Consider the following 55,231-nt stretch of genomic DNA (forward strand, 5'->3'; position numbering starts at 1 on the left):
CGCCCCTTCCCACCCCGTGCCATCCTTGACCCCGTGAACCGCGAAGATCTCGTACGGCTGCGCCAGGCCCGCGACCGGATGAACCGCGAGTACGCCGAACCGCTCGACATGGCCTCGATCGCGCGGACCGCGCTGATGTCGCCGGGGCACTTCCAGCGGAGCTTCCGCGCCGCGTACGGGGAGACGCCGTACAGCTATCTCATGACGCGGCGGATCGAGCGGGCGAAGGCGTTGCTGCGGCGCGGGGATCTCAGCGTGACGGAGGTGTGCATGGCCGTCGGCTGTACCTCGCTCGGTTCCTTCAGTTCCCGCTTCACCGAACTGGTCGGCGAGACCCCCAGCGCCTACCGCGCCCGCTCCCACGAGGCCGGCGCGGTGATCCCGTCTTGTGTGGCCCGCACTTTTACCCGGCCAAACCGGGCAGGACCTCCCCTGCGCCCCTAGCCTGTCCCCCATGGATCTCAAACTCCGCCAGTGCTTCATCGCCGTCGACGACCACGACAAGGCCCTCGCCTTCTACTGCGACGTGCTGGAGCTGGAAATCCGTAACGACGTCGGTTTCGAGGGCATGCGGTGGGTGACCGTGGGGTCGCCGTTGCAGCCGGACGTGGAGATCGTGCTGGAGCCGCCGGCCGCGAACCCGGACGCCTCGCCCGCCGACAAGCAGGCCATGGCCGAACTGCTCGCCAAGGGCACCCTGCGCGGGGTCAACTTCACCACCGCCGACTGCGACGCCCTCTACGCCCGTGTCCAGGAGTCCGGTGCCGAGGTGGTCCAGGAGCCGACGGACCAGCCGTACGGTGTCCGCGACTGCGCGTTCCGGGACCCGGCCGGGAACATGCTGCGGTTCATGCAGCGCAGCGGGGACTGAAATCCGCGGGGGCCGGTCTCTTCCTCCGGCTTACGATCACGCCATGAGCATCCGCTGGACCTACGCCTTCGTCGACCGCCCGCACGCGCTCCTCGACCCCGCCCGCACCTTCTGGACGGCCGTCACGGACACCAGGCTGTCCGAACCGCGCGGTGGGGACGGGGAGTTCGTCACCCTGCTGGTGGAGGGGGCGGATCCCTGCGTGAAGGTCCAGGGGGTCGGGACGGGTATGGGCGGGGCGCACCTCGACTTCTCCGTCGAGGACGTGCCGGCGTTCGTCGCGTCCGCGCTGGCGCTCGGCGCGGAGACCGTCGCCGAGCACGACGGCTGGGCCGTACTCCGGTCCCCCGCCGGGCAGTTGTTCTGCGCGGCCCCCTGGCACGGTGAGGCCGTACGGCCGCCCGTCGTGGACGGCAGCCGCCTCGACCAGGTGTCCCTCGACATCGGACCCGGCTCCTACGACGCCGAAGTCGCCTTCTGGAGCGCCCTGTTGCCCGACTGGGCGTCACTGCGCGGCGCGCTTCCCGAGTTCCATGTGCTCAAGCCGCCGCCCGGCCTGCCGATCCGCATCCTGCTCCAGCGGCTCGGCGAGGAACGCCCCGCGTCCGCCCATCTCGACCTGGCCTGCGCGGACATCGGCACGACGACGGCACGGCACGAGCGGCTCGGGGCGAGTGTCGTCTCCCACGGCACGCACTGGACGGTGATGCGGGACCCGGCGGGCGGCATCTACTGCCTGACCGGCCGCGACCCGGAGACCGGCGGGCTGCCCGCCCGCTCCTAGCGACTCATCCCGCCCACGTCTCGACCCCCACCACCGCGTCCACCGGAATCGGCCCGTAGATGTGCGGGAACTCCTCGCCGCCCGGCTGCGGCGCCTCGTACTTCAGCGGTACGCCGAGCCGTCCCGGGTCCACCTCCAGGACCACCAGCTCGTCGGGGCCGTCGTAGGAGCCGTACAAGAAGGCTGCCACGCGCGGGAGTTGGGTGCGGGTCGAGCAGTGGATGAAGCCCTCCTCCTGGAGGGTGCGGCCACGGGTCGACCACTCGTAGGCGCCGCGCTCGCGGGCCGCGTCCCAGAGGGTGCGCTCGGTGATGTGGAGGACGGTGGTGGGTTCGTTGTCCGGCATGGGACCACGCTACGACGTCGGCCCGGCCGAGGTGCGCGGCCCGGGTTCACCGGGCTCGGCGCCCTCGCCGGCGTACGCCTCGCACTCGGGGTTCCGGCACGGGCCGGCCACCCACTTCGGCACCCATGCGCCGAGCGTCTTGTACCGCCGGACGACGGTGGCAACCGGCTGTCCGCAGACGGGACAGGTGTGCTCTTCTCTGCCCATGCCCTCAGACTAGAACCGTTCGGGGCTCGCGCCACATCGGATACATGCGCGGTCCGTCCGGAAGGTCGAGGGTGGTGTCGGTGAAGGCGTAGCCGAGCCGCTCGTACAGCTTGGTGCTGCGCTCGCTGCTCGCCTCCAGGTACGCGGGCAGGCCCTCGCGGTCGCAGCGCTCCAGGACGTGCCCGATCAGCGCGGCGCCGAGGCCCTCGCCCTGCCGGTCCGGTGCCACGGCGATCATCCACAGGTACTCGTGGGCCCGGCCGGTGGGATGACCCTCCTCCATGAGCCGGACGATCGTCTCGACCCGCTCGTTGTCCGGATCCACGAACTCCCGCAGCGCCACGGCCTCGTCCTCGCCGTCCGCCGCGTGCGCCTCGGCCGGCATGGACAGCCACAGCGCGCAGGCCGAGCCGTCCTCGGCCAGGTCGATACGGCCGTCGGCGAGCACCGCGTCCGTGAAGGCGGCCATCAACTTGTGGTGGGTCGCACGGCGGTACTCGGCGTCGGGGAAGATCCAGCCGCTCACCGGATCGTCCTGGAACGCGTCGTCCAGCAGCCGGACGACCAACTCCCGGTCACCCTCGCCCGCCGCCCGTATCGCCACGCCCATGTTCCGCCTCCGCGTCTCAACAGTCGTATTCCGTAAGGGTGTTGAGACTAGCGGGACTTACGGGCGAGTGAGCCGAAGGGGCTCGACACAGGCTTTGGCGCCCCGGAGGCGAACCGAGCCCTAAAAAAAGGCTGGCCCCGCGCACCGTGGGGATGCGCGGGACCCGCCGGTCCGGGGTCCGGGTCACCGTGCGGGGTCAGGACCGCACGGCACCACAAGACCCCGGAGTCCTCAACTGCTGCGCCGGGTCACGAACTCGGCCAGCGCGAGCAGACCGCCCGCGTCCTGCGGGTCGGGGATCGCCCGGGCCAGCTCCTGCACGGCCCGCGCCATCCGGTCGGCCGCCTGGGCCTGCGCCCAGTCCCGGCCGCCGGCCCGCTCCACAGCGAGCGCGGTGCGCTCCAAGTCCCCTTCCTCGTACGGCATTCCGTACAGTTCGGCGAGTTCCGCGGCCGCCGGGGTGCCCGAGGTGAGCGCGGCGACCACGGGCAGCGACTTCTTGCGTACGGCGAGGTCGGCGCCGGCCGGTTTGCCGGTGCGGGCGGGGTCGCCCCATATACCGATGACGTCGTCGATCAGCTGGAAGGCGAGCCCGGCCTGCCGGCCGAACGCGTCCAGCGCCTCCACGTCCTCGGCGGACGCTCCCGCGTACAGCGCGCCCACCGCGCAGGCGCAGCCGAGCAGCGCGCCGGTCTTGGCCTCGGCCATGGCGAGCACCTCGTCGAGGGTGACCTCGTCGGGGGCGCGCTGCTCCATGGCGGTGTCCGCGTGCTGGCCCGCGCACAGTTCGACGACGCAGTCCGCGAGCCGGGCCGCGGCGGCCGAGGCCGCCGGGTGCGGGTCCTCGGCGAGCAGCCGCAGCGCCAGCGCCTGGAGCGCGTCCCCGGCGAGGATCGCGTCGGGGTCGCCGAACACGGTCCACGCGGTGGGCCGGTGTCTGCGGGTGGTGTCCCGGTCCATGACGTCGTCGTGCAGCAGTGTGAAGTTGTGGATCAGCTCGACCGCCGCGGCGGCCCGCAGCGCGCCCGTCCGGGCCCGCTCGCCGCCGAGTGCGCCGGCCGCGGTGAGGACGAGGGCGGGGCGGATCGCCTTGCCGGCGTTGCCCGCCGCCGGGGTGCCGTCCGCGTGCTCCCACCCGAAGTGGTAGAGCGCGACCCGGCGCATGGAGCCGGGCAACGAGTCGATCGCCGAGCGCAGTTCGGGGTCGACGGCCGTCCGGGCCCCCTCCAGGATCACCGCCGCCTCGTGCCCGTCGGCCGGCTGCGTCCGGTCAGGATGCTGTTTCGTCTCCGCCCTGAACTCGGCCATGGGGTCCCCCTCGGAGAGTCCGCGGACGGTGGCGTTTCCACTGCGGCTGGGCACATGTGACCGGGGTGTACCCGCCCCGAAGGGCGGGGACACCGCGTCCAGCTGCTGAAACGTCACCTCCAGCGGCCGATCTCGACGTTCTCCAGGACGCCGAGGGCGTCCGGCACCAGGACCGCCGCCGAGTAGTAGGCCGTCACGAGGTACTTGATGATCGCCTGTTCGTTGATGCCCATGAAGCGCACCGACAGGCTCGGCTCGATCTCGTCCGGGATGCCGGCCTGCTGGAGGCCGATGACGCCCTGGTCGGCCTCGCCGGTACGCATGGCGATGATCGAGGTGGTCCGCCGGTCGCTGACCGGGATCTTGTTGCACGGGTAGATCGGCACTCCGCGCCAGGTCGGGATGCGGTTGCCGGCGATCTCGATGGACTCCGGGACCAGTCCGCGCTTGTTGAGCTCGCGGCCGAACGCGGAGATCGCGCGCGGGTGGGCGAGGAGCATCCTGGTGCCGCGCCGCCTGCTGAGCAGCTCGTCCAGGTCGTCCGGGCTGGGGACGCCGTCGTGCGGCTGGAGCCGCTGGTCGTACTCGCAGTTGTTGAGCAGGCCGAACTCGCGGTTGTTGATCAGCTCGTGCTCCTGGCGCTCCTTCAACGCCTCGACGGTGAGCCGGAGTTGCTGTTCCGTCTGGTTCATCGGCTGGTTGTAGAGATCGGCCACGCGCGAGTGGATGCGCAGGACGGTCTGGGCGACGCTGAGTTCGTACTCGCGCGGCCGGGCGTCGTAGTCGACGAACGTGTGCGGGATGTCCGGCTCGCCGGAGTGGCCCGCGGCGAGGTCGATGGCCTTCTCGCCGTACTTGTTGGTGCGCTGCTCGGGGATCGCGCGCAGCTGTGTGAGGTGGTCGCGCAGGGTGTCGGAGCGCTCCGCGACCTGCTCGACGTCCCCGCGGGCCAGCACGAGCACCGTGCAGGCGGTGTCCGCGCGGGCCGTGTACTCCCAGATGGCCTCCGGGTCGAGCAGTGCCTGGTCGCCGAAGTAGGCGCCGTCGGCGAGGACTCCGAGGACGGTGTCGTCGCCGTACGGGCCCGTGCCGACCTTCTCCACCCTGCCGTGTGCCAGCAGGTACACCTCGTCGGCCTGGCTGCCGAACGACGCGATCGCCTCCCCCGGGGCGAACTCGCGCTGCCGGCAGCGGACGGCCAGTTCCGAGAGGACCTCCTCGTCCTCGTAGTCCCGCAGCGCGGGCAGTTCGCCGAGCTCCGCGGGGATGACCTCGACGCGGTCGCCGGTCTTCACGAATGTCACCCGGCCGTCGCCGACGGAGTAGCTCAGCCGTCGGTTCACCCGGTATGTGCCACCCTGCACGTTCACCCACGGCAGTGTGCGCAGGAGCCAGCGGGAGCTGATCTCCTGCATCTGCGGTGCGGACTTGGTGGTGGTGGCCAGGTTCCGCGCAGCCGCCGTGCCGAGACTCTGCTGCGGCTTGTTCTGCTCCGCGCGGACCTCTTCGCCTACCGACATAGAGAAATGCCCTCCCCATTCATGCCGGGCCTGTGCGCCCGGCATTCGTTCTCGCGCACCAGCTTTCCTCACTCTGCGTGCCGGTGGTATTACCCGAAAGAGCGGGAATGGATCATCACGTGCTGGGCACGGGGGCTGTTTACGTCGAATGTTGTTCGAGTTGCGGCCGGGGCCGCCGTTGTCCGGATCGGCTCGCACGCCGTACGAACAAGTCGTGCGTACCAGGATTTTTTCGGTACAAGCAGCGATAACAGGCGGCCGTGCACGTCGGCCGTCGCACAGCACGAAGGAGGCGTTCATGGCCTCACCCATGTCCGCAGGCGGTTTCCTGGACGCGCTGCGGGACGAGGGCGTCACGGTCGTCGAGGTCGGCGACTGGGAGCACCACAACCGCAACCACAAGGGCCCGTGGGGACCCGTCCACGGCGTGATGATCCACCACACGGTCACCAAGGGCAGCGCACACACCGTGGACCTCTGCCGCGAGGGCCGCCCCGACCTGCCCGGCCCGCTGTGCCACGGCGTCATCACCAAGGACGGCAGGGTCCACCTGGTCGGCTACGGCCGCGCCAACCACGCGAGCCTGGGCGACGACGACGTGCTGCGCGCGGTGATCGCCGAGAAGCGGCTGCCGCACGACAACGAGGCCAACACCGACGGCAACCGGCACTTCTACGGCTTCGAGTGCGAGAACCTCGGCGACGGCGAGGACCCCTGGCCCGAGGCCCAGTTGGAGGCGATCGAGAAGGTCTGCGCGGCGATCTGCCGCCACCACGAGTGGTCCGCGCGCTCGGTGATCGGGCACCTGGAGTGGCAGCCCGGAAAGGTGGACCCGCGCGGGTTCACGATGGACTGGCTACGCGATCGGGTGGGCGAGCGCCTGAAGTGACCCCCGGGGTACACGAAGGCCACGGGCCCCCCGGGTGACAATGGTCCCGTGACCAGCCCCGACCTCGCCGCCCTACGGCCCCGGCTGCCGTCGCCGGTGGAGGAGATCACGGACAGGCGCTTCGGCCGGCACGGCGTCCGGCTGCTGCTCAAGCGGGACGACCTGATCCACCCGGACCTGATCGGCAACAAGTGGCGCAAACTCGCGCCCAACCTCGCGGCGGCGGCCGGCCGTACGGTCCTCACGTTCGGCGGCGCCTACTCCAACCACCTGCGCGCCACCGCCGCCGCGGGCCGCCTCCTGGGCCTGCGCACGGTCGGCGTGGTCCGCGGCCAGGAGTTGGCGGACCGCCCGCTCAATCCGTCCCTGACCCGGTGCGCGGCCGACGGGATGCGTCTCCACTTCGTCGACAGGTCGACGTACCGCCGCAAGACCGAGCCCGAGACGCTGGCCGGCGTCCTGCGCGAGGTGGACGCGGAGGACGCGTACGTCGTCCCCGAGGGCGGCAGCAACTCCCTTGCGGTACGCGGCTGCCGGGCCCTGGGCGAGGAACTGCGCGCGCGTGCAGACGTCGACGTCGTCGCCCTCGCCTGCGGCACCGGCGGCACACTGGCCGGACTGGCCGCGGGACTCGCCCCCGACCAGCGGGTGTTGGGGATACCGGTTCTCAAGGGCGGCTTCCTGGGCACCGATGTCGCGGCCCTTCAGGAACGCGCCTTCGGTGGCAGGCAGGGCGCCTGGTCACTCGACGACCGCTTCCATTTCGGCGGCTACGCGCGCGTGCCCGCCGAACTCGCCGCCTTCGCCGAGGACTTCGAGGACCGACACGGGCTGCCCGTCGAGCGTCTCTATGTCGCCAAGTTGCTGTACGGACTTGTTGCCATGGCGGACGAAGGGGCCTTCCCGCGCGGGAGCACGGTCGCCGCCGTCGTCACCGGGCGACCGTTCCCGTAGGGTCCCGCCACGTGCTGAGGCTGCCCGGCGGCTCAGGTCGCGGAAGAGCGGCGGTAGTCGACGGCGTGCCGGTGAGCGGGGCGAGGCTCGTGCGGCTGCGAGGCAGCGGCCGAGGGCTGGGGGCATCGGCGAGTGATGACAACGGCGGCTGGGGCACCCGCGCACTTGGGTCAGCGGGGAGCAGGTGCCACGCCCCGCGTCTGCGGCATGGCCGTCGGCCGCCGACGCCCCGGTCTCGGCTTCGCCCGACCGGGAGGGGGACCCCCATCGCGTCGCCGCCCCCCTCCGCTTCGCGCCTGGCACGCACCAAGCCCCGCGTCCACAACCTGATCCTCACGGCACGGCCTGCCTTACGACAGGCCCGGGCAGCCTCACGACAGACCTACGCCGCCTCCCGATAAGCCGCCGCCTCCTCCAGGTCCAGCCTGCGCAGCAGCGTGCGGAGCATCTCGTCGTCGATGTAGCGGCCGTCGCGCAGGCGGACGAACATCGAGCGTTCGGCGCTGATCATCTCGCGGGAGAGGCGGCGGTAGGTGTCGTCGACGGTCTCGCCGGTGACGGGGTTGGTGGCGCCCAGGCGCTCCCAGACGGCGTTGCGGCGGCGCTCCAGGACCTCGCGGAGGCGGTCGGCCAGCGGAGGGGGCAGGGCGTTGCGCTCGTCCTCCAGAAGGGCGTTGAGGCGTTTCTCGGCCACGCGGGAGGCCTGCGCCTGGGCGTTGGCCTCGGCGAGGGTCTCGGCCTGGGGGTCGCGGCCGGGGAATTTCAGCAGCCGGATGATCGGGGGCAGGCTCAGGCCCTGCACCACCAGGGTGCCGATGACCGTCGTGAAGGTCAGGAACAGGATGATGTTGCGCTGCGGGAAGGGGTCGCCGCCGTGCACCGTGAGCGGGATCGAGAAGGCGATGGCGAGCGAGACCACGCCTCTCATACCGGCCCACGCGGTGGTCATCGCCCCCTTCCAGGTGGGGTTGTCCTCGCGTTCCCTGATGCGCGCGGAGAACATGCGGGGCAGGAAGGCCGCCGGGTACACCCACACGAAGCGGGTCGCGACGACGACAAGGAAGAGGGCGATCGCGTACAGGGCGGCGTCCAGGCCCCGGTACTCGCCAAGTCCCTTGAGGACGACCGGCAGTTGCAGTCCGATCAGGGCGAACACCGCCGACTCCAGGACGAAGGCGACCATCTTCCACACGGCCTCCTCCTGGAGGCGGGTCGCGAAATCGACCTCCCACGCGCGGTGGCCCAGATAGAGCGCCACGACCACGACGGCGAGCACTCCGGAGGCGTGCACCTGCTCGGCGACCGCGTAGGCGACGAACGGGATCAGCAGGGAGAGCGTGTTCTGCAGCAGCGCCTCCTTGAGGTGAGTGCGCAGCCAGTGGATCGGCACCATCATCAGGAGCCCGACACCGACACCGCCGACGGCCGCGAGCAGGAACTCCCCGATGCCGCCCGCCCAGGTGGCGCCCTCGCCGACCGCCGCCGCGAGGGCCACCTTGTAGGCGGTGATCGCGGTGGCGTCGTTCAGCAGGGACTCGCCCTGGAGGATCGTCGTGATCCGCGAGGGCAGTCCGACCCGGCGGGCCACCGCCGTCGCGGCGACCGCGTCCGGCGGCGCCACCACCGCGCCGAGCACCAGCGCCGCGGTCAGCGGCAGCCCCGGCACGATCACGTACGCGGCCCAGCCGACGACGAACGTGGCGAAGAGCACGTACCCCACCGACAGCAGCGCCACGGGCCGCACTTGGGCCCGCAGGTCGAGGTAGGAGCTGTCGGTGGCCGACGTGTAGAGCAGCGGGGGCAGCAGCAGCGGCAGTACGACGTCCGGGTCCAGGGTGTAGTCCGGGACCCCCGGGACGTACGAGACGGCCAGCCCGACCGCGACCAGCAGCAGCGGCGCCGGCACCGGGGTGCGCCGGGCCCCCGCGGCCACCACGGCACTTCCCGCCACCAGCAACAGCAGTGGCATCACGTCCATCGTCCTCGCCCGCCCTCGTTTTTCCGCGCGGCCAACCGCACAGCCGTCGTAATCTGGCAATCATGAAACAGTGCACGCACGCCGACGCGCTGCCGCTCCCGGAACCGAAGCCCCAGAGCGAGACCTGCCTCGAGTGTCTGGCGGCCGGCACCCACCCCGTGCAGCTGCGACTCTGCCTCTACTGCGGCCATGTCGCCTGCTGCGACTCCTCGCCCCTGCGCCACGCGACAGCACATCACAAGGAATCCGGGCATCCGGTGATGCGGACCTACGAACCCGGGGAGAGCTGGCGCTGGTGCTTCGTCGACCACGTACTCCTGTGACCTCGTGATTCCGACCGCCGGTTTCGACGGTTCGACCGTCTGACGTGTGGGTACGTCAACCCGGCGCGCGCTCTTCCCAATTGGGCCCGCAGGACCCCTAGCCACGGAGCGTATCCGTAGGTTTACTATGAGTGACAGCATGGGGTTGGGGTCCCGGGGACAGGAAAGTTCGGAGCGCGGTAGCGTCACCGCTGAACCAAGTATCGCGTTACCCCGGGGGGCGACCCCTGGGCCCCCGAAAGAGCTTGTACCACCTTGGAGGTGAGGGTGTCCCAGATCGCAGGCGAGCCCGCGACCCAGGACTTCGTGGAAGTCCGGCTGCCGGCTGCGGGTGCCTACCTGTCGGTGCTGCGTACGGCCACGGCCGGCCTCGCAGCCCGTTTGGACTTCACCCTCGACGAGATCGAGGACCTCCGCATCGCGGTGGACGAGGCCTGCGCGATCCTGCTCCAGCAGGCCGTGCCCGGCTCAGTGCTCAGCTGTGTCTTCCGGCTCGTGGACGACTCGCTCGAAGTCACCGTCTCCGCCCCGACGACGGACGGTCACGCACCCTCGCGCGACACCTTCGCCTGGACCGTGCTCTCGGCCCTCGCGGGCAAGGTCTCATCGGCAGTCGACGAGGACAAGACCGTGACGATCAGCCTCTACAAACAGCGCGGCGCGGGACCCGGGCCGGCGTGAGGAACGGGGACGGGCCGGTGCGGGACGAAGAGCGCGGCACAAGGGAGCTGCCGGCCGAGGGCGGCACGGGCGGAAGCCGTACGGCGGACGCCGGCCCCCTGGTGCCCTGCGGCGGAATCCCCGAGCAGGCCCGGCCGCATCCGGAGGACGAACCCTCGGAGGCCGGTGTGACGGACGACGGTCAACGTGAGCAGGACGGTGCCGTGCGTATTGGTGGGGTCTCCCCTGTTGCCGGGGGTTCCCCCGCTCCGACTCAGTCGAGCGTGGGGGAGGAGGCGAAAGCTCGGGGAAGGGCGACGGACCAGGCGATGAGCGAGCACGAGCGGGACGACGTGGCGGGCGCGCAGGCCGTGCAGAGTGTGCAGAGCACTCGGCACGACCCCCAGGACCGCAGCGGAGCGCGTGCGCTCTTCATCGAGCTGCGCACGCTCAAGGACGGCAGCGTCGAGTACGCGGAGCTGCGCAACCGGCTGGTCCGTATGCACCTGCCGCTCGTCGAGCATCTCGCGCGCCGCTTCCGCAACCGCGGCGAGCCGCTGGACGACCTGACCCAGGTCGCCACCATCGGCCTGATCAAGTCGGTCGACCGCTTCGACCCGGAGCGCGGGGTCGAGTTCTCGACGTACGCGACCCCGACGGTCGTCGGCGAGATCAAGCGGCACTTCCGTGACAAGGGCTGGGCGGTGCGCGTCCCGCGCAGGCTCCAGGAGCTGCGGCTGTCGCTGACCACGGCGACGGCGGAGCTCTCGCAGCGGCACGGCCGCTCCCCCACGGTCCACGAGCTGGCCGAGAAGCTGGGCATCTCGGAGGAGGAGGTCCTGGAGGGCCTGGAGTCGGCGAACGCCTACTCCACGCTGTCCCTGGACGTCCCGGACACGGACGACGAGTCCCCTGCGGTCGCGGACACCCTGGGCGCGTACGACGAGGCCCTGGAGGGCGTCGAGTACCGGGAGTCGCTCAAGCCGCTCCTGGAGGACCTGCCGCCCCGGGAGAAGCGGATCCTGCTGCTGCGCTTCTTCGGCAACATGACGCAGTCGCAGATCGCGCAGGAGGTCGGCATCTCCCAGATGCACGTGTCCCGGCTGCTGGCCCGGACACTGGCCCAGCTGCGGGAGAAGCTCCTCGTCGAGGAGTAGGACCGGGCCGGGGGCTAGCCCTTCGGCTCTTCGGTACGGCGGCCGGGCCCTCGGATTCCGAGGGCCTGTGTCGTCGCCGGGTTCACCAGCAGCACCAGCGAGGCGACCGCGACCACCGCGAGCGCGATCCCGGCCGGGATGGCCACGCTGTCGGCCCGGAGCAGGTTGTAGGCCACGGGCAGCGCCATGATCTGCGTGATCACGGCGGGACCCCGGCTCCAGCCGCGCCGGCCGAGCAGTCCGCGCGCGGCGAACAGCGGCAGCAGCGCGAGCACCACCAGGGTCACGCCTCCGGTCACGGCCTGCTGCCGGTCGTCCGGGTCGCCGGTGAGCCCCAGGACGAGCATCCACACTCCGCCGACGGCGAGCGCGAGACCCTCCAGCGCGACGAGGGCCGCCGCGTAGGTCAGCCGGCGCGGACGGGGTCCGTCGGGGCCGTCGGTCTCCGGGGCGGGGGTCTGCTCAGCGCTCACCCCAGAAGGGTAGCCCTCGGAAAACGGCCCCAGGTGTTCAGGCTCACGTCGTCTCCTCTTACCGAACCCCTACCTCGGTATGGGACGGGTACCCCTCAGTAGGTACGCTGCAACTCATGCGTGCACTTCTCGTGGTCAATCCGGCGGCAACCACCACAAGCGCACGTACGCGCGACGTCCTGCTCCACGCGCTCGCCAGCGAGATGAAGCTGGAGGCCGTCACCACGGAGTACAGAGGCCACGCGCGCGACCTCGCCCGGCAGGCCGCGGAGAGCGGGAACGTCGACCTGGTGGTCGCCCTCGGCGGCGACGGCACCGTCAACGAGGTCGTCAACGGCCTGCTGCACACCGGCCCCGACCCGGAGCGCCTGCCCGGCCTCGCGGTGGTCCCCGGCGGCTCCACCAACGTCTTCGCCCGCGCCCTGGGCCTGCCCAACGACGCCGTGGAGGCCACCGGCGCCATCCTCGACGCCCTGCGCGAGGGCAGCGAGCGCACGGTCGGGCTCGGGCTGGCCTCCGGTACGCCCGGCACCGAGGACGAGGCGGTGCCGTCCCGCTGGTTCACCTTCAACGCCGGGCTCGGGTTCGACGCGGGAGTGGTCGGGCGGGTCGAACAGCAGCGGGAGCAGGGCAAGAAGTCCACGCACGCGCTCTACGTGCGCCAGGTGGTCCGGCAGTTCCTCGGGGAGCAGCACCGCCGGCACGGGACGATCACGCTGGAGCAGCCCGGCGAGGATCCGGTCACCGATCTCGTGGTGGCCATAGTCTCGAACACCAAGCCCTGGACGTATCTCGGCAATCGCCCGATGTACACGTCACCTAAGGCGTCGTTCGATAAAGGCCTCGACGTACTCGGTCTCACCCGCCTGTCCAGCGCCGCGGTTGCCCGGTATGGCACCCAGTTGCTCACTTCGTCCCCCGAACGCGGACCCCATGGCAAGCACGCTGCGGCTCTGCACGACCTGAGCGAGTTCACCTTGCATTCGAAGGTCCCCCTGCCCCTCCAGATGGACGGCGACCACCTCGGACTGCGTACGAGCGTGACGTTCACAGGCGTACGCCGTGCACTGCGTGTGATTGTGTGAGCAGAAAGGGCTGAAGTCCTTTCACTCGAACGTTTAGACCAGGGTCCACCCCATGGAAGTACGGCTGTGACCTAGTCGACACCGAGGAATCAAAAAAAACTTTCCGGTAGGGGTTGTATCCGCCGCTGAGGTTTGCGAGTCTCTACGTGGCGATCGAGACGGCCCGCAACACCGGCCTCCACGGATCACCGGAACCCCTCTTCAATCCACAGGACCCCGCCAGTGAACCTGGCGTACGGCCCTTCACTTGTTGAGGGATTCGTGAAAGCGTTCACATTCACAAGCAACCCGCACGTAATACCAAGGAGAGGTAGCAGCCATGGACTGGCGTCACAACGCCGTTTGCCGCGAGGAAGACCCCGAGCTCTTCTTCCCCATCGGCAACACCGGTCCTGCGCTGCTGCAGATCGAGGAAGCCAAGGCCGTCTGCCGTCGCTGCCCCGTTATGGATCAGTGTCTGCAGTGGGCGCTCGAGTCCGGCCAGGACTCCGGCGTCTGGGGTGGTCTCAGCGAGGACGAGCGCCGCGCCATGAAGCGCCGCGCCGCTCGCAACCGGGCCCGTCAGGCATCCGCCTGACATCCACCCTGCTAACAGCCTGAGCTTGGCGGCGCGTACAGCGAGTACGCATCTCCCGCCCCCGAGCCGCAGCGCGCAGTACCCCCGATGCGCATAGCAACGAGCGACTGGCCCCGGATCATCATTTGATCCGGGGCTCTTTGCTGTTCAAATGCAGGGCTTTCAAATGCAGGCAGGCCTACGGCTGTTCAGGCCCGCCCATGTGAAGATCGTGTGCGAGTACGTCACTTGTGCGCCTCCACCGGCACGTCCAGGATCACCCGGGTCCCCCGCTCCGGCCCCGGCACCATGTCGAACGTGCCGCCCAACTCGCCCTCCACCAGCGTCCGTACGATCTGCAGGCCCAGGTTGCCCGAGCGGTGCGGGTCGAAGCCCTCGGGGAGTCCTACGCCGTCGTCCTGCACGGTGACCAGGAGGCGGGCGTCCTTCGAGGTGCCGCCGCGCACCGCCGACACCTCGACCGTGCCGGTCTCGCCCTCGCGGAAGCCGTGCTCCAGGGCGTTCTGGAGGATCTCGGTGAGGACCATGGAGAGCGGGGTGGCGACCTCGGCGTCCAGTATTCCGAAGCGGCCGCTGCGCCGGCCGGTGACCTTGCCCGGGGAGATCTCGGCGACCATCGCGAGCACCCGGTCGGCGATCTCGTCGAACTCCACGCGCTCGTCCAGGTTCTGGGACAGCGTCTCGTGCACGATCGCGATCGAGCCGACCCGTCGTACGGCCTCCTCCAGGGCCTCCCGGCCGCGCTCCGACTCGATCCGGCGGGCCTGGAGGCGCAACAGGGCGGCGACCGTCTGGAGGTTGTTCTTCACCCGGTGGTGGATCTCCCGGATGGTCGCGTCCTTGGTGATCAACTCCCGCTCGCGGCGCCGCAGTTCGGTGACGTCCCGGAGCAGTACCAGTGAACCGATGCGGGTGCCTTTGGGTTTGAGCGGGATCGCCCGGAACTGGATCACGCCGTCCCGCGCCTCGATCTCGAACTCGCGCGGCGCCCATCCGCTGGCCACCTTGGCGAGCGCCTCGTCCACCGGGCCGCGGGTGGGGGCGAGTTCGGCGGTGGTCACGCCCAGGTGCTGGCCGACGAGGTCGGTGGCGAGGCCCATGCGGTGGTACGCGGAGAGGGCGTTGGGCGAGGCGTACTGCACGATGCCGTCGCCGTCGAGGCGGATCAGTCCGTCGCCGACGCGCGGCGAGGCGTCCATGTCGACCTGCTGGTTCGGGAACGGGAAGGAACCGGCCGCGATCATCTGCGCGAGGTCCGACGCGCTCTGGAGGTAGGTGAGTTCGAGGCGGCTCGGGGTGCGCACGGTGAGCAGGTTGGTGTTGCGCGCGATGACACCCAGGACGCGTCCGTCCCGTCGTACCGGAATGGACTCGACGCGGACGGGGACCTCTTCGCGCCACTCCGGGTCGCCCTCGCGCACGATCCGGCCCTCGTCGAGGGCGGCGTCCAGCATGGGGCGGCGGCCGCGCGGGACGAGGTGGCCGACCATGTCGTCCTGGTAGGAGGTGGGGCCGGTGTTCGGCCGCATCTGGGCGACGGAGACATAGCGGGTGCCGTCACGCGTGGGGACCCACAGGACCAGGTCGGCGAAGGAGAGGTCGGAGAGCAGCTGCCACTCCGAGACCAGCAGGTGCAGCCACTCGAGGTCGGAGTCGTCGAGTGCGGTGTGCTGGCGTACGAGTTCGTTCATGGAGGGCACGTCTGCGAGCGTACCCGCCGGTCTGTACCTGTCCTAAAAACACCCGCGGGCCGCGGCGCCTGAGAGGGACCCTCAGCCCTCTCGGCACCGCAGCCCGGAGCAGCAACGGCCACGGGGTGTGCGGTCCCGTTCGGCCGATGGATGAGGACCCGGGGCAGTCAGGGCAGAGAGCTCCGGTTCCTCGATCCGTCTTCCTGTGCGGGGAAGACGGAGGCTTACGCCTTTAACACATTGTGGACTAGACCACATTCGGTGTCCATGCCTTGAAGGCTTTCGGAAAGCCTAACCGTGTCGGGTCCTGTGCGGGACTGATTGGTCATGGGAATTTCCATGGCCGGTACATGGAGGCTCAGCGGGTCTCCGTCACCTTGGCCAGGGCGCGGGGCGCGTCCGGGTCCTGGCCGCGGGCGATGGTGACCTCGTAGGCGAGGAGCTGGAGCGGGAGGATCTCCAGGATCGGCTGGAGTGCCTCGGGGACGCCCTCGACGGGCAGGACGAAACCGGCCGAGGCCTGTTCGACCTGGCCGGCCGGGCCGATGACGACCAGGTCGGCGCCCCGGCCGCGCAGCCGGTCGAGCACGGGCTGGAGGGCGGCGCCGCCCTTGCCGTCCGTCACGACCGCGATGACCGGCGAGACGTTGTCGACCATGGCGAGGGGGCCGTGCAGCAGGTCGGCGCCGGAGTAGGCGAGGGCGGGGATGTAGCTGGTCTCCATCAGCTTGAGGGCGGCCTCCTTGGCGGTGGGATAGCCGTAGCCGCGGGAGGTGATGACCATGCGTTCGGCGAAGCGGTAGCGGGAGGCGAGGGTGCGGACCTCGTCCTGGCGGGCGAGCAGCTGCTCGGCGAGGTCGGGGAGCGCCTTGGCCGCCGCGCCGTCGCCGCCGCGAAGTCCCTCGACGAAGAGGTAGAGCGCGAGCAGGGAGGCCGTATACGTCTTGGTCGCGGGGAGGGCCTTCTCCGGTCCGGCCATGATGTCGATGTGGTACTCGGAGACGGCGGCCAGCGGTGAGTCCGGGTTGTTGGTCACGGCGACGGTGATCGCGCCGGCCTCGCGGGCGGCGCGGGTCGAGGCGACCAGGTCCGGGGAGCCGCCGGACTGACTGACGGTGACGACGAGGGCGTCGGTCAGGTCGGGGCGGGCGCCGTAGGCCGTGGTGGTCGACATCGAGGTGAGTCCGCAGGGCAGGCCGAGGCGGATCTCCAGGAGGTACTTGGCGTACAGGGCCGCGTTGTCGGAGGTGCCGCGGGCGGTGAGCAGCACGAAGCGGGGCTTGCGGGCGGCCACGTCCTGGGCCACCTGCCGGATGCGCGGGGCGCCCTCGTCGAGGATGCGGCGCAGGACATCGGGCTGCTCGGCCATCTCACGGGCCATGATCCGGCCGGGGAGTTCGCTGTCGGGAGCCGGGGGTGTGGCGGTCATGCGGGGTCCTCCGGAGGTGGGTCGTGGCGGCGGTGCGGTGTCCATTTCACCCCTTCTTCCACGGTGGCGCCCGTGCGGGACGGTGGGACGTGGATCACTCTGGGAGGGCGGTACCGATTCTGTTAGATTGGACACGATTGGTCTAAACCACATGATTCTCTTCAGAACGGCAGGCCCCGCGTGGAAGTTGTCATCGTTCCGGACGCCGAGTCGGGCGGCGAGCTGATCGCCGAGGCCATGGCACAGCTGCTCCGGCGCAGGCCGGACGCCCTGCTGGGCGTGGCCACCGGCTCGACGCCCCTGCCCATCTACGAAGCGCTGGCGGCCAAGGTCCGCGCCGGCGCCGTGGACACCTCGCGGGCGCGCATCGCCCAGCTCGACGAGTACGTGGGGCTGCCCGCCGAGCACCCGGAGTCGTACCGCTCGGTGCTGCGCCGTGAGGTGCTGGAGCCGCTCGGGATCGGGATGGATGCGTTCCTCGGGCCCGACGGGACGGCCGAGGACGTGCAGGCGGCGTGCGAGGCGTACGACCGGGCGCTGGGCGAGGCCGGCGGGGTCGACCTGCAGATACTCGGGATCGGGACCGACGGGCACATCGGGTTCAACGAGCCGTGCTCGTCGCTGGCCTCGCGGACCCGGATCAAGACGCTGACCGAGCAGACGCGGGTGGACAACGCGCGCTTCTTCGACGGTGACATAGGCCAGGTCCCGCACCACGTCATCACGCAGGGCATCGGCACCATCCTGGAGGCGCGGCACCTGGTGCTGCTGGCGACCGGCGAGGGCAAGGCGGACGCGGTCGCCGCGACCGTGGAGGGACCGGTCGCCGCGGTGTGCCCGGCGTCGGCGCTGCAGCTGCACCGGCATGCGACGGTCGTGGTGGACGAGGGCGCCGCGTCCAAGCTGAAGCTCGCGGACTATTTCCGGCACACGTTCGTCAACAAGCCGGACTGGCAGGGGATTTGAGACGCGGGACTTGAGGCGCGGGTTCCTCGCGCGTACGTACCGGTGCCGGGCTCCCTCGTGGTGGGCCCGGCACCGGCGTATCACCTGAGGTCACTCCCCCGCGATGACCTCCGCCGCGGCCTGGCCACAGACTCGGGCCGCGCCGTGGGTGGCGATGTGGAGGGCTCCTCGGGGGGCGGCCTGCGGGATGCCCATCTCGACCACGACGGTGTCGGGGCGGGCGGCCAGCAGGGTGTCGAGGGCGGACACCATCCAGGGGTGCCGGTGCTCGTCCCGCACCACGACCACGATCCGCCGCGTCCCCGCCGCCTCCAGCACCGCATCCCCGGCAGCCTCCCCGGCGAAGTTCCCCGTCTCCGTGCCGGGCAGCAGCCGGGCGAGTTCAGCGGCCACGCCCCAGGGCGTCTCGTCGCCGACGGCGATGTTGGCGACGGGGGTGAGGAGAGCGACGTAGGGCGGTTCGGTGAGGGGGGTGAAGCCCTCGGCACCGGTGACCGTGAGGGCGCGGCGGGCGGCGACGAGACCGATGTCGACGCGCGTCACGTCCGCCGTGGGAGCGGCGCCTTCGTCCGAAGCGGAGGCCGTAGCGGAGGTCGATGCGGACGCCGATACCGTGGCCGCCCAGCGGGCCAACCCCCGTACCCGTTCCGCCGCTTCGGCCAGGCGTTCCTCCGGGAGTTCGCCCGCGCGGACCGCGCTGACCAGGGCGTCGCGCAGGCGTCGTACCGTCTCGTCGTCCGCGAGGCCGCCGCCCACGCAGAGCGCGTCGGCTCCGGCGGCGATGGCGATGACGCTGCCGCGTTCGATGCCGTAGGTGGCGGCGATGGCCTGCATCTCGATGGCATCGGTGACGATGAGGCCGTCGTAGCCGAGCCGGCCGCGCAGGAGGTCGGTCAGGATGTGCGGGGAGAGGGTGGCCGGGTGGTCCGGGTCCAGGGTCGGGACCAGGATGTGGGCGCTCATCACCGCACGGGTGCCGGCGGCGATGGCCGCGCGGAACGGGCGGAGTTCGCGTCGCTCCAGAACGGAGGACTCCGCGTCGATGCGGGGCAGCGCGTGGTGGGAGTCGACCGCCGTGTCGCCGTGGCCCGGGAAGTGCTTCGTGCAGGCGGCGACGCCCGCGGCCTGGAGGCCGGTGACGTAGGCGGCGGTGTGGCGGGCGACCAACTCCGGGTCGGCGCCGAAGGAGCGGACGCCGATGACCGGGTTGGAGGGGTTGGAGTTGACGTCGGCGGACGGGGCCCAGTTGAGGTTCACGCCGCAGGCGGCGAGGCGGCGGCCCAGTTCGTACGCCACCTCCCTCGTCAGGTCCACGTCGTCCACCGCGCCGAGCGCGTGGTTGCCGGGGAAGGAGGAGCCCGTGCGCACCTCGAGGCGGGTGACGTCGCCGCCCTCCTCGTCGATCGCGACCAGCACGTCGTCCCGTTCGGCCCTCAACTGGGCGGTCAGGGAGGACAGTTGCTCGGGTGACGCGATGTTGCGGCCGAACAGGCCCACCGAGGCCAGGCCTTCACCGAGGCGCCGCAGCAGCCAGTCGGGGGCCGTGGTGCCGGGGAAGCCGGGCTGCAGGACGGTGAGCGCGTCGCGCGTCAGGGTGTCTGTACCGCTGGCGAATGTCGTCATCGGTTGGCGTTATCCCTTCACAGCGCCGGCGGTCAGACCCGCGGCCATCTTGCGCTGGACGAGGAGGAAGAGGACGACGATCGGCACGGCCATCATCGTGGCGCCGGCCATCATCGGGGCGTATTCGGTGCCGTGCTTGGTGGTGAAGTTGCCGAGCCAGACGGTCGCCGTCTGGTGCTCCTGGCTGAGCAGCATCAGGGCGTAGAGGTACTCGTTCCAGGCCTGGATGAAGCCGTAGACCGAGGTGGCGACCATGCCGGGGGCCAGCAGCGGGAAGACGACGCGGATGAAGGCGCCGGTGCGGGAGCAGCCGTCGACCATGGCCGCCTCCTCCAGTTCCTTCGGGATGTTGACGATGAAGCCGCGCAGGGTCCACACCGTGAACGGGAGGATGAAGGTCAGGTACGTGATGATCAGGCCGGAGAGCTTGTCGTACTGGTCGAGGTCGTTCAGCAGCAGGAAGACCGGAATGATCATCGAGACCAGCGGGACCATCTGGACCGCGAGAATGCCGACGATCACGATCTTGCGGCCGCGGAAGGCGAAGCGGGAGATGGCGAGCGCGGCCAGCAGGCCGACGACGATGCCGATCACGACGACCGACAGGGACACGATCAGGCTGCGGCCGACCGGGCCCCAGAAGTCGGCGATGTCCAGCGCCCGGCGGAAGTTGTCGAGCGTGATGCCGGTGGGCAGCAGGCTCGGGTCCGGGTCGATGGCGTCCTTGGCCGGCTTGAACGCCGTGTCGACCATCCAGTAGAGCGGGAAGCCGACGACGAGGAAGACGAGGAGGCCGACGAGGTTCCAGCCGAGCTTGGACTTCTTGCGCCCGCCGGTCGGCCTGCGGGGCGCGTCGGTCGTGAGCGCGCTCATTCGACCTCTCCGATCTGAAGCATCTGACGCATGTAGACGGCGACGACACCGAGCAGCAGCACCACCGTGACCAGGGCGATCGCAGAGCCCTGTCCGTAGTCGTTGACGACGAAGGCACGGTCGTACGAGTAGGTGCTCAGGAGTTGGAAGTCGGCCTCGGGATGGCCGCCGCGCATCACGAACACCTGGGGGAAGACGCCCATGTCCCAGATCACCGAGAGGGTCGTGAGCATCACGATGATCGGCTTGAGGATGGGCAGGGTGACGTACCGGAAGACGCCCCAGGCGCCGGCGCCGTCGAGCCGGGCGGCCTCCTCCAGCTCCTGGGGGACCTGGGTGAGTCCGGCGCTGAGGGTGATCACCACGAAGGGCACCGCGCCCCAGACCACCAGAAGCATGATGACGAGGAGGCCCTGCGGTCCGCTGGCGAACCAGTTGTGGCCGACCATGTCGATGCCGGGGAGCTTGCTGAGCAGGGCGTTGAAGACGCCGTAGTCGGTGTCGAAGAGCCACTTGAAGACGGTGGTCGCGACGATGACCGGCATGCCCCAACTGGCCACCAGGACAATGTTGATGAGCGTCTTCATCCAGCCGGAGACCCGCTGCTGGAGCAGGGCGAGGGCCATGCCGGCGACCATCGTGAAGATGACCGAGCCGGCCGCGAAGACGATCGTGCGGACGACGACGCCCCAGAACTCGCCGTCGCCGAGGATCCCGGAGAAGTTGTCGAAGCCGATCCACTCGGCGGGCTTGAAGCCCCACAGCTGGGACTGTCCGAAGGACTGGAAGGACAGCGTGACCAGGCGGACCAGCGGATAGCCCATGACCAGGGCGAGGATGAGCAGACAGGGGGCGAGCAGCAGCCAGGGGATCCCGGTGCCTCTCGCCGTCCGCTTTCCGCGAGGTGCGCCGGCAACGCGCGGTGGGGGCGCCTGCCGCGGCGGCGGCACCTTGGCAGGGGTGGTCGTGTCGGCACTCATCGCGCGCTCCTCAGCGGTCCCTCAGGTCGTACGGCCGTACGTGAGGCGGGGCCCTGCCCCGAGAACACCGAGGTGTCCAACAGGGCCCCGCTGGGTCCTGCCGCCGAACTCCCGTCGTCCGCCCGGAGGGCAGGCGGGAGTTCGGCGGCAGNCAGGGCCCGGGTCACTTGGTGTTGATGACCTTGTCGATCGCGGTGTCCGCGGCCTTCGCGGCGTCCTCGACCGACTGCTTGCCGGTGCCGATGTTCTGCAGCATGGTCTGCAGGACCTGAGCCTTCTCGACCTGGCCCCAGCCCGGTGCCATCGGGACGAACCAGTTGGACTCGGCCGCGGTGGCCGGGACCGCCGTCGCGGGGTCGTTCTTCAGCGTCGCGAGGTCGGTCTTGTTGTTGGGCAGGTTGCCCTTGGCCATCAGGCCCTTCTGGCCGGACGGACCGGTGAAGGCGTTGATCCACTCGGCGGCGAGCGCCTGTGCCTTGGACTTGACCGGGACGGCCAGGTCCGAACCGCCCAGGAACACGGGCATGTTCTTGCCGGACGGGCCGGGCATCACGAAGTTGACGAGGCTGGTCTTCAGCTTGCCGCCGGTCTTGTCGGCCTTCGGGTCGGCCGCGCTCGCGCCCTCCCAGGCGGCACCGAAGATCATGGCCGACTTGCCCTGGCCGTAGACGATGTAGCGGTCGGACTCGTCCTTGGTCTTGTCACCGTGCATGTACTTGTCGATGACGTTCTTGAACTCGGTGAGGCCCTTGATGGACTCCGGCGAGGAGAGGTTGCCCTTCCACTGGCCGCCGGACTCCGCGGCGATGGAGCCGCCGGCGTCGTAGACGAAGGACATCGCCGCGTACCAGTCACGGGTGGGCTGGTACCAGGCGCTGAACTTGTCGCCTTCCTTCTTCTGGATCTTGTCCAGGTCGGCGGTCAGCTCGGTGTACGTCTTCGGGGGCGCCTTGATGCCGACCGAAGCGGCGATGTCCGAACGCCAGTTGCCGACGCGGCCACCGGCGTAGTACGGGACGCCGTAGGTCTTGCCGTCATAGGTGACCGAGGCCTTGAGGCCGTCGAGCCATTGGGAGGAGTTGGTGAACTTCGAGGCGTCGAGGGGCGCGAAGGCGCCCTTGACCATGTAGCTCAGCATCTCGGTGTTGCCCATCTCGACCACGTCGGGGGCCTTGTCGGTGGCGAGGACCGCGTCGAGCTTGGTGTTCTTGTCGGGCCAGCCGTAGTACTCGTGCTTGATCTTGACGCCGGGGTGCGCCTTCTGCACGGTCGCGTCGGCGGCCTTCACCAGGTCGGGCCAGTTGTTCTGCGCGTCGACGGTGAGCCAGACGGTCAGCTCCTTGGCGTCGGCGCCGCTGTTCGAAGAGCTCTTGTCGTCGTTGCCCCCGCACGCCGCGATGGAGACCATCATGCCCGCGATACCGATCGCGGCTATGAGCTTGCGCTTCACGCCACCCTCCTCAGGGATGCCTGCCACACCTCCCGCCCATGGGCCGGGACCTGAACCAATGGTGTAGACCAGTACCGGGAGCTTGGACCAGACCACAAGGCCTGTCAAGGGTTCCCGAAACCGCCCTGACCAGCCGTTATGGGACCTACATATGCAGGAACCTTTAAGTAAGAAGGCAGCGAAAACAACCGTGCCGGAGTACTCTCCTCCACTAGACCACTTGGCCTTGTGGACTAGACCAAAAGCGACCGCGACGGTATACAGAAGGGATCACGAAGTGACCCTTGCCCGGAGCCGGAAAGGCGGAGCATGAGCACCGACGTCAGCAGTGCGGAGAACGAGGGTGGGGCCACCGTCCGCACCGCGCGTGTGCCCAAGTACTACCGCCTGAAGAAACACCTGCTGGACATGACGGAGACCCTGCCGCCCGGCACTCCGGTCCCGCCCGAGCGCACGCTGGCCGCCGAGTTCGACACCTCGCGCACGACGGTCCGCCAGGCCCTTCAGGAACTGGTCGTCGAGGGCCGGCTGGAGCGCATCCAGGGCAAGGGCACGTTCGTCGCCAAGCCGAAGGTCTCGCAGGCGCTCCAACTCACCTCGTACACCGAGGACATGCGCGCCCAGGGCCTCGAACCCACCTCGCAGCTCCTGGACATCGGCTACATCACGGCCGACGACACCCTCGCCGACCTGCTCGACATCACCACCGGCGGCCGGGTCCTGCGCATCGAGCGCCTCCGCATGGCCAACGCCGAACCGATGGCCATCGAGACCACCCACCTCAGCGCGAAGCGCTTCCCCGCACTGCGCAGGTCCCTGGTCAAGTACACCTCTCTCTACACCGCGCTAGCCGAGGTCTACGACGTCCATCTCGCCGAGGCCGAGGAGACCATCGAGACCTCGCTGGCCACCCCGCGCGAGGCCGGCCTGCTCAGCACCGACGTCGGCCTCCCGATGCTGATGCTCTCCCGCCACTCCCTCGACAAGGAGGGCAAGCCGGTGGAGTGGGTGCGGTCGGTGTACCGGGGGGACCGCTACAAGTTCGTGGCCCGCCTCAAGCGCCCGCAGGACTAGTCCGTGGCGCGACTCAAGCGCCCACAGAACTAGGGGACTTACGGAGTTACCCGGGTTGCTCTACGTTCCTCCCGTCGCCGCATGGACGGGAGGACAACCCGGTGCGTACCGCGAACGTCCGAACCATCGTCGTCTGGACCCTCGTCGCGCTCGTCGCCGCGGCGGGCTGGTCCGTCCTCGCGCTGGCGCGGGGCGAGAACGTGTCGGCCGCCTGGATGGTCGCCGCCGCACTCGGCTCGTACGCCATCGCCTACCGCTTCTACGCCAGGTTCATCGCGTACAAGATCCTGAAGGTCGACGCGACCCGGGCCACCCCGGCCGAACGCCTCGACAACGGCATCGACTACCACCCCACCGACCGCCGCGTCCTGCTGGGCCACCACTTCGCCGCGATCGCCGGCGCCGGACCGCTCGTCGGACCCGTACTGGCCGCGCAGATGGGCTACTTGCCCGGCACGATCTGGATCATCGTCGGCGTCATCTTCGCGGGCGCGGTCCAGGACATGGTGGTGCTGTTCTTCTCGACCCGGCGCGACGGCAGGTCACTTGGGCAGATGGCCCGCGAGGAGATAGGCCCCTTCGGCGGCGCCGCCGCGCTGCTCGCCACCTTCGCCATCATGATCATTCTGCTCGGTGTGCTGGCCCTGGTCGTCGTGAACGCGCTGGCCTCCTCCCCCTGGGGCACCTTCTCCATCGGCATGACGATCCCGATCGCCCTGCTGATGGGCTTCTATCTACGGGTACTCCGCCCCGGCCGCGTCTCCGAGGTCTCCCTGATCGGTGTGGCCCTGCTGCTGCTCGCCCTGGTCGCGGGCCGCTGGGTCGCCGAGTCGTCCTGGGCCGGCACCTTCACGCTCGCGCCCTCGACGCTGGTCATCTGGCTGGTGGCGTACGGCTTCATCGCCTCGATCCTCCCCGTCTGGACCCTGCTCGCGCCGCGCGACTACCTCTCCACCTTCATGAAGATCGGCACCATCGCCCTGCTGGCGATCGGGGTCGTCGTCGCCCTGCCCGACCTGAAGATGCCCGCCGTCACCGAGTTCGCGAAGCACGGCAACGGCCCGGTGTTCGCCGGTTCCCTCTTCCCCTTCGTCTTCATCACGATCGCCTGCGGGGCGCTGTCCGGCTTCCACTCGCTCATATCGAGCGGTACGACGCCGAAGATGATCCAGAAGGAGACGCAGATCCGGATGATCGGCTACGGCTCCATGCTGATGGAGTCGTCGGTCGCGATCATGGCGCTGGTCGCCGCGAGCATCATCGACCCCGGCCTGTACTTCGCGATGAACGCACCGGCGGGCGCGATCGGCACGACCGTGCAGAACGCCTCGCAGGTGGTGACCGGTTGGGGCTATCACATCTCCCCCGCCGACCTCGCGCAGGCCGCGAAGAACGTCGACGAGGCCAGCCTGCTCTCCCGCACCGGCGGCGCTCCCACCCTCGCGGTCGGTGTCTCGGAGATCTTCGCCAAGGTCACCGGCGGGAGTCTGCGCGCCTTCTGGTACCACTTCGCGATCATGTTCGAGGCACTGTTCATCCTGACCGCACTGGACGCGGGCACCCGGGTGGGCCGGTTCATGCTCCAGGACATGCTGGGCAACCTCTACCGCCCGTTCAAGAACGTGAGTTGGAAGCCGGGCCTGGCCCTCACCAGCGCGATCGTGTGCGCGCTGTGGGGCTACTTCCTCTGGGTCGGCGTCCACGAACCCCTCGGCGGGATCAACCAGCTCTTCCCGATCTTCGGCATCTCCAACCAGCTGCTCGCCGCCGTCGCCCTGGCCGTCTGCACCACCCTCCTGGTGAAGTCCGGCCGCCTCAAGTGGGCCTGGATCACCGGGATTCCACTCGCCTGGGACGCCACGGTCACACTGACCGCGAGCTGGCAGAAGGTGTTCTCCAGCGACCCCAAGGTCGGCTTCTTCAAGCAACGGTCCGTGTTCCAGGACGCGATCGACGCGGGCAAGGTACTGCCACCCGCCAAGTCGATGGACGACATGCACACCGTCGTCACCAACTCCACGGTGGACGGAGTGCTTTCGGCCATTCTCGCGGTGCTGGTCGTGGTCGTGATCGCGGACGCCCTTCGGATCTGCGTTCGGCACATCCGCCGCCCGGCGCTCTCCACGCTGAGCGAGACGCCGTACGTCGAGTCGAAGATCGTGGCACCGGCCGGGCTGATCCCGACCCGGGAGGAGAAGGAGGAGGCGGCACGTGATGTGGTCGGTGCTCAGGCGGGCGACTAGCGGAGTGCGCTGGTACGTCCGGGAGTTGACCGATGAATCGGCCTACGACCGGTACGTCGCACACGTACGCCGGGACCATCCGGACGCGGAGGTCCCGAGCCGGCGCGACTTCGAACGCATGCGGACGGACCGTCAGGAAGCCGACCCGAGGCAGGGTTTCCGCTGCTGCTGACCCATGCCGGACCCCTGCTTTTGACACCGATGTCAGGGTTTCACTAAATCGACATGACGATATGCGGACGGGGTCTTTCGCTCGCGTGATGCCGTGACCTACATTGCCTGCGCGTTACACAGGTGATCAGTGAGGGGACGGGAGCCGCGAAATGTCAGATGTGCCTGAAGTTCCGCCCGAAGTGACCGCACCGGTGGTGACCCCGGTCCGCGTCGTCATCGCGGTGTGCCTGTTCGCACCCTTCGTGGCACTGCTCTGGGTCGGCTCCTACGCCAAGACGGACCCCGCGTTCATCGGCATCCCGTTCTTCTACTGGTACCAGATGCTGTGGGTGCTGATCTCGACGGCGCTGACCATGACCGCCTACAAGCTCTGGCAGCGCGACCAGCGCGCCCGTCATGGAGGTAACCGGTGAACGACGGCGTGAACGGCGTCGCTCTCGGCGTCTTCATCTTCTTCTTCCTGGCCGTCACGGTCCTGGGCTTCCTGGCCGCGCGCTGGCGCCGGGCCGACAACGAGCACAGCCTCGACGAATGGGGCCTGGGCGGACGGTCGTTCGGCACCTGGGTCACCTGGTTCCTGCTCGGCGGCGACCTCTACACCGCGTACACGTTCGTCGCCGTCCCCGCGGCGGTCTACGCGGCGGGCGCGGCCGGCTTCTTCGCGGTGCCGTACACGATCCTGGTGTACCCCCTGATCTTCACGTTCCTGCCCCGCCTCTGGTCGGTGTCGCACAAGCACGGATACGTGACGACGTCCGACTTCGTGCGCGGCCGCTTCGGCTCCAAGAGCCTCTCGCTGGCGGTGGCGGTCACCGGCATCCTCGCGACGATGCCGTACATCGCGCTCCAACTGGTCGGCATCCAGGCCGTGTTGGACGTCATGGGCGTGGGCGGCAGCGCCAACTCCAACTGGTTCGTGAAGGATCTGCCGCTGCTGATCGCGTTCGCCGTGCTGGCCGCGTACACCTACTCGTCCGGCCTGCGCGCCCCCGCGCTGATCGCGTTCGTGAAGGACGGCCTGATCTACATCGTCATCACCGTGGCGATCATCTACATCCCGATCAAGCTCGGCGGCTTCGACGACATCTTCAGCGCGGCGGGAGCCAAGTTCAAGGCGGCGGGAGCGGGCGGACTCGTCCCCGCCCCGGCCGGCCAATGGACGTACGCCACGCTGGCGTTGGGCTCGGCACTCGCCCTCTTCATGTACCCCCACTCGATCACGGCGACGCTCTCCTCCAAGAGCCGCAACGTGATCCGCCGCAACACCACGATCCTGCCGCTGTATTCACTGATGCTGGGCCTGCTGGCGCTGCTCGGCTTCATGGCGATCGCGGCGGGCGTCAAGGTCACCAACGGCCAACTCGCCATCCCGCAGCTCTTCGAGAACATGTTCCCGGACTGGTTCGCGGGCGTGGCCTTCGCGGCGATCGGCATCGGAGCGCTCGTCCCCGCCGCCATCATGTCCATCGCGGCGGCGAACCTCTTCACCCGCAACATCTACAAGGACTTCATCAACCCGGCCGCGACCCCGGCCCAGGAGACCAAGGTCTCCAAACTGGTCTCCCTCCTGGTGAAGGTCGGCGCCCTGGCCTTCGTCCTGACGATGGACAAGACAGTGGCCATCAACTTCCAGCTCCTGGGCGGCATCTGGATCCTCCAGACCTTCCCGTCCCTGGTGGGCGGCCTCTTCACCCGCTGGTTCCACCGCTGGGCCCTCCTGGCGGGCTGGGCGGTGGGCATGCTCTACGGCACCCTCGCGGCCTACGGCGTCGCCTCTCCGACCCAGGACCACTTCGGCGGCTCGTCCAAGGAGATCCCGGGGATCGGCGAGATCGGCTACATCGGTCTGACGGCGTTCGTCCTGAACGTGGCGGTGACGGTGGTCCTGACGTTCATCCTGAAGGCGGCGAAGGCCCCGGAGGGCGTGGACGAGACAAGCCCGGCGGACTACACGGCGGACGCGGGCGACCCGGGGGTGGAGGTGGAGCTGCCTCCGGCGACTGCCGGCGCCGCTCACTAACCCCACCCAGGGGCGCGGCGAACTGTGCGCCCAGCCACAACGAACCCGCAGCGGGCCGCCGACAGCAAGAAAAACGGCGGCCCGTTGTCGTACACACTCATCCCCATGAACATCCTCATCCGCCCAGCAGACCCCACCGAATACGAAGACCTAGGCGAGATCACAGCCCAGGCGTACCTACAGGACGGCCTCCTCGACTTCGGCGAAAGCGACGAATACCTGGGCGAGTTGAGAGCCGTAGCGAAACGAGCCGCCGCAGCGGACGTCCTCGTAGCCGTCGAGAACGACCACCTCCTCGGCGGAGTGACCTTCGTCCCGTCCGGCGGCCCCATGGCAGACATCGCGCGACAAGGCGAGGCCGAGATCCGCATGCTGGCGATCGCCCGCGAGGCCCGCGGCAAGGGCGCCGGCGAGGCCCTCGTCCGCGCCTGCATCGACCGCGCACGGGCCACCGCGGGCTGCACGGCCATCGTCCTGTCGACCCAGCGCACCATGCGTGCCGCCCACCGCATCTACGAACGCCTCGGTTTCACCCGCACCCCGGAGCGCGACTGGAACCCCCTGCCGGAGCTGGACGAGATCACTCTCCTCACTTACAAGTTGACGCTCTGAAACAGCCGCGACACAACATCTGGGGGTGCCACGACAGCCCGGCACAAGATGTATGCTCATGCTCGCTGTCGCCGCAGGGGAATCCGGTGCGAATCCGGAACTGTCCCGCAACGGTGTACTTGCGTGCATATGCACGCCTGGTCAGTCCGAGGACCTGCCGACGGCGCGCCCGGCCACCCGGTCAGGGCGCATGACGTCCGGGCCTCGTGGAGTGGGCCGGTGGACGCGACGCCCCGTGCGCTCGTGAGCTGCCGCCTGCCCTCCGCAAGGCCCCGTGCCGAGCGAGGGAGAGCCCCACCGTGACCATCGCGCCAGCAGAGCCGGCATCAGCGATCCAGGCGAACGAGGCGATCGCGACCGGAACCGACATGCCGGGAACCACCGTTCCCGGAGCCGACGGTCCCGGTGCCGCGATCCTGCGGACCCTGACCGAGCTGACCGCCGACCTTCCCGACGCCGACCCCGGCCGGGTCGCCGCCGCCACGTTGCGCGGCCGGTCCGCGCACGCGGACGAGACGGAACTGCGCGAACTGGCCACGGAGGCCGCCGCCGGCCTCATCTCCGAGGACCCGGTCTACTCCCGTCTCGCCGCCCGGTTGTTGACGATCAATATCGCCGCCGAGGCCGCCTCCCAGGGCGTCACGACGTTCACCGAGTCCGTCGCCGTGGGCCACCGCGAGGGCCTGATCGCGGACCGCACCGCCGACTTCGTGACCCTCCACGCGGCCCGCCTCGACGCGCTGATCGACACCGAGGGCGACGACCGCTTCGGCTACTTCGGCCTACGCACACTCCACAGCCGCTACCTCCTCCGGCACCCGATCACCCGCAAGGTCATCGAGACGCCCCAGCACTTCATGCTGCGCGTGGCGGCCGGTCTCGCGGAGGACGACAGCACCCGCGCCCTGGACGAAGTAGCCGCGCTCTACCGCCTGATGAGCCGCCTCGACTACCTCCCCTCCTCCCCCACCCTCTTCAACTCCGGCACCCGGCACCCACAGATGTCGTCCTGCTACCTCCTCGACTCCCCGCTGGACGAGCTGGACTCCATCTACGACCGCTACCACCAGGTCGCCCGCCTCTCGAAGCACGCGGGTGGCATCGGACTCTCGTACTCCCGTATCCGCAGCCGCGGTTCGCTGATCCGGGGCACGAACGGGCACTCCAACGGCATCGTCCCGTTCCTGAAGACGCTGGACGCCTCGGTCGCCGCGGTGAACCAGGGCGGGCGGCGCAAGGGTGCCGCCGCGGTGTACCTGGAGACCTGGCACTCCGACATCGAGGAGTTCCTGGAGCTGCGGGACAACACCGGTGAGGACGCCCGCCGTACGCACAACCTGAACCTGGCGCACTGGATCCCGGACGAGTTCATGCGCCGGGTGAACGAGGACGGCACCTGGTCGCTGTTCTCGCCGGCCGACGTGCCCGAGCTGGTCGACCTGTGGGGCGACGAGTTCGACGCGGCCTACCGCAAGGCCGAGGCAGCGGGCCTCGCGAAGAAGACCATCCCGGCCCGCGACCTCTACGGCCGCATGATGCGCACCCTCGCGCAGACCGGCAACGGCTGGATGACCTTCAAGGACGCGGCCAACCGCACCGCCAACCAGACGGCCGAGCCGGGCCACACCGTCCACTCCTCGAACCTCTGCACGGAGATCCTGGAGGTCACGGACGACGGCGAGACGGCGGTCTGCAATCTGGGCTCGGTGAATCTGGGCGCGTTCGTGGTCGAGGGTGACATCGACTGGGAGCGGCTGGACGAGACCGTCCGCACCGCCGTCACCTTCCTCGACCGGGTCGTGGACATCAACTTCTACCCGACCGAGCAGGCGGGCCGTTCCAACGCCCGCTGGCGCCCGGTCGGTCTGGGCGCGATGGGCCTCCAGGACGTGTTCTTCAAACTCCGCGTCCCCTTCGACTCCCCCCAGGCGCAGGCCCTTTCGACCCGGATCGCCGAGCGCATCATGCTCGCCGCGTACGAGGCCTCCGCCGACCTCGCCGAGCGCAACGGCCCGCTGCCGGCCTGGGAGAAGACCCGTACGGCCCGGGGCGTTCTGCACCCCGACCACTACGACGTGGAACTCACCTGGCCGGAGCGCTGGGCCGCGCTGCGGGAACGTATCGCCCAAGTCGGCATGCGCAACAGCCTGTTGCTGGCGATCGCGCCCACCGCCACCATCGCGTCCATCGCGGGTGTCTACGAGTGCATCGAGCCGCAGGTCTCGAACCTCTTCAAGCGCGAGACGCTGTCCGGCGAGTTCCTCCAGGTCAACTCGTACCTGGTGAACGAGCTGAAGCAGCTCGGCGTGTGGGACGCCCGCACCCGGGAGGCGCTGCGGGACGCCAACGGCTCGGTGCAGGCGTTCAGTTGGATCCCGGCCGAGGTCCGTGCCCTGTACCGCACGGCCTGGGAGATCCCGCAGCGCGGCCTGATCGACATGGCCGCCGCCCGCACCCCGTTCCTGGACCAGTCCCAGTCCCTGAACCTGTTCCTGGAGACGCCGACGATCGGCAAGCTCTCCTCGATGTACGCGTACGCCTGGAAGCAGGGCCTGAAGACGACGTACTACCTGCGCTCCCGCCCGGCGACCCGCATCGCCCGCGCGGCCCAGGCCCAACCCACCGTCCCCGTACAGCAGTTGACGCCCGACGAAGACGCGGTCGCCTGCTCCCTGGAAAACCCCGAGTCCTGCGAGGCCTGCCAGTAATGCCCACCCGTCGCCCGACCACCGCCCCTGAAGGACAGCGCTTCGCGCCGACAGATATGACTGCCAAGAACCTTCTCGACCCGGGCTTCGAGCTGACCCTCCGCCCCATGCGCTACCCGGACTTCTACGAGCGCTACCGGGACGCGATCAAGAACACCTGGACCGTCGAGGAGGTCGACCTCCACTCGGACGTCGCCGACCTCGCGAAGCTGACGCCGGGCGAGCAGCACATGATCGGGCGGCTGGTCGCGTTCTTCGCGACGGGCGACTCGATCGTGGCGAACAACCTCGTGCTGACGCTGTACAAGCACATCAACTCCCCCGAGGCGCGGCTGTACTTGAGCCGTCAGCTCTTCGAGGAGGCCGTGCACGTCCAGTTCTATCTGACGCTGCTCGACACCTACCTCCCGGACCCGGAGGACAGGGCGGCCGCCTTCGACGCGGTGGAGAACATCCCCTCCATCCGCGAGAAGGCCGAGTTCTGCTTCAAGTGGATCAACGAGGTCGAGAAGCTGGACAGCCTCCAGACCCAGGCCGACCGCCGCCGCTTCCTCCTCAACCTGATCTGCTTCGCCGCGTGCATCGAGGGCCTGTTCTTCTACGGCGCGTTCGCGTACGTCTACTGGTTCCGCAGCCGGGGTCTCCTGCACGGTCTGGCCACCGGCACCAACTGGGTGTTCCGCGACGAGACGATGCACATGTCCTTCGCGTTCGAGGTGGTCGACACCGTCCGCAAGGAGGAGCCGGAGCTGTTCGACGACCAGCTCCAGCAGGAGGTGACCGACATGCTGCGCGAAGCCGTCGAGGCGGAGCTGCAGTTCGGGCGCGACCTGTGCGGTGAGGGCCTGCCGGGCATGAACACCGACTCGATGCGCCAGTACCTGGAGTGCGTCGCCGACCAGCGCCTCCAGCGGCTGGGCTTCGCCCCGGTGTACGGGTCCGAGAACCCCTTCTCCTTCATGGAGTTGCAGGGTGTGCAGGAGCTGACCAACTTCTTCGAGCGCCGCCCGTCGGCGTACCAGGTGGCCGTGGAGGGCACGGTCGACCTGGACGAGGACTTCTAACTCCGCTTATCTGCCTCTTACTTCGCGGACGGCCCATGGAGCTTCCATGGGCCGTCCATGGAGTTTCTATGGGGCGGCAAAGTTCTTGAGGGGTATCTGTTCGCGGTCGTGCCGCCCCGGCTACGTTCTGCCCGTCCTGTCCATGTCATGCACAACGGCATCACAGAACGTTCCAAGTGTCATGCCCATGACGACGTTCAACGCCGCCGCTACGCGCGTCACAGGCCTGCCACCACGCCGAGGAACCCCACTCCAATCGACTCGACGGAGGCAGTACCCCCATGCGTGAGAAGCCCAGACGAAGCCTGCGAAGACTACTGAGCGCCGCCGTACCCGCCCTCGCCCTGAGCGTCTTCGGCCTGGTGGCCGCTACGCCCGCCGGTGCGCAGACCGTCCCCCACGCCACCACCCAGTCCGCCCAGGTCTCCAAGGTCACCCAGAACGCCAAGGCCCTGACCGCCCCCGCGGCCCAGGCCGTCCACTCGACCGGCAAGGCCGGGCAGAAGGTGCCGACCGAGCACCTGTGCGCGAAGGCGGCCCCCGGTTCGGCGGCCTGTTTCGCCCAGCGGCGCACCGACATCAAGCAGCAGCTCGCCGCCGCCGTGCACCCGGACGCCGCCGCCGCGGTCTCCGGCCTCAGCCCGGCCAACCTGCACAGCGCGTACGCGCTGCCCTCGACCGGCGGTTCCGGCCTGACGGTCGCGGTGGTCGACGCGTACAACGACCCCAACGCGGCCTCCGACCTGGCCACTTACCGCTCGAACTTCGGCCTGTCGGCCTGCACGGTGGCCAGCGGCTGCTTCAAGCAGGTCAGCCAGACCGGCTCGACCACCTCCCTGCCGACGAACGACACCGGCTGGGCGGGCGAGGAAGCGCTCGACATCGACATGGTCAGCGCGGTCTGCCCGAACTGCAACATCATTCTGGTGGAGGCCAGTTCGGCCACCGACTCCGACCTCGGCACCGCCGAGAACGAGGCCGTCGCCCTGGGCGCGAAGTTCGTCTCCAACAGCTGGGGCGGCTCCGAGTCCTCCTCGCAGACCTCCGAGGACACCTCGTACTTCAAGCACCCGGGTGTCGCGATCACCGTCTCCTCCGGTGACGAGGCCTACGGCGCCGAGTACCCGGCAACCTCCCAGTACGTGACCGCAGTCGGCGGCACGGCCCTGTCCACCTCCTCCAACACCCGCGGCTGGACCGAGTCCGTCTGGAAGACCAGCTCCACCGAGGGCACCGGCTCCGGCTGCTCCGCCTACGACGCGAAGCCGAGCTGGCAGACCGACACGGGCTGCACCAAGCGCATGGAGGCCGACGTCTCCGCCGTCGCCGACCCCGCCACCGGCGTGGCCGTCTACGACACCTACGGCGGCTCCGGCTGGGCGGTCTACGGCGGCACCAGCGCCTCCTCCCCGATCATCGCGGGCGTCTACGCGCTGGCCGGCACCCCCAGTTCCAGTGACTACCCGGCGAAGTACCCCTACTCCCACACCAGCAACCTGTACGACGTCACGAGCGGCAACAACGGCTCCTGCTCGACGAGTTACTTCTGCACCGCGGGCACCGGCTACGACGGCCCGACCGGCTGGGGCACCCCGGACGGCACCGCCGCCTTCACCGCCGGCACCACGACCGGCAACACGGTGACCGTCACCAACCCGGGCAGCCAGTCCACCGCGACCGGTTCCACGGCCAGCCTCCAGATCTCGGCCACCGACAGCGCGAGCGCGACCCTCACCTACAGCGCGAGCGGACTGCCGACCGGTCTGTCGATCAGCAGCTCGACCGGGCTGATCTCCGGCACCGCGTCCACCGCCGGCACCTACGCCGTGACGGTGACCGCGACCGACTCCACCGGCGCCTCCGGCTCGGCCTCCTTCACCTGGACGGTCAGCACCTCCGGCGGCGGTTCCTGCACCTCGACCCAGCTGCTCGGCAACCCGGGCTTCGAGTCGGGCAACACCACCTGGACCGCGAGCAGCGGTGTCATCACCAACTCCAGCAGTGAGGCCGCCCGCACCGGCTCCTACAAGGCCTGGCTCGACGGCTACGGCTCGACCCACACCGACACGCTGTCCCAGTCGGTGACGATCCCGAGCGGCTGCACCGGCACGACCTTCACCTTCTACCTGCACGTCGACACCGCGGAGACCACCACCAGCACGGCGTACGACAAGCTGACGGTCACCGCCGGATCGACCACCCTGGCCACGTACTCCAACCTCAACGCGGCCACCGGTTATGTTGCGAAGTCCTTCAGCCTGTCGGCCTTCGCCGGTACCACGGTCACGCTGAAGTTCAGCGGGGTCGAGGACTCCTCGCTCCAGACCAGCTTCGTTCTCGACGACACCGCCGTGACGACCAGCTGACCTCCTCATGAGCTGAGCCCCGGCCGTCTCGCAGCGGCCGGGGCTCTGTCATGTCCACGAATACTTCACTTCTCACGGCGGATCCGGATGCGTCCGTGACACGTCAAAGGAGCAAGGAGGCCCCCCATGCGCCGATCCATCCTCGCTCCGTCCCTCGCCGTAGCCGCCCTGGCACTCGCCCTCACGGGCTGCGGCGGCACGAAGTCCGACACCGGCAGCAACAGCGTGTCGCCGTCCTCGTCCCCCACACCGAGCAAGAGCAGGTCGGCCTGTACGTCGAAGGAGACGCTCGCCTCCACCGACGACAATGGCACGTTCTGTCTGACGACCGGCAGCACGGTCCGGATCCTGCTGGACGGGACGGCGTCCCGGCCGTGGGCCCAGGTCAAGACCGCGGGCAGCGGCCTGGAGGCCACCAACAGCGGGATCCTGATCCGGCCCGGCGACGCGAGCAACGCGTTCAAGGCGGTCTCGGCCGGGACCGTGAAGCTCACGTCGTCCCGGCCGCTGTGTGCGACCGCTCCGCACAAGATCTCCTGCAAGGGCATTCAGGAGTGGTCGGTCACCGTCGTGGTGACGACGTCATGATCCGGTGGGCGGTCCGGATCTGACGGTCGATGCGCCGCTCGTGCGCGATGCCGAGCAGCGACGGGAAGGCCACGGCGACGAGGATGCCGAGGACGGTCAGTAGGGCGATGAGGTTGTCCATGGCTGCGTTCATAGACACCAGTGTCGCGACTTACGCTCCTTACCGTGAGTGGCAGTACTGCCGTACACCCTCGATTTACTGCCAGATCCGGCGCACACTAACAGCATGCTGAAAAACGTGGCCGTGGTCCTGCTCGACGGAGTCCATCCCTTCGAACTCGGCGTCGTCTGCGAGGTGTTCGGCCTCGATCGCAGCGACGAGGGTCTGCCGGTCTACGACTTCGCGGTCGCCTCGGCCGAGGGGCCGACGCTCGCCACCCACGCGGGCTTCTCGCTGGCGGTCCAGCACGGGCTCGAGCGGCTGGAGAGCGCGGACCTGATCGCCGTACCGGCGGGTGCGACCTACGCGGCGCGGGAGTATCCGGAGGAGCTGCTCGACGCGCTGCGGCGGGCCGTGGACCGGGGTGCCCGGGTGCTCAGCGTCTGCTCGGGGGTGTTCGTGCTGGCCGCCGCCGGGCTGCTGGACGGGCGGCGGTGCGCGGTGCACTGGCATCACGCCGAGCTGCTGGCCCGGCGGTATCCGAAGATCGTCGTGGAGCCGGACGTGCTGTACGTCGACGCGGGCCCGGTGATCACCTCGGCGGGCACCGCGGCCGGTATCGACGCCTGTCTGCACATCGTGCGCACGGAGCAGGGGCCCGAGGTCGCCAACGCCATCGCCCGGCGGATGGTCGTACCGCCGCACCGCGACGGCGGGCAGGCCCAGTACATCGAGCGGCCGTTGCCGCGCTCGCAGTGCGACACGGTGGGCGAGGTGCTGGTGTGGATGGCGGAGCACCTCGACCAGGAGGTCACCGTCGAACAGCTCGCCGCCCGCGCCCACATGTCACCGCGGACCTTCGCCCGCCGCTTCCAGCAGGAGACCGGGACCACGCCGTACCGCTGGATCCTGCGTCAACGGGTGCTGCTGGCGCAGCAGTTGCTGGAGGGGACGGACGAGACGATGGACGCGATCGCCTGGCGCACCGGCTTCGGCACCGCGCCGGCGCTGCGCCACCAGTTCGTCCGCGCCCTGGGCACCACCCCGAACGCCTACCGGCGCACGTTCAGGGGCCCGGAAGCCGCCTGAACGCACGCCTCTCGTCTCACCTGGGGATCGGCCTGAGCATCAGCCGGTGCGGATGGAGGGTGATGCCGACGCGGGTGGTGTCGTAGGAGCCGGACACCAGCTCGAAGCGGTACTTCGCCGCCACCGCCGCCGTGAACAGGCTCAGCAGGGCCATCGAGAAGTGGTCGCTGGGACACTTCCGGTTGCCCACGTTGAACGGGCTCATGGCGAACTTCGGTACGTCCTTGGACCGTTCCGGAAGCCAGCGGTCGGGGTCGAACTCCAGGTTGTGCGCATACGACCGCGGGTCGCGCTGGATCGCGTAGGGGCTGTAGATGATGTCGGCCCCGGCCGGAATCCGATAGCCGCCCAGTTCGGTGTCGGTGACCGCCCGCCGCGTCAATATCCATACGGCGGGCCACAGGCGCAGTGTCTCGACGAGGACATTGTTGGTGTGGGTGAGCGCGCGGACGTCGTCGAATGCCACCGGGCGTCCGCCCGTCACGGATTCAACTTCCGCACATACCTTGTCGGTGTGTTCCGGGTGCTCGGTCAGGACTTGGAGCAGCGACATGATCGTGGACGCCACGGTTTCACTTCCGGGGGTGAGGATCGCGACGACCTGGTCGTGGATCTCCTGTTCCCCGATCGGCTCGCCATTCTCGTCGGTCGCCTCCAGCAGCGCTGTCAGCAAATCGTCCGGCTTTTGACCAGATGCCCGGCGTTCGGCGACGATCTCGTCGACGAGGAGATGCAAATCGGCCAGCGCCCGGTCGAATTCGCGGTTGGCCGGAAGGGGCAGCCGGTAGAGCGGTCCGGCCGGGACGACCATCCGCCGGTACATGCCCCGGAAGACGGTGGCGAGGGCGGCGCACAGCCGCTCGGCGCGCTCGTCCATGAAGTCGCCGCGCAGCAGACAGCGGGCCGCGATCCGCACGGCGACCCGGAAGGCCTCGGAGGTGCAGTCGATCGTCCCGCCGTGCTGCCAGCGCTCGGTGAGGGCGTGCACCTCCTCCTCGATGATCGGCCCGTAGCCGGGTATCGCGTCGAGCCGGAACGCGGGCTGGATGATGCGCCGTTGGCGCCGGTGGGTGGGTCCGTTGGCGGTGGCCACCCCCTCCTTGCCGAGCAGTCCCTCCAGGGACTCCCACAGCGGGCCCGCGATGATGTAGTCGGGGCTCAGCGCGACCGCCCCGGTGAGGGCCGGCGCGGTGACGGCGTACACCGTCTTGGGGCCGAGGCGAAGTCGTACGACGTCACCGTGGTCGCGCAGCCGGGCCATGAAGGCCAGCGGGTCGCGGACCAGTTTCCAGCCGTGGCCGAGCAGCGGGACTCCGCCGCCCGCGACGGGCGGCTCCAGCGGTTCCGGCGCCTCGGGGGGCGCGGGCTTCACAGACTCGACGGTCATTTCTCACCTGCCGCTTCGTTGTTGACGTACGGGGGTGTGGACCGGTCGTCCCAGCTGTCGACCATGTAACGGCCGGACTCGTGGTGGAACCAGTAGACGGAACTGAACCAGTTCCGCATATTGCCGAGACAGGACCGCACGGCGGCGCTCAATTCCATTCCGCGTACGGTGCCGTCGTCGAGGCGGTCGGCGAGCCGTAAGGTCTCCTGTTCCGCGACGAGGAAATCGGCGATGCATTCCTCGACGCGGCGCCTTATTTCGGCGACCGCTTCCTCAAGAGTCAGCCCCTCGTGTTTGATGAGGCTGATTCCGAGATTGTGGACCTCGTCGCCCGCGATTTCCTTGGGCAGCGAGCAGAGGTCGTTGTACCAGGCGGCGAATTCCTGGCTGAGCAGTGCCGCCCGCCGAAATCCCGGGTGTTTCCTCACCGCGTCCGGGAGTTCACAGTCCGCGCTCGTCTCCAGCAGATCCGTCCAGATCCAGTGCGCGAAGGTGAGCCGGCGCAGTGCGAGATATTCCTCGACCGTGGGAATGATCCCCTCGGAGCGATTGCGGAATTCCCGGTCGTAGGCCTCGATCACGGCGTGGAAGTGCCGGGCGAACCGCGCGTTCCAGGTGGCCGGGAGGAACGAGTAGATCCGCAACACGCTGTCGGCGAACCCGGCGACCAGGGGATCCGGGTGAAGCAGGTGGTGGCGTGGTGAGTCCAGCGCCGCGTGCAAGCGGAACCGCAGCCGCCGCCAGGCGTCGGGCCGGCCGTACACGATGTCCCGGTCATGGCGGTCGTCCCAGACGAAGAACCACGCGCTGTAGTCCGCTATCGCCTGGAGCACCTCGTCCGGTGCGCCCAAGTAGTACCCGGCCATCAAGTCCGTGTAGCAAAGACCGTCGGCATATTCGCGTACCTTGTCCGCCGGCATCAGACGCTTTTCCAGCAGCCAGACGCGTGTCTTCTCCTGGAGCCTCGGCCAATACGGATGCAGTCGCCGGGGAAACGCCGCCTCGATCACCGGGAGAGAGAGCGATGGTGGAACCGCGATCGCCGTCGCTGCCGACGTCGATGCCGTTGTGGTGCTGTACGAGAAAGCAGGCACGAACAAACCCCTCTCAGCAGCCAGTTGCACACGCCCCTCCCGCTGTGCCGGGCGTGCGCCGTTGCGTATCCCCGCACTTCCCATTCAGCACCACAACTGACCGTTCTGGGAACGGATTTGCTCCCTTCACTACCCCCAAGTGCCGAGAATCCATCCTTGTGTGACTGATTCTGGATCACTACAAGAGCAGAAACGATCGAATGTGCGACGGACATGCGAACGGCGCCTGGTCAGGGAGGTGCACCTGAACAGACGCCGTACGTAAGGGGGTTGTGATCGTCCCTGGGACTCCCTGGGACTCGCCGGGGCTCAGTCGTTGGCGACCACGGCGTAGCGGGGCTCGTTCTCGGCCATCTGCCGCAGCGCGTCCTTGCGGTCGCGCTTGGAGAGCCGGTCGATGTAGAGGTAGCCGTAGAGGTGGTCGGTCTCGTGCTGCAGACACCGGGCGAAGTAGCCGGTGCCGCGGACCTTGATCGGGTTGCCGCGCTCGTCCTGCCCGGTCACCTCGGCGTAGTCGGGCCGCGCGAGCGGCGCATACGCGGTCGGCACGGACAGACACCCCTCGTTGCTCTCGTCCAGGTGCCGCTTGTCGGCGGGCAGATCGACCAGCTTGGGATTGCAGACGACACCGACGTGCCGCTTGCCCTCGTCGTCCTGGCAGTCGTAGACGAAGACCTTCAGGCTCACGCCGATCTGGTTGGCGGCGAGGCCGACACCCTCGGCGGTGCGCTGCGAGGCGAACATGTCCGCCACCAGCGTCTCCAGCTCCGCGCCGAACTCGGTGACGTCCGCGCACTCCTTGTGCAGCACCGGATTCCCGACGACCGTGATCGCCCGCGAGGTCCCCCGCTCCCGCCAGGCCGCCTCACGCTCCTCGGTCCCCTCGGTGTCGACGACAAACCCCTCGTCGTCCACGGGAAGCACGCCCACGTGCTGCTGATCGGTGTCCTGCTGCGCCATGCCGACGAACGCCTTCCTGAAAACCAAGGGGGGTGAGTTGCTGATACAGGGTACGTGGAGTTCGTTCAGGGGCGCGGGGCTGTGCATATGTGCGGCTCCGCCGCGCGGGCGCGACCAGCGACAACGCCCTGTCTTTCAGGGCGCGGGGAACTGCGCGACCAGCCACAACGGACCCGCAGCGACCCACCGGCCTCAGCAGACCTCTTCCAAATCCCGCCAGTCCCTCGAATCCGGGCTGTCGGCAACCCACCCGTCCAACAGCCCCCTCACGAGCGACGCGGGGGCCGCAAGCCCACACTCCCGCTCCGGCACCCACAGCTGCCCATCCGTCCGATGCCCCAGCGGCCCAGGATGCCCCGGCTCACTGTGATCGTGCGGATCGAGATGCTCCCCGTCACCCTCGTCGGACGGCATCCGCGACTCCGAACACATCCGGCACAGCAACCGCACCGAGGACGACCAGTCCTCCGCCGCGAACCCGGCGTCCGCCGCCAACTGCTCCAGCGCATCCCGGTCGGCCTCGGCGGCAGCTTCGAGCAGCACCACCCACGTGGGCACGGGCGACGGCGCCCACAGCTCGATCTCGTCGAAGACCGGGTAGGAGTGCCCGGCCGCGGTCGTCCGCTCGCCGTGCGGCACCCCGTCGTGCAGGACGACCTCACCCCAGCGTCGCCCGGACGAGGGAAGCGGAATGGACAGCACCTCGATCCGCGCCGGATCCAGCCGCCGCCCCCACACCACCTCGGCCTCGCCCTCGGGAGAGAGCCGTACGGCCGCGCTGCCGAGGTCCATCCCGGCCGGTTCGCCCGCCGCGGTGACCCCGCCCGGCACCCGCAGCCCGTACGCCTGCCAGGCCCGCCGGGCCAGCGGCCAGTCCTGGAGGGCGGTGGCCGCGATGCCCACGTTCCACCAGTCGGGCGCGCCGGCCTCCCGCTCCAGCAGCGCGACCGCGCGGAGCCCGGCCGCCCGGGCCTGCTCCCAGTCGTGCGGGCCTGCTCCCAGTCGTGCCGGAACTTGTGCAGGAGGGCGAGGTTGAACCAGGACTCGGACAGCCAGGGTTCAAGATCGGCGGCACGTGTCAGCAACGCGCCCGCGTCCTCGTAGCGACCGTCGCCGATCAGCGTGAACGCGCGGTCTGTGGCCTGCCGCCAGGAGGCGGAGGGCCGGTGCCGTCCCTTGCCGAAGATCCTCACGATTCCCGCCTGCCAGTTCCGTTCGTTGGGCTGGCTCTGCCCCCGGACACCCTCTTCTTCGCATCCAACCACGTACGGCTGGGAGGGCGCTCATTACCCATGGGTTACCCAGCCGAGGGCAAGGTCAGACAGCCACGGGAGAGCACCCGGGCCAGCGCTTCCACGACCTCGGGAGCGTAGTCCCCGGCGGTCCCGAGGCGCAGCTCCTCCAGCGCCTGGAGGGGCCCGCCGGGGCCGCCTGCCCGGGTTTTCTCCTCGTACGCGTTCACGGCCCGCACGATCCGCGCCGAGACGGGCTGCTCCCGGCACGGGTCGGCCTGCCGCTCCACGACGGCCGCCACCTGAGGACTCACCCCGGTCTGCCGTACGACGGCCCCGCCGAGCAGTGCTATCCGCCGCTGCTCGGCCACGGGGAGTACGGCGGTGGCGCCGGCCGGTACCGGGTCGACGAGGCTGAGCTGGCCGATGTCGTGCATCAGGGCTGCGTACTCCAGGACGGTGAGGTCGGGTTCGGACAGTCCCATGTCCCGCCCGACCGCCTGACAGAGCGCGGCGACCCGGCGGGCGTGCCCGGCCGGGGTGTACCCGGCGATCTCGGTGGAGCGGGCGAGGGAGGTGATGGTCTGCCGGTAGGTGTCCCGTACGGCCGCGTACCGGCGGAAGGACAGCTGGGTCAGCAGCAGCGGCACGGAGAAGACGGGCAGCGCCCACAGCCCCACGACGGCGACCGCGAGCGCCATCACCGCGCCGGTCGCGCAGACGGCCGACCCGATGCCGAGCATCCCGCGCAGCTCGTCCCGCAGCAGCGGCCCGAACGGCCAGCGGGTGCGGGAGTGCGCGAGGGCCGCGGCGAGCACGGCGTCGCAGAGCGCGGTGAGGGAGAGCAGCGCGAGCAGGAGGAGGGCGTAGGCGGGGCCGCCCCAGTGGCCGAACACCCCTTGGTTGTAAAGGGGTTGGAAGCAGACGGCGGCGAAGCCGACGGTCAGGATCCGGCGTGCCAGGTGGTCGGGGGTCCCGCTCTGCCCGCGCGCGATGTGCGGCACGCAGCCGACCAGCGCGGCGACAGCGACCACGGTGACGACCTGGAAGACGCCGTGATGAGTGGGGTGGCCGGCGTTCGTACCGAGGAGGGCGTAGGAGAGGGCGCCGGCGGCGCCGAGACCGGCGGTGCTGTTGCCGTTCCAGCGGCTCAACTCGCCTACGGCGACGAGGAGTCCGAAGGCGAGGGCGACTCCGCGTTCTTCGAGGCCGGTCCAGAGGGTGTGGGTGAGGGCGGTGGTGGCGAGGAGGGCGGCGGAGGTGTGGATGAGAGTGAGGGGCAGGAGGTTGCGGCGCCGCGTCATCGGTGTACTCCCGGCCGGCTCGGGACCGGCGCGGGCGGCGGCACGAGGTCGGCGGGCTCGTCCGCGGTGACTGCGGGCCGCCAGCCGTACTTGCCGAGGGCCAGCATCAGCGCGGCCACCATGCGCGGATCGAACTGTGCCCCCGCACACCGCTCCAGCTCCGCCAGAGCTGCCGGAACCGGCCGGGCCCGCCGGTAGGACCGAGTCGACGTCATCGCGTCGAAGGCGTCGGCGACAGCGACCACCCGCGCGGACTCCGGGATCTGACCGCCCAGCAGCCCGTAGGGATAGCCGCTGCCGTCCAGCCGTTCGTGATGGTGCAGGACGGCCGCACGCGCCTCCCCCAGGAAGCCGATGCCCCGCACGATCTCGTGTCCGTACTCGGGATGCAGTTCGATGACCCGCCGCTCCTCGGGGGTGAGCGGCCCGTCCTTGCGCAGCAGGCGCGTGGGCACGCCCAGCTTCCCCACGTCGTGCAGGATCCCGGCGAAGCGCAGCACCTCCACCCGGGAGTCGTCCATCCCCAGCTCCCGCGCGATCATCATCGACGCCTGTCCGACCCGCTCACTGTGCCCGCGGGTGTACCCGTCCTTGATGTCGACGGCCTGGACGAGGGCGCGGATGGTGGCCTGGTGGGCGGCGTGCTCCCGGTGGTACTGGGCGAACACCCACCAGGACACCCCCATCGGCAGCAGCACGAGCAGCGCGGCGACCGGGCCGTAGGGGCTGCGCCACAGGACGGCCATCATCAGCCCGGCGAGCCCGTGGACGCCGATGGGCGCCAGGGACCGTAGAAAGAGACCGCGCCAGGCCCGTCGTAGCGGCATGCGTTCGGCCAGCGCGAGGATCCCGCCGTCGAGGACGGTCAGGGCCAGGCAGAAGGCGAGGACGGCGGCGAGGGCGGGCAGCAGGGCGTAGGGGAAGTCGGAGGCGACGACCGCGTTCCGGCCGCCCAGCGCCCAGTGGACGCGGCCGGCGGCCCACACGGCGAGCGCGAGCTGCGCGGCCCGCCAGCTGCGCCGCAGCCAGGGCGGGCCCTCGTCGACGTGGGAGAAGAGCGCGCCCGGCAGCGGTACGAGCGCGGCGGCGGGCGGGGGCAGGAGGAAGGCGGCGGCGAGCAGCACCGGGTAGAAGGTGCCCGCGAACCGGCGCCGGGCGATCTGCTCGCAGCCGGCGTAGAGGGCCGCCAACAGCGCGACCGCCCACCAGGGTGCGTGGACGGCCGGCAGCGGGAGGAGGCAGAACAGGGCGCCCGCGACGACACAGAGGACGTACGCACGTGCCCGTGCCGGTGTCGCCTCCATGGCTGACGCCCTTCCCCCCGACCATGCCTGTCCAGGCCGAGGAGCCTAGGGCGATCAGGGGGAGGCAGCGGGCGTATCACCCGGGGATTAGCACATTCGAGTGACGACAGCCCGTTCAGGACTCCTGCGGAGAGGCCGTCACATCATGCTCGGGCACGACCTGCCCGGACCGGATCATCTCCAGGCGTCCCATCACCTTGGAGCGGAGGTCCGACGGCACGTCGTCCTGCCCGCAGCACCGCTTCACGAGCTTCTTCACGGCCTGCTCCAGGCCGTACTTCTCCAGGCACGGCGAGCACTCCTCGAAGTGCACCTCGAACTTGGTGCAGTCCGCGTCCGGCATCTCCCGGTCCAGGAACTCATAAAGATGCGCGAGGACCTCACTGCAGTCCGTCTCGTGATCGTCACCGCAGCTCATGAGCCCGAGCCTTTCGCTTCGTTCGACTCCCCGGCACCGGCCGGGACAAGTCCGCGGTCACGCGCGTAGTCCTCGAGCATGCCGCGCAGTTGACGGCGGCCCCGGTGCAGCCGGGACATCACCGTACCGATGGGTGTCCCCATGATGTCCGCGATCTCCTTGTACGCAAAGCCCTCTACGTCCGCGAGATACACGGCGATACGGAATTCCTCCGGGATGGCCTGGAGGGCTTCCTTCACATCCGAGTCGGGCAGGTGGTCGAGCGCCTGCGACTCGGCGGAGCGCAGACCCGTGGACATGTGCGACTCGGCACGCGCCAGCTGCCAGTCCTCGATCTCCTCGGCCGCGGAGCGCTGGGGTTCGCGCTGCTTCTTGCGGTACGAGTTGATGAACGTGTTGGTGAGGATCCGGTACAGCCACGCCTTGAGGTTGGTGCCCTCCCGGAACTGGTGGAAGGACGCGTACGCCTTGGCATACGTCTCCTGCACCAGGTCCTCGGCGTCGGCCGGATTGCGGGTCATGCGCAGCGCGGCCGAGTACATCTGGTCGAGGAATTCGAGCGCGTCCCGCTCGAAGCGCGCACTGCGCTCCGTCGTGGACTCCGTGCTCGTGCCCTGGCCCTCGGGCTGCTCCGCCTGGCCGTGTTCGGTCCCTGCGTCGGTACCGGGAACCGGACCCACCTCCTCAAGATTCCGGGCAGCACCGAAGCCGATGCCACCAGAATCGGAGGATAGACGACGATCCGGTCCGCCCGCCGCCCCAATAGGGGTGGCCTTGGTCGCGTGCAGCACCGACCAGTCCAGGTCAGGGCGGCTGCTACGGGCCGGGCAGAAGGTCGAACCCATGCGGAGGACTTCCTTTCTACGACTCTCTGTGCTCGGCACAACAGTGGTAAGGGTCCCGGCATTCCCGCCCATCACCCGAGTGTTCGAGTCCACTCCACCACGCGCCCCGTGATGATCTCCAGCGCCTCCTCCTGACCGATCTCCGCCCGCTTCGGCACCGCGAAACCGTGATCGCCGTACGGCACCTCGACCAGCTCGAAGTCGCCCTCCGGGAACTCCGCCGGTTTCCCGAAGGGGTCGTTGCCACCCTGCACGACAAGCGTGGGCACCCCGGCGCCGAGCAACTCGTCGGCCCGCGACTTCTCCGGCTTCCCGGGCGGGTGCAGCGGGAAGCTCAGGGCGAGGACGGCGGCGGCGCCCAGCTCCGTCGCCGTACGACAGGCCACGCGAGCGCCCGCGCTACGGCCCCCGGAGACCACCGGCAGCCCCGGCTTCGCGACCGCCGGCCAGATCCCCCGCCAGCCGATGTCGAGCGTCTTGGGCGCGGACGCCACCTTCTTCCCCGCCACCCGCCACGGCTGCTCGACCAGCGCGACGGTCACCCCGTGCGCGGGAAGTGCGGCGGCGAGAGCCTGAAGATCCCGCGCCTCGATGCCACCGCCGGCCCCATGACTGACGGCGAGGACGAGCCGGGCCTTCTTCGCCGGGTGCCAGGTGATGCGGGCGGTCCCCGCGTCGGTCTCAATGATCTCGCTGGAAATGATCTCGCTCACGCTAGAAGAGTGTGCCCTCCTCGGGCCCCTCCAGCTCCTTCAGCAGCTCCGGCCCGTTGTTGCGGACGTTGCTGACGGCCGTGGACACCGGGTAGGCACGCATCAGCCCGGCGGGCGGCGGGGCGAGCAGCTCGCGCAGCTCGTCGGGGTCGGTACGGGCCGGGTCGAGCCAGGAGTCCCAGCGGTCCGGGGTGAGCATCAGCGGCATCCGGGGGTGGATGTCGGCGAGCGCGTACGGCCCGTCGGCGGGGGCGACCGCGAGCGGGGTCGTCTCCGCCTCGGTGGTGATCACCGAGCAGGTGACCCACCAGGACAGCGGATGGTCGTCGGGCAGCGTCCGGTCCCGCCAGAACTCGTACAGCCCGGCCATCGCGAACACCGACCCGTCGGCGGGCAGCACGAAGTACGGCTGCTTCCGTTGCCGCTTCTTCTTCCCCTCGACCTCCAGCTCCCGCTCGTCCTTGGCGGTGACCCACTCGTAGTAGCCGTCGGCGGGGATGATGCAGCGCCGGGCGGCGAAGGCGCGACGGTACGACGGCTTCTCGTGCACGGTCTCCGCGCGGGCGTTGATCATCCGCGCCCCGCCCTCGGGGGTCTTCGACCAGCTCGGCACGAGTCCCCACTTGAGCTTCCGCAGCTGCCGAACCGGCTCCGGGCTGTCCGCGTCCTTAAGTGGACGGTCGAGGACTGCATAGACCTCTTTGGTCGGGGCCACGTTGTAGTCGGGGGCCAGAACCTCCTCGGGCTCCCACTTCTCGATCTCAAAGACTCCTGCGAGATCCTCGGGCCCACGACTAGCTGCATACCGTCCGCACATACGTGCCAGACTGCCAGATTCGACTAGACCCACGGGAGCTACCGCCGCCAATGGACAGCACCGCAATCGCCTCGATACCCGCCCTCTGGGACGAGGTCTTCGGCAGCCAGCCCGACCCGGATCTGTGGGTGGTGATCGCCACCCTGGTCGCCGCGCTCGCGGTGGTCGTCCCGCACGGACTCTGGCGCGTCTCCCGCAACGCCATCACCATCGCCCACGAGGGCGGCCACGGCCTGGTGGCCCTCCTCACCGGCCGCCAGCTCACCGGCATCCGCCTCCACTCCGACACCAGCGGGCTCACGGTCAGCCGCGGCAAGCCGCACGGCCTCGGCATGATCCTCACGGCAGCGGCCGGCTACACCGCTCCCCCGCTCCTGGGCCTGGGCGGCGCCGCCCTCCTGGCCGCCGGCCACATCACCCTCCTCCTGTGGCTGTCGACCCTGCTGCTCATCGCCATGCTGGTGATGATCCGCAACGCGTACGGCGCCCTGACGGTGATCCTGAGCGGCGCGGCCTTCCTCCTGGTGTCCTGGCTGACCGGTCCCCAGGTGCAGGCGGCGTTCGCTTACGCGGTGGTGTGGTTCTTGTTGTTGGGTGGGGTACGACCGGCTTTCGAGCTCCAGGCGAAGAGGTCGAGGGGCGGTGCGGGCGACTCGGACGCGGACCAGTTGGCACGCCTGACGCACGTACCGGCGGGCTTGTGGCTGTTCCTCTTCCACCTGGTGTCGCTGTGCTCGCTGATAGGTGGGGGGCGCTGGCTTCTGGAGCTATGACGCGCCCCCGAAGGGGGCAGGCTTCAGGGGCGCGGGGCTGTATCTATTTGCGGCTCCGCCGCGCGGGCGCGACCAGCCCCAACGGCGCAGCACCCGAAAGACGGCCTACTTATACAGTGGGTCACATGGCCCCGAACAACGACCAACCCGCCCTCTGGCCCGCCCCCCACGCGCGCGGAGCCGTCGACGCGACGGTCCACGTCCCCGGGTCCAAGTCCGTCACCAACCGCGCGCTCGTCCTGGCCGCCCTCGCCAGCGAACCGGGCTGGCTCCGCCGCCCCCTCCGCTCCCGCGACACCCTCCTCATGGCAGGCGCCCTGCGCGCGATGGGCGTGGGCATCGAGGAGGGCGTGGGCACGGAGAAGGGCTCCGGCGAGTTCTGGCGGGTCATCCCGTCGGGCCTGCACGGCCCGGCCACGGTGGACGTCGGCAACGCGGGCACCGTGATGCGCTTCCTCCCCCCGGTCGCCGCGCTCGCCGACGGCCCCATCCGCTTCGACGGCGACCCGAGGTCGTACGAACGCCCCCTGAACGGCGTCATCGACGCCCTGCGCGTACTCGGCGCCCGCATCGACGACGACGGCCGGGGCGCGCTGCCCCTGACCGTGCACGGCGGAGGCGCGCTGGACGGCGGCCCGGTGGAGATCGACGCGTCGTCCTCGTCGCAGTTCGTGAGCGCCCTCCTGCTCTCGGGCCCGCGCTTCAACATGGGCGTCGAGGTCCGCCACACCGGCTCCTCCCTCCCCTCCATGCCCCACATCCGCATGACCGTCGACATGCTCCGCGCGGTCGGCGCCCAGGTGGACACCCCGGAGTCGGGCGGCGAGCCGAACGTCTGGCGGGTGACCCCGGGCGCGCTGCTGGGCCGGGACCTGACCATCGAGCCGGATCTGTCGAACGCGCAGCCGTTCCTCGCGGCGGCGCTGGTCGCCGGTGGCAAGGTCGTCGTACCGGACTGGCCGTCCCGTACGACCCAGCCCGGTGACCGGCTGCGGGAGATCTTCACCGAGATGGGTGGTTCCTGCGAACTCACCGAGTACGGGCTGGAGTTCACCGGTTCGGGTGCGATCCACGGTATCGACGTGGACCTGAGTGAGGTCGGCGAGCTGACCCCCGGCATCGCGGCTGTCGCCGCCCTCGCGGACTCCCCGTCCACGCTCCGGGGCGTCTCCCACCTGCGCCTGCACGAGACGGACCGGCTGGCCGCGCTCACCAAGGAGATCAACGAGCTGGGCGGCGATGTGACCGAGACCGCCGACGGTCTCCACATCCGCCCGCGCCGCCTGCACGGCGGGATCTTCCACACCTACGAGGACCACCGGATGGCGACGGCCGGGGCGATCATCGGCCTCGCGGTCGAGGGTGTGCAGATCGAGAACGTGGCGACGACCGCCAAGACGCTTCCGGACTTCCCCGATCTGTGGGCCGGGATGCTCGGGAGCGATGGGGCGTAGGGGACTCACGCCATGCGCCGCTACGGCAAGAACACCGACGAGGACGACATCCGCCAGCGCCCGAACCGCAAGGGCAACCGGCCGCGTACGAACATCCGCCCCAAGCACGAGGAAGCGGTCGAGGGCATGGTCCTCACCGTCGACCGCGGCCGGCTGACCTGCCTGGTCGAGGACCGGGTCGTGATGGCGGTCAAGGCCCGCGAACTGGGCCGGAAGGCGGCGGTGGTCGGCGACCGGGTCGGCATCATCGGTGACCTGTCGGGCGACAAGGACACCCTCGCCCGCATCATCCGCATCGAGCCGCGCACCTCCGTGCTGCGCCGCACGGCCGACGACGACGACCCGTACGAGCGCGTGGTCGTCGCCAACGCCGACCAGCTCGCCATCGTCACCGCCCTCGCCGACCCCGAGCCGCGCCCCCGCCTCATCGACCGCTGTCTGGTCGCGGCCTACGACGGCGGCCTCGACCCGCTGCTCGTGCTGACCAAGTCCGACCTGGCGTCACCGGACCAACTCCTTGAGCTGTACGGCGCGTTGGGCGTGCCGTATGTCGTGACGAGCCGCGAAGAGCTGGAGAACGGCAGCGCGGTGGAGCGGGTCCGCAAGCAGCTCGACGGCAAGATCACCGCGTTCGTCGGGCACTCCGGTGTCGGCAAGACGACCCTCGTGAACGCGCTGGTCTCGCTGGAGCGGCGGCGCAGCACCGGCATCGTCAACGCCGTGACCGGCCGCGGCCGGCACACCACGACCTCGGCGCGCGCGATCCCGCTGCCGGACGACTCCGGCTGGGTCGTCGACACCCCGGGCGTGCGTTCCTTCGGCCTGCACCACGTGGACCCGTCCCGGGTCATCAAGGCCTTCCCCGACCTGGAACCCGGCACGGTCGACTGCCCGCGCGCGTGCAGCCACGACGAGCCGGACTGCGCCCTGGACCAGTGGGTGGCCGACGGCCACGCGGACCCGCAGCGGCTGTACTCGCTGCGCCGGTTGTTGGCCACCCGTGAGCGAACAGACGGCGACTGATCGCCGTCTGACCACCGCGTGTTTGTGGGGGCTCAAGTTCGGTAAGTGCATAATCGCACCGAGCCGGACAAACGGGAGGACAGCACATGGCGTGGCTGCTGGTTGTCGTGGCCGGAATTCTGGAGACCGGGTTCGCCGTGTGCCTGAAGCTGTCCCACGGCTTCACGCGGCTGTGGCCGACGGTCGCCTTCTGCGCCTTCGCCCTGGGCAGCTTCGGTCTCCTCACCCTCTCGCTGCGGAAGCTCGACGTGGGCCCGGCCTACGCCGTGTGGACCGGCATCGGCGCGGCCGGTACCGCGATCTACGGCATGGTCTTCCTCGGCGACCTGGTGTCGACGCTGAAGCTCGTGTCGATCAGCTTCGTCATCGTGGGCGTGATCGGACTCCAGCTGTCCGGTTCCGCGCACTGAAGTTATTTGGCGCCCAGCGCACTCCGTACGAGTTCGCCGACGCCGCCTTCTCCCGGTGGCGCCGCCACACACGACAGCGCGAGCCGCACGACGAGTTCGCAGGAGCGGGCCAGGTCGGCGGTGTCCGGCCTGGCGGCCCCGGGTCCGACGAGCGCGGCCACGGCACGGTCGCGGACGACGGCCACGAAGTCGCCGGGCGAGGGCAGCGGCCCGTCGGCCCGGCGCTGTGCCGGTACGGCGGAGGAGGACGGCACGGCGGACAGGGTGGGCGAGGGCAGCCGTTCGCTCCAGCAGCCGGTGAGCATCGCCCGCACCAGCGCGTTCTCGCGGGCCGCCGACGTGGTCCACTCGGCGGTCGCGGTCAGCCGCTCGCGGGCGTCGGCATGCGCGCCGAGGGCCCGGTCCACGCCGACGAGATAGCCGTCGGCCTCCCTTCTGACCAGCGCCCGCGCGAGCCCGTCCTTGCTGCCGAACTCGTTGTACAGCGTCTGCCGGGACACTCCGGCCGCGGCGGCCACGTCCACCATGCGCACGGTGGACCACGACCTGCGTGCCAGCGCCGTATAGGCGGCGTCCAACAGGGATTCCCGCGCTGCAGGCATCATTCGCCTCCCGGGGACGAGCGGCTCTGCGCCCAGATTTGACGCGCACGGGAGCACTGTCAAGGGTTCGCGGCTGCGCCGGGGGGCGCACTTCGGCCATTGCGCGCGGGAGTTGGGGCGGAGGTTCTCCCTTGGTGGTCTCCTCCGGGTCCCTCACCTCACGTTTCGCCCACCGGACCCTGTAGCCCCGCGCCGACCCCTGAAGATACGGTTCACGCATGGCCGACTATCACGATGACCTGCGCCTCGCCCACGTCCTCGCGGACGCCGCCGACGCCGCGACGACCGCCCGGTTCAAGGCGCTCGATCTCAAGGTCGAGACCAAGCCGGACATGACTCCGGTCAGCGAGGCGGACAAGGCCGCCGAGGAACTCATCCGCGGCCATCTGCAGCGCGCCCGCCCGCGGGACGCGGTCATCGGCGAGGAGTACGGCGTCGAGGGCACCGGCCCCCGCCGCTGGGTGATCGACCCGATCGACGGCACCAAGAACTACGTACGCGGAGTCCCGGTGTGGGCCACGCTCATCTCCCTGACGGAGGCGGCGGAGGGCGGCTACCAGCCCGTCGTGGGCCTGGTCTCCGCGCCCGCGCTGGGCCGCCGCTGGTGGGCCGCGAAGGGCCACGGCGCCTACACGGGCCGCAGCCTGTCCTCCGCGTCCCGGCTCCGCGTCTCCCAGGTCTCGAAGCTGACGGACGCCTCCTTCGCGTACTCCTCGCTCACCGGCTGGGAGGACCAGGGCCGCCTCGGCGGCTTCCTCGACCTGACCCGCGAGGTGTGGCGCACACGCGCGTACGGCGACTTCTGGCCCTACATGATGGTCGCCGAGGGCTCGGTCGACATCTGCGCCGAACCCGAACTCTCCCTGTGGGACATGGCCGCCAACGCGATCATCGTCACCGAGGCCGGCGGCACCTTCACAGGCCTCGACGGCCGCCCGGGCCCACACAGCGGCAACGCGGCGGCGTCGAACGGGATCCTGCACGACGAGTTTTTGGGGTATCTCAATATGCGCTACTGACCTGCTAGGGGTCGCTGAACTGATCGACCGCGTACGCAGGGTTGAGGCTACGGACCCGGGACGATCACGAATGGCGTGACCGTTGACAGAGTCGTGTCATCGGGGTTGTTCTCCATCAGGGCCTCCTCCGCTCCGCGATCAGCACACGGGCCAGGATGCGCACCAGCACGGTGTTCGGCTCGACGAAGCCGGCGTGCTCGCGGTGTGCCCACACGTCCCGCCCCGGTCCGCTCATGCCCTCCTCGTGCCAGAGGTGAACTGCGTCGTGGGGATCGGTGATCGGCTCGTCGCAGTAGCGGCAGAAGCGCAGGGTCATGACGGACCCGCGATCTTCGTGTGGCAGGGACAGGTGCAGCGTCACACGAGGACCAGGCCGCCCCCGTGGGGTAGTGGGATGTCCTTGGTCTGACGGCAGTCGTAGTGCAGTTCCTGGTATCCGTCCAGGGCGGCCACCGCGCACTCGGCGGAGCGCGTCGAAGGGTCGTCGATGGGCGCGGTCACGGGCGCGCGCCGAGGCTCTCGTAGTGGTCGCACAAAGCGTTCAAGGTGCGTGCCAGGCATCGGGCATAGCCGACTTCTCCGCCGAATCTACGGATCGGCTCGGCCCGGAGCTTTCCCCGCGCCTCACCTACGCAGGCGAGCGCGCAGTACTGGGGGACGCTGTCCTTCTTCAACCGCCTGACGGCCGGCTCAACCTCGGGGATGAGCAGCTCCAGGTGGCCCCGAACCATCTGGGTCAGCGTCTCCAGTTCATCAGCGGTTGGGGGCAGCGCCACGGCGTCTGGGTCCAGCAGAATCTGCACGGTCTCGCGCATGACGGTGATGTCAGGTCGATCGGCCTGCCGGCGCCGAGTGCCTTCGGATGCTGCGGTGGTGCGGTTCGCCATGTCGACGCCTGCCCAGTCGGCCACGCCCGGGGCCGTTCGCGTGGTCGCCGGGTCTCGTCGTGCCCCTTGAAGCTAGGAGTGCGATGGACGTCCATGCCAGCGATGTGCAGATCTTTGCATTTATGCCAACCAGCCATTTTCCTTCGCGAGTTCGGTCTCTTGACCAGCTACGCCCTCTGCCAAGAGTGTCGCAAAGAACTGCACATCTCATGGATGGAGACAGTCATGTCGCTACGGTTCATCGGGATCGACCTCGACACCAAGACCGGGGACTCACCGACCGTGTGGGTCGACCAGGAGAAGTGCGAACTCGTCCTCCAGGGATGGAAGCCCGACCCTCAACTCGAAGCAGAGTGCGCCGTGTTCGAAGTGCCAGTCATGCCGTCGGCATTCCGGTGGACGAGGCCGTGATCCGCGTCCCTGCCAGGATGGTGCACATGATCAGGGAGGCGTGCGATGTCCTCGATCGTTCCGACGATCGCCGAACTCATGGACGAGTGCACACGCTCCGCTTGGCACCTTGAGATGCGAGATCACTACGGCGTGGCCGCAGAGGCTGACGACTTCCGGACATGGCTGGAGACCGGCCGTCTCGACACCGACCCCGGATCGCCGGACTGGGCCCCCTGGGTGGAACTGATCTCCCGTGCCGTGGCGCGCGGCGTGGCAGTACGGCGCGCCCGGATCGTGTCCGAACCCGTCACGGACTACATCCGCTACGAACACGCGTCCACCGGCGTCAACGTGCATGCCGGGGAACAGGTGCGCTGGTTGCCCCGCCGACGCGCCTCGGACATCGCCCTGCCGGGCAACGACTTCTGGCTCTTCGACGACCAGGTGATCCGATGGGGCTACTTCTCCGGCGAAGGGGCCATGATCGGCCACGAAATCTCCGAGAACCCAGCCGCCGCGAAGCTGTGCGCTGAGTCCTTCGAGGCCGTATGGACGCGCGCGACCCCGCACGACCAGTACCAGATCCACTGACCAGAAAGCACCGGCAGCCACCATGCCCGCCTCGCCCTCCTCGTCTGCCCAGGCCGCACGTGAAGCCGTCGCCCACCGGCTGCGCGACCTCCGCAAGGAAGCCGGCCTGACGGTCGTGCAGTTGGCTGCCGCATGCGGCTGGCACTACTCCAAAACCTCACGCATCGAGAACGCCCTCACCGGGCCGTCCGCGAACGACATCCGACGGTGGTGCACCGCGACCGGGGCGGACAGCCAAGCGCAGGATCTCGTCGTGCAGTCCATCAACGCCGAGTCGATGTACCGGCAATGGCGCGACCAGGTCCGCGCCGGACTACGCCACATCCAGGACAGCAGAATGCAGGCGTCCCGCGAGACCGAGAACTTCCGGATCTACTCCTCCAGCATCGTCCCCGGACTGTTGCAGACAGAGGGATACGCCCTCGCTGTCCTCGGTATCGCCGCAGGCATCCACGACTTGAACATCGACGACAGCGCGGACGCCGCACGCGCTCGGCTCGAACGCTCCCGCATCATCCACGAACAGGGACACCGTTTCATTGTGGTCGTCGAGGAGGCCGTCCTGCACTCCCAGGTGGCCGACCCCGACGCGATGGCAGCGCAACTCGGCTACCTCCTCACTGCCGGCGCCCTTCCGGCCGTCTCCCTCGGCGTCATCCCCATGACCATCCGCCGGACGCACTGGCCCGAAGAGACCTTTCACCTCTACGACGACAAGCACGTCTCCGTCGAGCTGGTCTCCGCCGAGGTGAACGTCACCCAGCCCTCCGAAATCGCCCTGTACGCGAAGGCATTCGAGCGGTTGCGCAGCATGGCCGTGTACGGCGCGGACGCTCGTGCTCTGATCGTGAAGGCCATCGAAGCACTGCGCTGAGCCCCGACTCTGCCCAAATCGGTGGTCGATCCACATCCCCCCTTCGGTTGCCTCTTGTCGTCGTCACCTCGCCTGTAGACCTCGCCGTTCCCAGAGGCCGCATGCCCGGGTCTGTCCCGAAGGCGACTTAATATCCAGGCCATGGCAGACATCCCCGACGAATTGATCAAGCTGGAACGTTCCTCCGAAGACGCCCGTCAACAACTCGCCGGCCTAGTTGGTGAGGAGTACGAGGCGCAGTGGAAGGCGTGGCGTGCGGCGGCCGAGGACTTCCAGGCCGCAGTGACCGTATACACGACGCGCGAAGAGGTGACCCTGTCGCGGCATGAGGTGGAGCAG

General features: G+C 69.5%; 57 protein-coding genes, 2 pseudogenes and 1 riboswitch (1 of these 60 cut by a window edge). Of the genes and pseudogenes, 31 read left to right on the forward strand and 28 right to left on the reverse strand.

Going from position 1 to position 55,231, the window contains the following annotated elements:
• The first annotated feature begins 33 nt into the window (after positions 1-33).
• From JHN45_RS37210 to JHN45_RS37220, 3 genes are read left to right on the forward strand one after another with little or no spacing between them, the layout of a single operon-like run.
• Positions 34-444, forward strand: coding sequence for a helix-turn-helix transcriptional regulator (locus JHN45_RS37210; protein WP_019072194.1), 411 nt, complete (start codon positions 34-36; stop codon positions 442-444).
• Positions 445-454: 10 nt separating this feature from the next.
• Positions 455-871, forward strand: a complete 417-nt coding sequence (locus JHN45_RS37215; protein WP_019072193.1) for a VOC family protein — start codon at positions 455-457, stop codon at positions 869-871.
• 43 nt (positions 872-914) lie between these two features.
• Positions 915-1,655: a VOC family protein gene (locus JHN45_RS37220; RefSeq protein ID WP_201053966.1), complete on the forward strand. Its 741-nt coding sequence runs from the start codon at positions 915-917 to the stop codon at positions 1,653-1,655.
• 4 nt (positions 1,656-1,659) lie between these two features.
• Here the strand turns inward: JHN45_RS37220 and JHN45_RS37225 are convergent, their stop codons facing one another.
• From JHN45_RS37225 to JHN45_RS37245, 5 genes are all read right to left on the reverse strand, one after another.
• Positions 1,660-2,001, reverse strand: coding sequence for a DUF952 domain-containing protein (locus tag JHN45_RS37225; RefSeq protein ID WP_200710795.1), 342 nt, complete (start codon positions 1,999-2,001; stop codon positions 1,660-1,662).
• A gap of 9 nt (positions 2,002-2,010) precedes the next feature.
• Positions 2,011-2,208: a hypothetical protein gene (locus JHN45_RS37230; protein WP_200710796.1), complete on the reverse strand. Its 198-nt coding sequence runs from the start codon at positions 2,206-2,208 to the stop codon at positions 2,011-2,013.
• A 4-nt stretch (positions 2,209-2,212) separates the two neighbouring features.
• Positions 2,213-2,818, reverse strand: a complete 606-nt coding sequence (locus JHN45_RS37235; RefSeq protein WP_201053974.1) for an N-acetyltransferase — start codon at positions 2,816-2,818, stop codon at positions 2,213-2,215.
• 231 nt (positions 2,819-3,049) lie between these two features.
• Positions 3,050-4,126 carry a family 2 encapsulin nanocompartment cargo protein polyprenyl transferase gene (locus JHN45_RS37240; protein ID WP_200710798.1) on the reverse strand — a complete coding sequence of 359 codons (1,077 nt, stop codon included), beginning with the start codon at positions 4,124-4,126 and terminating at the stop codon, positions 3,050-3,052.
• Positions 4,127-4,239: 113 nt separating this feature from the next.
• Positions 4,240-5,646, reverse strand: a complete 1,407-nt coding sequence (locus tag JHN45_RS37245; RefSeq protein WP_200710799.1) for a family 2B encapsulin nanocompartment shell protein — start codon at positions 5,644-5,646, stop codon at positions 4,240-4,242.
• Positions 5,647-5,944: 298 nt separating this feature from the next.
• Between JHN45_RS37245 and JHN45_RS37250 the strand changes: the two genes are divergently transcribed.
• Positions 5,945-6,535: an N-acetylmuramoyl-L-alanine amidase gene (locus JHN45_RS37250; protein WP_201053976.1), complete on the forward strand. Its 591-nt coding sequence runs from the start codon at positions 5,945-5,947 to the stop codon at positions 6,533-6,535.
• Between the two features lie 48 nt (positions 6,536-6,583).
• A complete protein-coding gene (locus JHN45_RS37255) occupies positions 6,584-7,489 on the forward strand; it encodes a 1-aminocyclopropane-1-carboxylate deaminase/D-cysteine desulfhydrase (protein WP_201053982.1) in 906 nt (301 codons plus the stop codon).
• Between the two features lie 382 nt (positions 7,490-7,871).
• Here JHN45_RS37255 and JHN45_RS37260 read toward each other — a convergent pair whose 3' ends face one another.
• Complete coding sequence (locus tag JHN45_RS37260) at positions 7,872-9,467, reverse strand: Na+/H+ antiporter (protein WP_200710802.1); 1,596 nt, start codon at positions 9,465-9,467, stop codon at positions 7,872-7,874.
• 62 nt (positions 9,468-9,529) lie between these two features.
• On the opposite strand from JHN45_RS37260, the gene JHN45_RS37265 reads away from it, so the two are divergent.
• The 3 genes from JHN45_RS37265 to JHN45_RS37275 all read left to right on the forward strand — a co-directional run bounded on the left by JHN45_RS37265 (position 9,530) and on the right by JHN45_RS37275 (position 11,607).
• Positions 9,530-9,790 (forward strand): UBP-type zinc finger domain-containing protein, encoded by a 261-nt coding sequence (locus JHN45_RS37265; protein WP_019072181.1) that lies wholly within the window; start codon positions 9,530-9,532, stop codon positions 9,788-9,790.
• A 267-nt stretch (positions 9,791-10,057) separates the two neighbouring features.
• Positions 10,058-10,471: an anti-sigma regulatory factor gene (locus JHN45_RS37270; protein ID WP_020130755.1), complete on the forward strand. Its 414-nt coding sequence runs from the start codon at positions 10,058-10,060 to the stop codon at positions 10,469-10,471.
• 17 nt (positions 10,472-10,488) lie between these two features.
• On the forward strand, positions 10,489-11,607 hold the full coding sequence (locus JHN45_RS37275; protein WP_200710803.1) for an RNA polymerase sigma factor SigF: 1,119 nt from the start codon (positions 10,489-10,491) through the stop codon (positions 11,605-11,607).
• Positions 11,608-11,621: 14 nt separating this feature from the next.
• On the opposite strand, the gene JHN45_RS37280 is transcribed toward JHN45_RS37275, so the two are convergent.
• Positions 11,622-12,080 carry a hypothetical protein gene (locus JHN45_RS37280; RefSeq protein WP_200710804.1) on the reverse strand — a complete coding sequence of 153 codons (459 nt, stop codon included), beginning with the start codon at positions 12,078-12,080 and terminating at the stop codon, positions 11,622-11,624.
• 116 nt (positions 12,081-12,196) lie between these two features.
• Here JHN45_RS37280 and JHN45_RS37285 point away from each other — a divergent pair, with 116 nt between their 5' ends.
• Together JHN45_RS37285 and JHN45_RS37290 are read left to right on the forward strand one after the other, a co-directional pair.
• Positions 12,197-13,165, forward strand: coding sequence for a diacylglycerol kinase family protein (locus JHN45_RS37285; protein WP_200710805.1), 969 nt, complete (start codon positions 12,197-12,199; stop codon positions 13,163-13,165).
• Positions 13,166-13,484: 319 nt separating this feature from the next.
• Complete coding sequence (locus tag JHN45_RS37290) at positions 13,485-13,742, forward strand: WhiB family transcriptional regulator (protein WP_006142322.1); 258 nt, start codon at positions 13,485-13,487, stop codon at positions 13,740-13,742.
• 224 nt (positions 13,743-13,966) lie between these two features.
• On the opposite strand, the gene JHN45_RS37295 is transcribed toward JHN45_RS37290, so the two are convergent.
• Both JHN45_RS37295 and JHN45_RS37300 read right to left on the reverse strand, forming a co-directional pair.
• On the reverse strand, positions 13,967-15,433 hold the full coding sequence (locus tag JHN45_RS37295) for a sensor histidine kinase (protein WP_200710844.1): 1,467 nt from the start codon (positions 15,431-15,433) through the stop codon (positions 13,967-13,969).
• 358 nt (positions 15,434-15,791) lie between these two features.
• Entirely contained in the window at positions 15,792-16,862 is a 1,071-nt protein-coding gene (locus tag JHN45_RS37300) for an SIS domain-containing protein (RefSeq protein ID WP_201053984.1), read from the reverse strand.
• Between the two features lie 180 nt (positions 16,863-17,042).
• On the opposite strand from JHN45_RS37300, the gene nagB reads away from it, so the two are divergent.
• Complete coding sequence (gene nagB / locus JHN45_RS37305; protein ID WP_201053986.1) at positions 17,043-17,828, forward strand: glucosamine-6-phosphate deaminase; 786 nt, start codon at positions 17,043-17,045, stop codon at positions 17,826-17,828.
• A gap of 90 nt (positions 17,829-17,918) precedes the next feature.
• On the opposite strand, the gene JHN45_RS37310 is transcribed toward nagB, so the two are convergent.
• From JHN45_RS37310 to JHN45_RS37325, 4 genes are all read right to left on the reverse strand, one after another.
• A complete protein-coding gene (locus JHN45_RS37310; protein ID WP_201053988.1) occupies positions 17,919-19,451 on the reverse strand; it encodes a glycoside hydrolase family 3 protein in 1,533 nt (510 codons plus the stop codon).
• A gap of 9 nt (positions 19,452-19,460) precedes the next feature.
• Positions 19,461-20,324, reverse strand: a complete 864-nt coding sequence (locus JHN45_RS37315; protein ID WP_019072171.1) for a carbohydrate ABC transporter permease — start codon at positions 20,322-20,324, stop codon at positions 19,461-19,463.
• Positions 20,321-21,304, reverse strand: coding sequence for a carbohydrate ABC transporter permease (locus JHN45_RS37320; RefSeq protein WP_200710809.1), 984 nt, complete (start codon positions 21,302-21,304; stop codon positions 20,321-20,323). Before JHN45_RS37320 ends, JHN45_RS37315 begins: the two co-directional genes overlap by 4 nt.
• Before the next feature lie 163 nt (positions 21,305-21,467).
• Entirely contained in the window at positions 21,468-22,754 is a 1,287-nt protein-coding gene (locus tag JHN45_RS37325) for an extracellular solute-binding protein (protein ID WP_201053990.1), read from the reverse strand.
• A 309-nt stretch (positions 22,755-23,063) separates the two neighbouring features.
• Between JHN45_RS37325 and JHN45_RS37330 the strand changes: the two genes are divergently transcribed.
• From JHN45_RS37330 to JHN45_RS37375, 10 genes are all read left to right on the forward strand, one after another.
• Positions 23,064-23,828, forward strand: a complete 765-nt coding sequence (locus JHN45_RS37330; RefSeq protein ID WP_019072168.1) for a GntR family transcriptional regulator — start codon at positions 23,064-23,066, stop codon at positions 23,826-23,828.
• Positions 23,829-23,929: 101 nt separating this feature from the next.
• Positions 23,930-26,071 carry a carbon starvation CstA family protein gene (locus JHN45_RS37335; RefSeq protein WP_201053991.1) on the forward strand — a complete coding sequence of 714 codons (2,142 nt, stop codon included), beginning with the start codon at positions 23,930-23,932 and terminating at the stop codon, positions 26,069-26,071.
• Positions 26,043-26,243 carry a YbdD/YjiX family protein gene (locus JHN45_RS37340; RefSeq protein WP_200710845.1) on the forward strand — a complete coding sequence of 67 codons (201 nt, stop codon included), beginning with the start codon at positions 26,043-26,045 and terminating at the stop codon, positions 26,241-26,243. Before JHN45_RS37335 ends, JHN45_RS37340 begins: the two co-directional genes overlap by 29 nt.
• Positions 26,244-26,394: 151 nt before the next feature.
• A complete protein-coding gene (locus tag JHN45_RS37345; protein ID WP_200710812.1) occupies positions 26,395-26,658 on the forward strand; it encodes a DUF3311 domain-containing protein in 264 nt (87 codons plus the stop codon).
• On the forward strand, positions 26,655-28,265 hold the full coding sequence (gene mctP / locus JHN45_RS37350; protein WP_201053993.1) for a monocarboxylate uptake permease MctP: 1,611 nt from the start codon (positions 26,655-26,657) through the stop codon (positions 28,263-28,265). Before JHN45_RS37345 ends, mctP begins: the two co-directional genes overlap by 4 nt.
• A 105-nt stretch (positions 28,266-28,370) precedes the next feature.
• Positions 28,371-28,877, forward strand: coding sequence for a GNAT family N-acetyltransferase (locus tag JHN45_RS37355; RefSeq protein WP_201053996.1), 507 nt, complete (start codon positions 28,371-28,373; stop codon positions 28,875-28,877).
• Positions 28,878-28,954: 77 nt separating this feature from the next.
• A riboswitch (cobalamin riboswitch) is annotated at positions 28,955-29,032 on the forward strand.
• 144 nt (positions 29,033-29,176) lie between these two features.
• Entirely contained in the window at positions 29,177-31,585 is a 2,409-nt protein-coding gene (locus tag JHN45_RS37360; RefSeq protein ID WP_374195664.1) for a ribonucleoside-diphosphate reductase subunit alpha, read from the forward strand.
• A gap of 56 nt (positions 31,586-31,641) precedes the next feature.
• A complete protein-coding gene (locus JHN45_RS37365) occupies positions 31,642-32,649 on the forward strand; it encodes a ribonucleotide-diphosphate reductase subunit beta (RefSeq protein ID WP_200710815.1) in 1,008 nt (335 codons plus the stop codon).
• Between the two features lie 281 nt (positions 32,650-32,930).
• Positions 32,931-35,015: a putative Ig domain-containing protein gene (locus JHN45_RS37370; RefSeq protein WP_201054004.1), complete on the forward strand. Its 2,085-nt coding sequence runs from the start codon at positions 32,931-32,933 to the stop codon at positions 35,013-35,015.
• 126 nt (positions 35,016-35,141) lie between these two features.
• Positions 35,142-35,603: a hypothetical protein gene (locus JHN45_RS37375; RefSeq protein WP_200710817.1), complete on the forward strand. Its 462-nt coding sequence runs from the start codon at positions 35,142-35,144 to the stop codon at positions 35,601-35,603.
• Here JHN45_RS37375 and JHN45_RS37380 read toward each other — a convergent pair.
• Positions 35,578-35,736, reverse strand: coding sequence for a hypothetical protein (locus JHN45_RS37380; RefSeq protein WP_200710818.1), 159 nt, complete (start codon positions 35,734-35,736; stop codon positions 35,578-35,580). The genes JHN45_RS37375 and JHN45_RS37380 overlap by 26 nt on opposite strands.
• A gap of 93 nt (positions 35,737-35,829) precedes the next feature.
• Here JHN45_RS37380 and JHN45_RS37385 point away from each other — a divergent pair, with 93 nt between their 5' ends.
• Positions 35,830-36,792, forward strand: a complete 963-nt coding sequence (locus tag JHN45_RS37385) for a GlxA family transcriptional regulator (protein ID WP_200710819.1) — start codon at positions 35,830-35,832, stop codon at positions 36,790-36,792.
• A gap of 16 nt (positions 36,793-36,808) precedes the next feature.
• Here JHN45_RS37385 and JHN45_RS37390 read toward each other — a convergent pair whose 3' ends face one another.
• From JHN45_RS37390 to JHN45_RS37435, 10 genes and pseudogenes are all read right to left on the reverse strand, one after another.
• Positions 36,809-38,179, reverse strand: coding sequence for a cytochrome P450 (locus JHN45_RS37390; protein WP_201054012.1), 1,371 nt, complete (start codon positions 38,177-38,179; stop codon positions 36,809-36,811).
• Positions 38,176-39,273: an epi-isozizaene synthase gene (gene cyc1 / locus JHN45_RS37395; RefSeq protein ID WP_201054014.1), complete on the reverse strand. Its 1,098-nt coding sequence runs from the start codon at positions 39,271-39,273 to the stop codon at positions 38,176-38,178. Before cyc1 ends, JHN45_RS37390 begins: the two co-directional genes overlap by 4 nt.
• Before the next feature lie 309 nt (positions 39,274-39,582).
• Positions 39,583-40,233: a peptide deformylase gene (def, locus tag JHN45_RS37400; protein ID WP_200710822.1), complete on the reverse strand. Its 651-nt coding sequence runs from the start codon at positions 40,231-40,233 to the stop codon at positions 39,583-39,585.
• A 192-nt stretch (positions 40,234-40,425) separates the two neighbouring features.
• A pseudogene (locus tag JHN45_RS37405) lies at positions 40,426-41,426 on the reverse strand (tetratricopeptide repeat protein).
• Positions 41,427-41,530: 104 nt separating this feature from the next.
• On the reverse strand, positions 41,531-42,769 hold the full coding sequence (locus JHN45_RS37410; RefSeq protein ID WP_201054019.1) for an HD-GYP domain-containing protein: 1,239 nt from the start codon (positions 42,767-42,769) through the stop codon (positions 41,531-41,533).
• A complete protein-coding gene (locus JHN45_RS37415; protein WP_201054021.1) occupies positions 42,766-44,073 on the reverse strand; it encodes an HD-GYP domain-containing protein in 1,308 nt (435 codons plus the stop codon). The genes JHN45_RS37410 and JHN45_RS37415 overlap by 4 nt, the downstream gene beginning before the upstream one ends.
• A 115-nt stretch (positions 44,074-44,188) precedes the next feature.
• Entirely contained in the window at positions 44,189-44,491 is a 303-nt protein-coding gene (gene rsrA / locus JHN45_RS37420; protein WP_200710825.1) for a mycothiol system anti-sigma-R factor, read from the reverse strand.
• Positions 44,488-45,171, reverse strand: a complete 684-nt coding sequence (gene sigR, locus JHN45_RS37425; RefSeq protein ID WP_019058309.1) for an RNA polymerase sigma factor SigR — start codon at positions 45,169-45,171, stop codon at positions 44,488-44,490. Before sigR ends, rsrA begins: the two co-directional genes overlap by 4 nt.
• A 236-nt stretch (positions 45,172-45,407) precedes the next feature.
• The gene (locus tag JHN45_RS37430) at positions 45,408-46,037 is read right to left on the reverse strand and encodes an alpha/beta family hydrolase (RefSeq protein ID WP_201054044.1); all 630 of its coding nucleotides are present in this window, start codon (positions 46,035-46,037) and stop codon (positions 45,408-45,410) included.
• A gap of 13 nt (positions 46,038-46,050) precedes the next feature.
• Positions 46,051-46,866 (reverse strand): SOS response-associated peptidase, encoded by an 816-nt coding sequence (locus JHN45_RS37435; RefSeq protein WP_200710826.1) that lies wholly within the window; start codon positions 46,864-46,866, stop codon positions 46,051-46,053.
• A 50-nt stretch (positions 46,867-46,916) separates the two neighbouring features.
• Between JHN45_RS37435 and JHN45_RS37440 the strand changes: the two genes are divergently transcribed.
• The 4 genes from JHN45_RS37440 (at position 46,917) to JHN45_RS37455 (ending at position 50,526) form a co-directional block, all read left to right on the forward strand.
• Positions 46,917-47,639, forward strand: coding sequence for a M50 family metallopeptidase (locus tag JHN45_RS37440; RefSeq protein WP_200710827.1), 723 nt, complete (start codon positions 46,917-46,919; stop codon positions 47,637-47,639).
• 125 nt (positions 47,640-47,764) lie between these two features.
• On the forward strand, positions 47,765-49,093 hold the full coding sequence (gene aroA / locus JHN45_RS37445) for a 3-phosphoshikimate 1-carboxyvinyltransferase (protein WP_201054023.1): 1,329 nt from the start codon (positions 47,765-47,767) through the stop codon (positions 49,091-49,093).
• A gap of 12 nt (positions 49,094-49,105) precedes the next feature.
• A complete protein-coding gene (gene rsgA, locus JHN45_RS37450) occupies positions 49,106-50,116 on the forward strand; it encodes a ribosome small subunit-dependent GTPase A (protein WP_200689025.1) in 1,011 nt (336 codons plus the stop codon).
• An 86-nt stretch (positions 50,117-50,202) separates the two neighbouring features.
• Positions 50,203-50,526, forward strand: a complete 324-nt coding sequence (locus tag JHN45_RS37455; protein WP_200710829.1) for a multidrug efflux SMR transporter — start codon at positions 50,203-50,205, stop codon at positions 50,524-50,526.
• A gap of 2 nt (positions 50,527-50,528) precedes the next feature.
• Here the strand turns inward: JHN45_RS37455 and JHN45_RS37460 are convergent, their stop codons facing one another.
• Positions 50,529-51,131, reverse strand: coding sequence for a TetR/AcrR family transcriptional regulator (locus JHN45_RS37460; protein WP_200710830.1), 603 nt, complete (start codon positions 51,129-51,131; stop codon positions 50,529-50,531).
• Positions 51,132-51,346: 215 nt separating this feature from the next.
• Here JHN45_RS37460 and hisN point away from each other — a divergent pair, with 215 nt between their 5' ends.
• On the forward strand, positions 51,347-52,147 hold the full coding sequence (gene hisN / locus JHN45_RS37465) for a histidinol-phosphatase (protein ID WP_019072141.1): 801 nt from the start codon (positions 51,347-51,349) through the stop codon (positions 52,145-52,147).
• Between the two features lie 115 nt (positions 52,148-52,262).
• On the opposite strand, the gene JHN45_RS37470 is transcribed toward hisN, so the two are convergent.
• The 3 genes from JHN45_RS37470 to JHN45_RS37480 are packed head-to-tail and all read right to left on the reverse strand — an operon-like array spanning position 52,263 to position 53,058.
• Positions 52,263-52,463, reverse strand: a complete 201-nt coding sequence (locus JHN45_RS37470; RefSeq protein WP_201054025.1) for a hypothetical protein — start codon at positions 52,461-52,463, stop codon at positions 52,263-52,265.
• A gap of 41 nt (positions 52,464-52,504) precedes the next feature.
• Entirely contained in the window at positions 52,505-52,648 is a 144-nt protein-coding gene (locus JHN45_RS37475; RefSeq protein ID WP_201054027.1) for a hypothetical protein, read from the reverse strand.
• Positions 52,645-53,058, reverse strand: coding sequence for a DUF6415 family natural product biosynthesis protein (locus tag JHN45_RS37480; protein ID WP_307783303.1), 414 nt, complete (start codon positions 53,056-53,058; stop codon positions 52,645-52,647). Before JHN45_RS37480 ends, JHN45_RS37475 begins: the two co-directional genes overlap by 4 nt.
• Positions 53,059-53,259: 201 nt before the next feature.
• On the opposite strand from JHN45_RS37480, the pseudogene JHN45_RS37485 reads away from it, so the two are divergent.
• The 4 genes and pseudogenes from JHN45_RS37485 to JHN45_RS37500 form a co-directional block, all read left to right on the forward strand.
• Positions 53,260-53,558 (forward strand): annotated as a pseudogene (locus JHN45_RS37485) (hypothetical protein).
• Complete coding sequence (locus JHN45_RS37490) at positions 53,491-54,018, forward strand: DUF6879 family protein (protein WP_201054028.1); 528 nt, start codon at positions 53,491-53,493, stop codon at positions 54,016-54,018. Before JHN45_RS37485 ends, JHN45_RS37490 begins: the two are co-directional and overlap by 68 nt.
• A 22-nt stretch (positions 54,019-54,040) precedes the next feature.
• Positions 54,041-54,892, forward strand: a complete 852-nt coding sequence (locus JHN45_RS37495; RefSeq protein ID WP_201054030.1) for a helix-turn-helix transcriptional regulator — start codon at positions 54,041-54,043, stop codon at positions 54,890-54,892.
• A gap of 141 nt (positions 54,893-55,033) precedes the next feature.
• A protein-coding gene (locus JHN45_RS37500) for a hypothetical protein (RefSeq protein ID WP_236584547.1) crosses the window boundary here: on the forward strand, positions 55,034-55,231 show its 5' portion. The gene runs 45 nt beyond the window's last position; only the first 198 of its 243 coding nucleotides appear in the window; the start codon lies at positions 55,034-55,036; the stop codon falls past the right edge of the window.

The organism is Streptomyces sp. MBT53, from assembly GCF_016654115.1.
Taxonomy (GTDB): Bacteria; Actinomycetota; Actinomycetes; order Streptomycetales; family Streptomycetaceae; genus Streptomyces.

Coding starts and splice junctions, on each gene's coding strand:
- JHN45_RS37215 (WP_019072193.1), top strand. CDS start 455: ATGGATCTCAAACTCCGCCAGTGCTTCATCGCCGTCGACGACCACGAC.
- JHN45_RS37220 (WP_201053966.1), top strand. CDS start 915: ATGAGCATCCGCTGGACCTACGCCTTCGTCGACCGCCCGCACGCGCTC.
- JHN45_RS37225 (WP_200710795.1), bottom strand. CDS start 2,001: ATGCCGGACAACGAACCCACCACCGTCCTCCACATCACCGAGCGCACC.
- JHN45_RS37230 (WP_200710796.1), bottom strand. CDS start 2,208: ATGGGCAGAGAAGAGCACACCTGTCCCGTCTGCGGACAGCCGGTTGCC.
- JHN45_RS37235 (WP_201053974.1), bottom strand. CDS start 2,818: ATGGGCGTGGCGATACGGGCGGCGGGCGAGGGTGACCGGGAGTTGGTC.
- JHN45_RS37240 (WP_200710798.1), bottom strand. CDS start 4,126: ATGGCCGAGTTCAGGGCGGAGACGAAACAGCATCCTGACCGGACGCAG.
- JHN45_RS37245 (WP_200710799.1), bottom strand. CDS start 5,646: ATGTCGGTAGGCGAAGAGGTCCGCGCGGAGCAGAACAAGCCGCAGCAG.
- JHN45_RS37250 (WP_201053976.1), top strand. CDS start 5,945: ATGGCCTCACCCATGTCCGCAGGCGGTTTCCTGGACGCGCTGCGGGAC.
- JHN45_RS37260 (WP_200710802.1), bottom strand. CDS start 9,467: ATGGACGTGATGCCACTGCTGTTGCTGGTGGCGGGAAGTGCCGTGGTG.
- JHN45_RS37265 (WP_019072181.1), top strand. CDS start 9,530: ATGAAACAGTGCACGCACGCCGACGCGCTGCCGCTCCCGGAACCGAAG.
- JHN45_RS37285 (WP_200710805.1), top strand. CDS start 12,197: ATGCGTGCACTTCTCGTGGTCAATCCGGCGGCAACCACCACAAGCGCA.
- JHN45_RS37290 (WP_006142322.1), top strand. CDS start 13,485: ATGGACTGGCGTCACAACGCCGTTTGCCGCGAGGAAGACCCCGAGCTC.
- JHN45_RS37295 (WP_200710844.1), bottom strand. CDS start 15,433: ATGAACGAACTCGTACGCCAGCACACCGCACTCGACGACTCCGACCTC.
- JHN45_RS37300 (WP_201053984.1), bottom strand. CDS start 16,862: ATGACCGCCACACCCCCGGCTCCCGACAGCGAACTCCCCGGCCGGATC.
- JHN45_RS37310 (WP_201053988.1), bottom strand. CDS start 19,451: ATGACGACATTCGCCAGCGGTACAGACACCCTGACGCGCGACGCGCTC.
- JHN45_RS37315 (WP_019072171.1), bottom strand. CDS start 20,324: ATGAGCGCGCTCACGACCGACGCGCCCCGCAGGCCGACCGGCGGGCGC.
- JHN45_RS37320 (WP_200710809.1), bottom strand. CDS start 21,304: ATGAGTGCCGACACGACCACCCCTGCCAAGGTGCCGCCGCCGCGGCAG.
- JHN45_RS37330 (WP_019072168.1), top strand. CDS start 23,064: ATGAGCACCGACGTCAGCAGTGCGGAGAACGAGGGTGGGGCCACCGTC.
- JHN45_RS37340 (WP_200710845.1), top strand. CDS start 26,043: ATGTGGTCGGTGCTCAGGCGGGCGACTAGCGGAGTGCGCTGGTACGTC.
- JHN45_RS37345 (WP_200710812.1), top strand. CDS start 26,395: ATGTCAGATGTGCCTGAAGTTCCGCCCGAAGTGACCGCACCGGTGGTG.
- JHN45_RS37355 (WP_201053996.1), top strand. CDS start 28,371: ATGAACATCCTCATCCGCCCAGCAGACCCCACCGAATACGAAGACCTA.
- JHN45_RS37365 (WP_200710815.1), top strand. CDS start 31,642: ATGACTGCCAAGAACCTTCTCGACCCGGGCTTCGAGCTGACCCTCCGC.
- JHN45_RS37370 (WP_201054004.1), top strand. CDS start 32,931: ATGCGTGAGAAGCCCAGACGAAGCCTGCGAAGACTACTGAGCGCCGCC.
- JHN45_RS37375 (WP_200710817.1), top strand. CDS start 35,142: ATGCGCCGATCCATCCTCGCTCCGTCCCTCGCCGTAGCCGCCCTGGCA.
- JHN45_RS37380 (WP_200710818.1), bottom strand. CDS start 35,736: ATGAACGCAGCCATGGACAACCTCATCGCCCTACTGACCGTCCTCGGC.
- JHN45_RS37385 (WP_200710819.1), top strand. CDS start 35,830: ATGCTGAAAAACGTGGCCGTGGTCCTGCTCGACGGAGTCCATCCCTTC.
- JHN45_RS37390 (WP_201054012.1), bottom strand. CDS start 38,179: ATGACCGTCGAGTCTGTGAAGCCCGCGCCCCCCGAGGCGCCGGAACCG.
- def (WP_200710822.1), bottom strand. CDS start 40,233: ATGGCGCAGCAGGACACCGATCAGCAGCACGTGGGCGTGCTTCCCGTG.
- JHN45_RS37410 (WP_201054019.1), bottom strand. CDS start 42,769: ATGACGCGGCGCCGCAACCTCCTGCCCCTCACTCTCATCCACACCTCC.
- JHN45_RS37415 (WP_201054021.1), bottom strand. CDS start 44,073: ATGGAGGCGACACCGGCACGGGCACGTGCGTACGTCCTCTGTGTCGTC.
- rsrA (WP_200710825.1), bottom strand. CDS start 44,491: ATGAGCTGCGGTGACGATCACGAGACGGACTGCAGTGAGGTCCTCGCG.
- JHN45_RS37435 (WP_200710826.1), bottom strand. CDS start 46,866: ATGTGCGGACGGTATGCAGCTAGTCGTGGGCCCGAGGATCTCGCAGGA.
- JHN45_RS37440 (WP_200710827.1), top strand. CDS start 46,917: ATGGACAGCACCGCAATCGCCTCGATACCCGCCCTCTGGGACGAGGTC.
- aroA (WP_201054023.1), top strand. CDS start 47,765: ATGGCCCCGAACAACGACCAACCCGCCCTCTGGCCCGCCCCCCACGCG.
- rsgA (WP_200689025.1), top strand. CDS start 49,106: ATGCGCCGCTACGGCAAGAACACCGACGAGGACGACATCCGCCAGCGC.
- JHN45_RS37455 (WP_200710829.1), top strand. CDS start 50,203: ATGGCGTGGCTGCTGGTTGTCGTGGCCGGAATTCTGGAGACCGGGTTC.
- JHN45_RS37460 (WP_200710830.1), bottom strand. CDS start 51,131: ATGATGCCTGCAGCGCGGGAATCCCTGTTGGACGCCGCCTATACGGCG.
- hisN (WP_019072141.1), top strand. CDS start 51,347: ATGGCCGACTATCACGATGACCTGCGCCTCGCCCACGTCCTCGCGGAC.
- JHN45_RS37470 (WP_201054025.1), bottom strand. CDS start 52,463: ATGACCCTGCGCTTCTGCCGCTACTGCGACGAGCCGATCACCGATCCC.
- JHN45_RS37490 (WP_201054028.1), top strand. CDS start 53,491: ATGTCCTCGATCGTTCCGACGATCGCCGAACTCATGGACGAGTGCACA.
- JHN45_RS37495 (WP_201054030.1), top strand. CDS start 54,041: ATGCCCGCCTCGCCCTCCTCGTCTGCCCAGGCCGCACGTGAAGCCGTC.